The organism is Gordonia sp. CPCC 205333, from assembly GCF_048537885.1.
Taxonomy (GTDB): domain Bacteria; phylum Actinomycetota; class Actinomycetes; order Mycobacteriales; family Mycobacteriaceae; genus Gordonia.
Window position 1 is genome coordinate 1 of record NZ_JBCLVI010000004.1, and the last position, 57,671, is coordinate 57,671.

Here is a 57,671-nt window from a genome sequence, read left to right on the forward strand (position 1 = left end):
AATGCTCAAAAACAAACCAGCCACCCCGTCTCCGGAGCAACTCTCCCAGCCTAACAGAACCGTCTTTGTCGTGCAAACTTGCGTTTACATTCAGATTTCGGCTTAACAGGCCCACCATTATCTACCGCAAGTTGGGAGAACCTGCTTCGTTGGTAGAGGTGGTCAGCGCGAACTTCGTTTCCTAGCCATTCAGAACCTCCAGGGCCCCTCTGGCCGGCGCATTGGCGCGCTGACTTCGAATAAGTTACGCAACGATTGCGCCAAGGTCAAATCCGGTGGAGCCGCCCGGAGTCCGCGAGGATTCACCAGGTCAGCGCCTTACTCGTTGGTGCATTCGCCACTGCGGAACCGTTCAAATGACATTGATGGCATTCATGACGTGCATCACACTTCGGCACGTTCGTACCGTTTCTGCTGGTCAACCAATGGTCGCGATTCCAGCCGGCCGGCCGACCCCATCCTTTCGGACAGTAGGTGGGGCCGGTTGGACAGTTACGTTCACCGGTGGTCGGCTCATAGCGTCAATCTATGACCGGATACCCGCAGATCAGCGCCCAGTATCGGGCGTCTTCCGTCCCGTCGCGTGGGGCATTTCAATGGCGTCGAGCCGGCGACGATTTGGTGATCACGCACGACCTTGATGTCACGACAATCAGTGATGCGTCCATGATCGCGGGTCTCCTCACTCTCATCGACGACGGCGTGCTCGCCGGTCAGCATGAATTCGAAGCAGCGGCGGTTGCGATCGTGGAATCGGTTCCGCATGCCGACCCGTGGGCCTGCTTCTACCGCAACACCCTGGACGAACTGGCGGATCAGACCTCGCCGTTCGCTCCCGTCCACCGACGGGCCCGGGCCGAGATCGTCGGGACCAGCGTTCTGGAGGTCGGCTCCTGCTTCGGCTTTTTCGCATTGGGGTGTGCACGCGATGGACTCGATGTGACTGCGTGCGACCTTTCACAGGGCGCGGTGTCGATGCTGTCAGCGGCTTCACGTGCGCTCGACATTTCAGTGCGCGCCGGTATCGGCGACGCGCGCGCCCTCCCCTTCGACGACAACGCTGTCGACACCGTCACCCTCATTCATCTGCTCGAACACCTCGACGAGACCGGCATTATCAGTGCCCTCACCGAGGCGTTACGCGTCGCCCGACGTCGGGTTGTGGTGGCGGTCCCCTTCGAAGCCGAACCGAGTCCCCATTTCGGACACCTGCATTCGCTTGGCGAAGCGGACCTTCTGAACTGGGTCACATCGGTCACTCATGCTGGTGCACGCATCGATGTCGACCACGGCGGCTGGCTGATTCTCACTCCGCTGCCCTCCCGCGCGACCATCAATCAGATCAGTCCGCGCTTGCTCGCCGTGTAGACGGCGTCAGTCCGCTTGGAGACTCCGAGTTTGCGAATGATGTTGCGAATGTGGAACTTCACGGTCGACTCCGAGATGAATAGGGTCTGCCCAATCCTTTTGTTGGAGTAACCCTCTGCAAGGAGCCGAATCACTTCTCGCTCGCGGTCGGTGAGACTCTGCGGTGTCGGCGCTTCCCCCGATACCGCGCGTAGGACCACCGACGTGCTGCGCGGATCGAAGGCACTGCCACCCCTTGACACGGTCTCGATGGCACGGACCAGTTCGGTGGTGTCGACATCTTTCACGACATAGCCGCGGGCCCCCGCCTTGACCGCGCGAACCACCAAGTCGTCGTCGAGAAAAGTGGTCAATACCAGCGAGGCGACCGACGGCCATCGACGCGTTAGCTCCGATATCAGCGTTAAACCCTCGTATTCGGTGCCAACCGCAAGCTTCAGATCCACCAACACGACGTCCGGCGCGGTCCGTTGAACCTCTCGGTACGCGGTGGCGAGCGAGTCAGCCTCACCAACCACTTCGATCGAACCGTTTCGCTCCAGCAGCGAACGCAAGCCCTGTCGCAAGATTGCATGATCATCGACGAGCATGGTGCGGACCGGCGGTTGTATCGTCATGGCGCCCTTCGGATTTGCGATGTCGGAATGTCGACGGAAATCCGGATGCCGCCCAGTCGGGAGCGACGGATGCGGAAGACGCCGGCGTGCTCGTTGACGCGGGATTCGATATTGGCCAGGCCGCGATGTCGGCCCGCGAGATCACCACACGATGCCGCTCGCATCACCCGACGCAAATGTGCCGGATCGCCGCCACCATCATCGTCGACGGTGAGCGCGATGTCGTTTTCGCCGTAGGTCAGCACGATGCGCGCGGTTCCGGCCCGCGCGTGTACCGCCGTATTGAACAACGCCTCACCGGCGATCCGCAGGATCGAGTGCTGTACCGCATCGGGAACATCCCGTACGCGACCGACGACCCGCACTTCGGTTCGCAGATCGGCGGGCATATGCATCGAACAAAGCCCTTCAAGCACCTCACCCAGCCCGGTACCACTGGCCGCGGGCGCCTGATTGAGCGCGTAGATCACCGACCGCAACTGTTCGACGGCGTCCCTGGTCAGTGCGCCAGCCAACTGAAGTCGTTGTGCGGCTTGCGAATCCGCATCAGGATAGTCACCGCGCACCACCTCGATCTGCATGCCTGCCGACAAGACCGATTGGGTAACCGAATCGTGTAGTTCGCGAGCGATCCGTTCACGTTCCTCGGAGACGACGCGCTGGCGCATGGCAGCGGACAATTGCCGCTGGGTCAACTCCAGTTCGCGATTGCGCGCAACGAGATCGGCCGCCTGTTCCGTCACCTGCTCGTATGCGGCTTCCGCGCGCGCCACCTGATGTCGACTCTCCTCGAGCAACGCGGCGTTGAGGAGCGCTACAGCGGCCTGCCGCGCCAGGATCCGCAACACCACCAGATCGGCCGAGTCAACGATCTTGTCTGCCGGGGTCCAGGCGGCCAGGCCGCCCACCACCCGTTCATCCAGTTGGACCGGAACGTGTAGATGGTGTTCGGATACCAGCGGCTTCCCCGGCTCGTGCATCTGATTGCGCAAGATGTCGTTGAGTCGGTTGAGCACCTCATCGGGCACATCTCGCGGTGGGCTTGCGATCTCGACGCCCTCGAACGCGTGGACGGTGCCGTCGCCGGTCAGCATCAGGTGACGCGGTCCGGTGCGGCCAAGTTCGCCATCACCAAGCGCGAAGACCACCCATTCAGCGTCGAGATGCTCCTGCACTGCCCGAACCACTGAAACGACAAGGGTTTCCGGCCCCTCCGCCGTCTGTACCAACGCCCGCGAGATCCGGTCCATCGCACCGATCACGCGGCCAAGCCGCCGCTCAACGCCACGGTACTGCGCGTAGTGCGATCCCTTCACCGAATGCAGACCGACCAACGAATCCAGCACGGCGTCGCCCGCCCGATCGGCAACCGGGCCCGGACCGGTTTCGCTGCGCTGGTCCCCTTCGATCCGGCCAGTACGGGCGCGCCGAGTCATAGCGCGGCGCGGTACAGATTCTCCACCTGTACCAGGGTCGGTTGACGTGGATTTGTGGTCATGCACGCGTCCGCGAGCGCATGCCTGGCCAACAGTTCGACATCGTCGGGCCGCACTCCCAGCGAGACCAACGAGTCCGGCAACTCTACCCGCCTAGCCATCGCCGCCACCTCCGCGGCGAGCAGGTCAGCTGTGCCCCGTGCGGTCGCCGCGGGCGAAATCCCAATCGCCGCAGCAAGATCCAGATACGGCTCGGCGTCGGTCTCGGCGTTGAACCGGATAATGTGTGGCAGCACGACGGCGTTGATCGCGCCGTGCGGGGCGTCGCACAGTCCCCCGACGGGGTGGCTCATCGCATGTGCCGCTCCCAGAATCGCGTTGGTGAACGCCATGCCGGCCTCCATCGAGGCGAAGGCCATGTCATCGCCGGCCGTGACATTCGCCGGATCGTCCACGAGACGCTCTAACGCGGACCACACCGTTGAAATCGATTGCAGTGCATGACTATCGGTCAGCCTGTTGTGTGCGACCGAGGTGTATGCCTCGATGCAATGAGTGATCACGTCCATTCCACACTGCGCCGTCACCTGCGGCGTTACCGTCGCAAGCACTCGCGGATCGATCACTGACACGTCAGGCACGAGGCTGCGCCCGATAATCGTGACTTTGGTGCGCCGCTTCACGTCGGACACGATGCAGAACTGTGAGACATCTGCGCCGCTGCCCGCCGTCGTCGGCGCCGCGACCAGTGGTGGCAGTGGGCTCACCGCACGATCGATACCCTCGTACTGCAGAATATGTCCACCGTTCGCCGCGACGATGGCTACGCCTTTAGCTGCGTCGATCACCGATCCGCCGCCAAGCGCCGCGATCCCGTCGCAGCCGCCATCGTGATAACGCTCGTGAGCGGCCGAAATCTCCTGCGCGCGAGGGTTGGGCGACACATCAAGATAGGAAACAGCTTGCAGCCCAGCCCGAGTGAGTTGATCGACCAGTTCGTCGTACCACGGCGTTTGCTCGATCGTCCGGTCGGACACGATCATTAACCGTCGCATCCCCAATGCAGCCGCAGTACGCGGAACCTCGCCCAGCGCCCCACGACCCACGATGATCTCGGGGGTGTGAAACTTGGCGATGGAACTCGTCACATCCTCACCGTAACGCGTTACCCAACTCATCGGCGCGGACTGCCAACTCCGCGCCATCACGCGCGCTGATCACTCCCGCGCACGTCTGCGCATACGCGCCGAGCGCACACCCTCGCTGAGTCCAATAGCGCGACGGTTCCGGCGTCACCCAGGCCACACGATGGGCTCGTCGGCACACTTGCGAAAACAGGTCGATACGCGGGTCGAAGGCATTGCTGCGCGCGTCACCCACCACCAGGATCGACGTCCGACGGGTGATCAGATCGCCGAAGTCACCGAGCAAACCAGCCCACGTCTGACCGTAATCACTGGTCGCGGCAAGGTCGAGACCATCGGCCGAGAGAACCGCGGCCAACGCGGTGTCCGCAGTCGCGGACCGGAGCGCAGCGGTCACCCGCACCGGGCGATCTACAAACGCGACGACCTCACACCGACTGCCGAAACGGTGCAGAGTCTGTGCGAGTCGCAGGATGAATCCAGTCACCGGACGCACCGACAGCGAGACGTCGACCACCACCAGCAGCCGTACCGGCCCCGGACATTCTCGTCTGCGCCACAACCGAACTGGCACACCATCGGTCGACACCGAAGACCGCATCGTAGCCCGGATATCGAGCAGCCCGCGATCGGTTCTGCGCACCACCCGTCGCGAGGCACCGCGCATACGCTGCACCAACCGATGACAGGCTAGGTCGATATCCGCCTGATCGGTACTGACACCGGACGCGGCATCATCAGAGGTAGCCGTGACACCCGCGGCGTCCAGTCGCGCGGCCAGGGCATCGACGAAAGCGGCAAGTGCACGTTCAAGGTCGGCGCGCCGCACGTCGTCGAGATCGTCGGCATCTTCGGTCCCGTATGCGTTCCGCGCGTCGTAGCGACTAAGCGCGGCCAGAATCGTTGCGGCATCGGATAATCCGAGCTTCGCACCATGGACGCGAGTCGCCGCGCCGACCATCTCACCCACATTCGCCGAGTCTGCTTCGTCGATGTCAACCGTGTAGGTGACACCGCCGGAGACGGCTTCGGAATCCGGGTCAACCTCGAGTTTCTCGGCCCCGGCCGAGACACTGAAGTCGTTCTCCTCCCGATGCGCGCTTTCGCCGTGCCGCTCGCGCGCATCCGGATCGTCGGCCATTAGGTCACCGATCTCGTCGGTATGTTCGTCGGCACCGATCATGCGCGCGGCACCCTCGAAGTCGTCATTCCACTCGAGGTCCTCGGGCAGCGCGACTGCTGCGCCTCGCGGGCGTGGTGTGTCCTCCTCGTCAGGTGAGTAGGCATGCAGAAAATAGATGTCGAAGGCCTGGTCGAAGCCGTCGGATTCGTGTGCGTACTTCACTGAGACCGCTCGCAACCCGGACCGTAGCAATTCGATGTGACGACCTCCGATAATCGCCATCACCCGACGGATCTCAATAACTTCCGCCGGCGAGACTCGAACTCCGAACGTCCGCAGGACTTCACCGAAATGCACTGCGATGAGGTCGATCATGCCCGGTCGGTCCTGAGTCAACACAGTGCCCACTCGCGCGGCTTCCGGCGACACACTCATTTCACGGCGCGAGCGCTGCGGGCGCGTCCGGCTCCGAAGGCGCGGGCTGTCACCGATCCAGCGGGGGTGCTGCCGTCGACGCCTATCGACTCGCCGTCGGCGAGATTGTCTGGGGCGGCCAAGGCTCGTCCCGCGATGTCGTGGTCGGAGCCGAATTTGATCATGAGACTCAACAACGCACCGTCGAGTCCGTCGGTCGCCCCAGCGGCCCGCAGATGTGACGCAGCCCGAGCGGCATCGATCACCTCGGCTATCGACGGCGACTTACGCAACGGGAGGTCGCGCAAGCGGCTGGCCAGCGCGACAACGTCGGCGATTACGGACTCCTCGACATCGGGAGCACGCACCGCGACGATCTTGCGTTCACGTTCCGGCGACGGATACGCAACCTGGAAATGCAGGCAACGACGCTTCAGCGCGGGCGACAATTCACGAGTGTCGTTGGAGGTCAAGATAACCCACGGGGAAGATCGGGCGGTGAACGTACCCAGTTCGGGAATCGTCACCTGCCGCTCGGCCAGAACTTCCAGCATCACCGCTTCCATCGCTTCGTCGGTTCGGTCGATTTCGTCGACAAGAAGCAACGTCGGCGTCGGGGACATGATTGCCGACAGGAGCGGACGCGGAACCAGGAAGTCCTCCGAATACACGCCTACCTCGGCACGAGCGAGCGCAGCAGATGCTTCGGAAAGCGTTGCATGCGTTGCTAATTCGCCGCTGATACGGTCGCGCAGCATTTGCACGTGTAGGAGCTGACGCGCATAGTCCCACTCGTAGAGCGCACGCGATTCGTCCAGTCCCTCGTAACATTGCAGGCGAATGAGGTCGCGGCCCGACGCGGCGGCAAGGGCTTTGGCCAACTCGGTCTTCCCGACGCCCGCCGGCCCCTCGAGGAGCAGTGGCCGGTCCAGGAGGGTCGCGAGATGAACCACGACGGCGAGGTCGTCGTCGATCAAATACCCCTGCGCCGACAGGGCTTTGGACAGATCGTCGACGGCGTCGAAGGTCGTACAGGTCATCGGGTCAACTCCAGACGAGAACAGTTGGTAGACAACGAAGTTGGGTTGCGAGGTCTCGATACACCCGACTCGGCTAGCGCCTCGCCGGGCACTCGACCAGCGGCAAGGCCCGGCCAGCGCCTCGCCGGGCACTCGACCAGCGGCAAGGCCCGGCCATCACGTGGCCGGGCACTCGACCAGCGGTGAGGCCCCCACCTGCGGAACGACCGGCCTAATAGCTCCCGGTGAACGCGTGGGTCACCATCGGAATCAACGATTCGACCGTCGACTCGCGTGGGTTGCCCGGCGTGCACCAATCACCCATCATGTGCTCCGAGATCGCCTGAATCTGCTTGTCCGAGGTATCCATCTTGTCGCCGCGACCCTCGTACTTGCCGGTGTTCATCCGATTCTTCTCGTAGCTGTTCACGCTCAGCTGTCCGAAGTTATCGGGTATTCCCAGATCCTTCGACAATCGGATGGCTTCTTCAACAGCGGCGTCGGCGGCTTGCACCTTCGTCATCTTCGAGGTGTCGACTCCGAGTAGAGCTGCGATGTCGGCGTACCGCTCGAATCGCGACGGCAGGTTGTACTCCCACACACGAGGCAACGCGATCGCGTTATTCAGGCCATGGTGGCTGTCGTAGAACGCGCTAACCGCATGCGACAGCGAGTGCACCAGGCCAAGGCCACCCGAGTTAAACGCTTGTGCCGCAATATATTGCGCGTGCATCATGCCCGAACGAGCTTCGAGATTCTTCGGGTCGTATACGGCAGTTCGCAGGTGATCGCGGATCAATTCGATCGAGTACTTGGCATTGCCCAGTGAGGGCGCGAAATCCAATCGCGAGACATACGGCTCACTCGCATGGGCGAGGACATCGAACCCACAGAATGCAGTGAAGTGCTCAGGGCAGGTGTAATACAACAGCGGGTCGTCCATCGCCAGATCGACCAGGCAGGTGTCGTCGAAGGCCACCCACTTATGCGGGTTGTTCATGTCGGAAGTGTCGGTGATGACGTAGGCCCACGATGTTTCCGAACCCGTGCCAGCCGTTGTCGACACCGCGATGTGCTTGGGGTTCTCCTTGTTGGTTGCCTTGGAGAAACCTTCGAACTCATTGATATTGCGACCGTCGTGGGCGATGACCATCCGCGCGCCTTTGGCCGCGTCATGGCTCGATCCGCCGCCGACCGAGATGATGCCATCGCATTTCTCCGACTGATAGAGCGCTGCAGCGTCCATGCAGTTGTAGTCCTTGGGGTTGGACTCCACTTGATCGAAGAGCACCACATCGACACCCTGGTATTCGATCTTGCCGATAAGTTCTTCGATGATTCCCGAGCCGCGGAGGCCGGTCGTCATCAGCAGGGCACGGGTCATACCGAGGTCCTTGGCTTCAACGCCGAGCATGTCGTGGGCGCCGACACCCAGCTTCGCCTTCGGGAAGGGGTGGAATTCTTTGATCGGGAAATCCCAGATCTGATTCAGCTCAATTGCCATTGGGGGTCACTCCTCGTGCCGTGTTGTTTCGGTCACATTCCAGAGTGTTTGCTGAGGTCACGCCGGTACAAGAGTCCCCATCCCGGCGTCGCGCAGATACACCCGGCGGGTTAGCCGGGTACCTATCCGTTCGGTCAGTGACGGCATCCCGGCCGTGCGGCGTCGGTGTCCCCGACGTCAGGTGGTCAGTCGGGGAGAGTTAGTCGACGACCCGCTCGATGGTTCCGCCGAGAGACCGCAGATTTTCCACGAAGTTCGGGTATCCACGGTCGATATGCTCGACGTCGCGCACCTCGGTGACACCGTCGGCGACCAGGCCGGCCAGCACCAGCCCCGCGCCGGCCCGGATGTCGGATGACCAGACCGGCGCGCTCGATAGTTGCTCGATACCGCGAATCACCGCATGATGCCCATCGGTACGAGCATCCGCACCGAGTCGGACCATCTCCTCGACAAACCGGAAACGAGCCTCGAAGACATTCTCGGTGACCACCGACATTCCTTCGGAAATGGCGGCCAAACCAATCGCCATCGGCTGCAAGTCCGTCGGGAAACCGGGGAAGGGCAGCGTCGAGACATTAACCGCCACCGGTCGTTGCGCCTGGCGTACCCGGAAACCGTCGTCGAAGCGGTCAACTTGGGCACCTGCGTCGACCAGTTTGTTCAGTACGAGGGAGAGGTGTTTGGGGTTGACCCCGCGCACTGTGACGTCGCCGCACGTCATCGCGGCTGCGATCCCCCACGTCGCGCCGACGATACGATCGCCCACGACGCGGTGGGTGGTCGGCGACAGTTGCCGTACGCCGGTAATGGTCAACGTCGAAGTGCCGCCGCCGTCGATGATCGCGCCCATCTGTTGCAACATCTCGCAGAGATCGACGATCTCCGGTTCACGAGCCGCGTTGTCGATGGTGGTGACGCCCTCGGCGAGCACTGCCGCCATCAAGATGTTCTCGGTGGCGCCGACCGATGGGAACTCCAGCGCGACCGGCGCGCCGACGAGCGAATCAGCCTGTGCCACAACACATCCATGCTCGATAGAACTTTGCGCGCCCAGCGCCCGCAACCCAGCTTGATGCATATCGAGTGGACGAGAACCGATAGCGTCGCCGCCGGGCAATGCGACGACAGCACGGTGACAACGCGCCATCAACGGCCCGAGCACACACACCGAAGCGCGGAACTGTTTCACCGCGTCGAAATCGGCGTGATACTTCGGTTCGGCCGGGACATCGATGGTGACCGTGTCGTGGTCGACCTCGACGGTGGCCCCCAGCCCGCGAAGAACATCGGCCATCAACGGGACATCGGCGATGTCGGGCGAGTTGGTGAGTACCGTCGTACCCTCGGCCAGCAACGCGGCCGCCATCAGCTTCAACACGCTGTTCTTGGCCCCACCGACGGACACCTCACCGGACAAGCGGGCACCACCGGTCACCAGAAAGCGATCATTCACCCAGACAGTTTATCTGTCCGAGCGCGCGGGTAGATTGCCAGCATGGCCGTGCACCTGACTCGCATCTATACCCGTACCGGTGACGACGGCAGTACGGGACTGTCCGACTTCTCGCGAGTCGCGAAAACCGACGCGCGGGTAGTCGCGTACGCGGACTGCGACGAGGCGAATGCCGTCCTCGGCACGGCACTCACGCTGGGAGCGCTCCCCGACGACGTCGCCGCCGTACTGCAGACCGTCCAGAACGACCTTTTCGACGCCGGTGCGGACTTGTCGACTCCGGTCGTCGAAGATCCGAAGTATCCACCGCTGCGCATCGAGCAAACCTACGTCGACGCGCTGGAATCGTGGTGCGATTCCTTTGGGGCCGATCTTCCCGCGCTTGATTCGTTCATCCTGCCCGGCGGGACCCCGGGTGCCGCCTTATTGCATCACGCGCGGACCGTCGTACGGCGGGCCGAGCGATCCGCATGGGCGGCCATCGACGATAACCCCGACAACACCTCGGCGCTGCCGGCGAAATACCTCAACCGACTCTCCGACCTACTATTCATCCTGGCGCGCGTCGTCGCGCGTCGCGATGGTGGCGACGATGTGAAATGGGTGCCCGGCGGTGAGCGAGCGCGATGACGCTGAGTCCACCGAGTTGGTGAGTCGTCCACGAACGGGGTTGTGCGGGTGGACTGTTGGCGCTCGGGGTCTCGATACACCCGGCTCGGCTGGCGCCTCGCCGGGCACTCGACCAGCCAAGGGAAGCACTAGCCACGGGAAAAGCACTAGCCGGAGACGTTCCCGCTGCCCTAATCGGCCAGCCAAGGGAAGCAGGATAAGGCGCGCTCGTTAGCGCCGACGCTGCGACCGCGCGGACTGACGCGATTCGAGCCACGAGGTGAACGCGGTCATCGCCTCAGCGCTCATCGCCAATTCGAACGCTCCCCCGATACCGTCGGCGCCAGGCTCCAATTCGACGATCCGCATCCCGGCAAGGATCTCATCTTCGGTCCCCTCTGGGCCCCGACGACGCTGTATCTCGATCGCACTGCGGATGAGCGTCACCGTCGGCCCCGGCCGCAGCGACGACAGGCGATAGAAACGCAGGTCGTTGTCACCGTAAGCAATGGTCCCGTGCCGCCAGCCTTCGTCTGCGGCGGCCGGCACCAGACGCAGCAGCACCGAAGTGCCCTCCCGGCGCAGCTCAGTCAACCGATACGCAATCAGAGCGAAGAACAAGACGCCGACAATCACTGCGACGCCAAGCGCGATCAAAACACCACCCACTGCGTCACACCTCCTGCACTCGTTCTCGTCCCCCTCCAGAATGCCAGTCGCCCGGAAGGTTCGAAACAAACCTTCCGGGCGATCAGCATATGTGTTTAGCGTACTGCTACTTCGCGAGCTGTTCGGCGGCTACCAGCCGCGAACGGGCCCGCGCGTAATCTTCCGAACCTGGCTCGGCCGCTTCGACGGCCTCGCGCTCGGCAGCGACGTCAACATCGTCGGCCCACTCGGCGAACTCCGCGAGGATAGTGACAACCTCGCCGGTCACCGAGAGGAATCCACCGGTAACCGCAGCGGCCCGACGGCTTCCGCCTTCCTCGACGATCACGACGAACCCACCGGAGATCAACTCTCCGAGCAGTGGCTCATGATTCGCGAGGATGCCGAGCTCACCACTGGTGGTGTGCGCGATGACGAAAGTCGCACTACCCGAGTACAACCGATCATCCGCCGAGACGATCTCGACCTGAAAGCTCTTGTCTGCCATCGCGGACCGCTACTTTCCGGCGATCTTCGCGGCGGCAGCCTCCACGTCGTCCAGACCACCGCAGCTGTCGAATGCCTGCTCGGGCAGGTGATCGAACTCGCCCTTAGAGACGCGATCGAATGCCTCGATCGTGTCGGCGAGCGGAACAACCGAACCGGTCTGGCCGGTGAACTTCTCGGCGACGAGGAAGTTCTGCCCCAGGAACTTCTGGATGCGGCGGGCACGCTGAACGGTGACCTTGTCCTCTTCGGAGAGCTCATCCATACCGAGGATCGCGATGATGTCCTGCAGTTCCTTGTACTTCTGCAGGATGCGCTTGACCTCGTTGGCAACGCGGAAATGCTCGTCACCGACGATCGAAGCCTCCAGGATGCGCGAGGTCGAGGTCAGCGGATCCACGGCCGGGTAGATACCCAGCTGTGAGATCGGGCGCGAAAGCTCGGTCGTAGCGTCGAGGTGGGCGAAGGTCGTCGCAGGTGCCGGGTCGGTGTAGTCGTCGGCGGGGACGTAGATCGCCTGCAGCGAGGTGATCGAACGGCCCTTGGTCGAGGTGATGCGCTCCTGAAGCTCGCCCATCTCGTCGGCCAGCGTCGGCTGGTAACCCACGGCGGACGGCATCCGGCCGAGCAGCGTGGAGACCTCGGAACCCGCCTGCGTGAAACGGAAGATGTTGTCGATGAACAGCAGCACGTCCTGCTCCTTCACATCGCGGAAGTACTCCGCCATGGTCAGGGCCGACAGTGCCACGCGCATACGCGTGCCTGGGGGCTCATCCATCTGGCCGAACACCAGCGCGGTGTCCTGCAGAACGCCCATCTCCTCCATTTCGAGGTGAAGGTCGGTGCCCTCACGGGTGCGCTCACCGACGCCGGCGAATACCGACGTACCGGAGAACTCACGCGCGATACGGGTGATCATCTCCTGGATCAGAACGGTCTTGCCGACACCGGCACCACCGAACAGACCGATCTTGCCGCCCTTGACATACGGGGTCAGCAGGTCGATGACCTTGATACCGGTTTCGAGGATCTCGGTCTTACCTTCGAGCTCATCGAATGATGGGGGCTTGCGGTGGATGCCCCACTGCTCGCCGTCACGGCCGAGTCCGGGAGTGTCCAGGCAGTCACCCAGTGCGTTGAAGACGTGACCCTTGACGACGTCGCCGACGGGAACCGAGATCGGCTTGCCGGTATCGCTGACGGAAGCGCCGCGAACCAGGCCGTCGGTGGGCTGCATCGAGATTGCGCGGACCAGGTTGTCGCCGAGGTGCTGGGCAACCTCGAGCGTCAGGGTCTTGGCAACCGAAGGGAGTTCCACCTGCGAATGCAAGGCGTTGAACAGGTCAGGCACCGAGCCCCTGGGGAACTCGATGTCGACCACGGGGCCGATGATACGAACGACGCGCCCTGCCGCGGAGTCGCTCGCATCCGAGGATGCGGGATTTGTTACTGCAGCGGTCATTGTGGTTGGGTCACTTTCCTCTTCGGGGTCTTGGGTGGCAGCGATCTGGCGTGGGACTCGGAACTAACCGAGCGCGCTCGCACCGCCGACGATCTCGCTGATTTCCTGGGTGATCTGAGCCTGGCGCAACTGGTTGGCCTCACGCGACAACGACTTCGACAAATCTTCGGCGTTGTCGGTCGCAGCCTTCATCGCGGTACGGCGAGCAGCCGACTCCGATGCCGAACTGTCGAGCAATGCCGCGTAGACACGCGTCGCGACGTACTTCGGCAGCAGCGAAGACAGCAAATTCTCCGCGCTGGGTTCGAAGTCGTAGTTTCGCGACGGCTTGGCATCGGTGTCGTCAGAATCGTCTTCGGTGACCACCAGCGGTGCCACCCGACGAACCTCGGGATTCTGCGTAAGCATCGACACGAACTTCGTGTAGACGATATGCAGTTCGTCGACGCCCTCAAGCGAACCTTCGCCGTCCGGCCGCTCGACGTCGGTACCCGACCCCGCAACGAACAGGTCGACGAGGAAATTCGACGCGGTGGCCGCGTCGGAATAATCCGGTGCCTGTGAGAAGCCAGTCCACGAATCCGCGACGTCGGTGCCGCGGAAACTGAAATACCCCAGCCCCTTCTGGCCCGTCACGAACAAAACCGGCTCTTTGCCCTCATCGCTGAGTAGCGAGAGCAATTCACGGGTGGCCTTGAGGACATTCGAGTTGTAACCGCCGCACATACCGCGGTCGCTGGTTACGACCAGCACCGCGGCACGCTTGGGGTTCTCCCGCTCGACGAGCAACGGATGATCGAGCGAACCGGCCGAGGAGGCCAGTTCGGATAGCACCGTCGTCATCTCCTGCGAGTACGGCTTGGCAGCCTTAACACGCGCCTGCGCCTTCGTGATCCGCGACGTCGCGATCAGTTCCTGCGCTTTGGTGATCTTCTTGGTCGACTGAACCGACCGGATACGCGAGCGCAACTCGCGAATGCTAGCCATCAGCGCTCCCTCTTCTCAGATCGTGTCGAACTCGATACGGATTCGATCATGGTCAGGACTTCCGGACCTTGATCTCTTCGTTCTCGACGTCTTCGGCATCCATCGACGTGGCGGCTGCCTCGTTGACGACGCGCTTGCCGTCATGAGTCAGGTAGCCGTTCTTGAACTTGTTGGTCTCGGCGACCAGCGACTCAGCCTGATCGGAAGACAGCTTTGCGCCGCCCGCGATCGAGTCGTAGACACCCTGCGCATTGTGGTGCAGGTGGCTGAGCAGCTGCTCTTCGAAGTTGCGAACGTCGTCGATCGGCACCGAATCGTAGTGACCCTCACCGCAGAGGTAGATCGAAACGATCTGGTCCTCGACTGAATACGGGCTGTACTGATCCTGCTTGAGCATTTCGACCCAGCGGGCGCCGCGCTCGAGGCGGGCCTTGGAGGCGTCGTCGAGGTCGGAGGCGAAGGCCGAGAACGCTTCCAGCTCGCGGAACTGTGCGAGCTCCAACCGCAGCGAACCGGAGACGGCTTTGAGGCCCTTGGTCTGTGCGGCACCACCAACGCGGGACACCGAGGTACCGACGTTGATCGCGGGACGAACGCCCTTGTTGAACAGATCCGACTCCAGGAACACCTGTCCGTCGGTGATCGAGATGACGTTGGTCGGGATGAACGCCGAGACGTCGTTGGCCTTGGTCTCGATGATCGGCAGGCCGGTCATCGAACCCGCACCCAGCTCGTCGGAGAGCTTCGCACAACGCTCCAGCAGACGCGAGTGCAAGTAGAAGACGTCACCGGGGTATGCCTCGCGGCCCGGCGGGCGACGCAGCAGCAACGAGATCGCGCGGTAGGCCTCGGCCTGCTTGGTCAGGTCGTCGAACACGATGAGGACGTGCTTGCCGTCGTACATCCAGTGCTGGCCGATGGCCGAACCGGTGTAGGGAGCGAGCCACTTGAAGCCGGCCGAATCCGATGCCGGGGCTGCGACGATGGTGGTGTACTCCATCGCGCCGGCCTCTTCGAGAGCGGTCTTGACGCCGGCGATGGTCGAACCCTTCTGACCAATCGCGACGTAGATGCAGCGGACCTGCTTAGTCGGGTCGCCGGTTTCCCAGTTCGCCTTCTGGTTCAGGATCGCGTCGATGCAGACCGCGGTCTTGCCGGTCTTGCGGTCACCGATGACGAGCTGACGCTGGCCGCGGCCGATGGCGGTCATGGCGTCGATGGCCTTGATACCGGTGGCGAGGGATTCCTCGACCGGCTGGCGCTCGAGAACACTGGCTGCCTGCAGTTCGAGCACGCGCTGCGTCTCTGCTTCGATGTCGCCCTGGCCGTCGATCGGCTGGCCGAGCGGGTTGACGACGCGTCCGAGGAACTTGTCGCCGACTGGCACCGAGAGCACGTCGCCGGTACGGCTGACCTGCTGGCCTTCTTCGATCTTGTCGTAGTCACCCAGGATGACCGCACCGATCGCGTCCTCGTCCAGGTTGAGGGCAACGCCGAGCACACCGCCGGGGAATTCCAGCAGCTCATTGGCCATCGCGCCGGGCAGGCCACTCACATGGGCGATGCCGTCGGAGGTGTCGGTTACGGTGCCGACCTCTTCGCGGGAGGCGTCGGCGTCGAACGACGAGACATAGCTCTCGATCGCTCCCTTGATTTCGTCTGGTGAGATCGTCAACTCAGCCATGGGGTTCTCGTCCTTCTTTTAGCGTGGCTTGGTGGGATTCGGTGGTTAGCTGCGTGCTAACTCGGTAGGTTCTCGGCGGCCTTCTGCAGTCGTGTCGCGACGTCGCCTTCGATGACGTCATCGCCGACACTGATCCGCAGCCCGCCCAGCAGAGCTGGATCGATCTCGATCTGCACGGACATCGCTCGACCATAAATCTCGCCGAGGACCGACGTCAGGCGAGTCGTCTGCGCATCGGTCAGCGCTACCGCCGACACGACGTGTGCGACGGTCTCGCTTCGGCGGGCCGCAGCCAGTTCAGCCAGATGGGCAACTGCGACGTCGGCATGCTGTCCGTTAAGGCCGGTGACGGTCTGCGTCAGCAATGCGGCGGTGTGCGAACCGATCTGACTACCCAGCACCGACGTCAGCAGGCTGACCCGACCGGAGGCCGGCGTCGAGGTATCTGACAGATGCCGAGTCAGTTCGGGGTTGGCGTCGAGGAGACGTCCGACACGGAACAGCTCATCTTCGACTCGGTCGATGACGCCGTCGTTCTCGGCGGCTGCGAGGACCGCGAGGTCACTCTGCCGTTGCAGCGCCGCACTGAAGTCAGTACCCGACGACCACTTCTCCGCGCTGGCGACCGTGACGATCGAAACCGCGGGCTCCGACAGTTTGCCGCTAAAGAGCGAAGTGGCAAACGCCTTCTTGGCCTCAGCGGCATCCGATGGCTCGGCAAGTTTCTTGCGCAGCACCGGCTCGCTGTTGAGGAGCGCGACAACCTGCGCCAGTTCACCGCCGAGTGAAGTCAGCGCCGCTGAATCGAGCCCAGCGGTGACCGAGCCGAATTCGCGTGAAACCGCCTGCGCCGCATCGCGACTCGACGCACGCATGCCGTGTAGGCCAACAAGGTCGGCACTGGTGGGCACCGCGGTGTCGGGGCGTCCACTGCCGGACATCGCCGACAGTTCGTCGATCAGACGGTCAACCGAGGCCGATTGCTCTGCCGGGTCGGCCAACTTGGCCCGCACCAACTCGTCAGCACGCACGACGGCGGCCTGTCCCAAGTCACCGCGCAGGTCGCGCAGCAGGTTGGCGCGTTGCAGTTCAGCTTGCGACGCTCCGTGACTGGAGATCCGCTTGACCTCGGCGGCAGACGCCGCGTGCAGATCTTCGGCGATGGCCTCTGCATCCTTGGCACCGTCGATTTTCAGCTGCTCAGCTTCGGCCTTGGCGTCTACGACTGCCTGATCATGTGCGGCCTGAGCTTTGAGCAGATTGGCCTTGGCGGCCTCGCTCTCGGCAACTTGATCTTCGATTTTCTGCTGCGACGACTTGACCGCCTTGTTCAGCGGTGGCCACACGTACTTCCACAGCAAGAACACGATGACGGCGAAGCCGATCAGCTGTCCAATGAAAACGCTCACTAGTTATTCACCTTCGCATCCGGGCGCGAGCCGGCCGACTGCCCCTTGAGGTCACTGCCGAGAACTCGTCCAGCCAGGGTGTTCGCGAGATTGTCCAGGTCACCACGCGCGGTCGATGCCGCGTCGGCGCCCTGGGCCGCCAATGCCTCGGCAGAGGCGGCGCGTGCCGCGTCTGCCTCGGCCGTGGCCTGATGGCGCGCGGCCACCAACTCTTCGTTGCCCTGTGCACGGGCCGCGTCTCGAAGGCCGGTGGCCTCCGCACGCGCATCCTTCAGTGCGGCCCGGTATTCCGAATCGGCACTCTCGAAGCTCGCCGCGGCGGCCTTGTTGTCCTCGGCCGTCTTAGCCACCATCGCCTCGCGTTCTTCCATTGCCTTCTTGATCGGTGGCACCACGAAGATGCCGATCACAGCGAAGACCAAAAAGAAGATCACCAGGCACACGAAAAATGTGCCATTGGGGATGAGGAAGTTTTCTGCGGCGAGATTCGTCGTCATGTCGCTCCGTTACTAGTTGTGCTCCGTCTCGCGCAGACTTAGGAAGTCTGGCCGCTGATGGGGGTAGCGAAGACGAATAGAGCCATGAAGGCCAGGTTGATGAAGTACGCGGCTTCGACCAGACCGACGGTGATGAAGAACGGGGTGAACAGGCGTCCCTGAGCCTCAGGCTGACGGGCGATGCCAGCGATCAGCTGCGCACCGGCCAGGCCGTCACCGATACCGGCACCGATAGCACCGCCGGCCATGATCAGGCCGCCGCCGATGAGTGCACCCAGGCCAATCAGATTGGGATCCATTGAGAACTTTCCTTTCGGGTTGCTGACAAGTGACTTGTCAGGTCTAGGGTCCGAGCCGACACCGTGTCGGCCAGGAGGTCATTCAGTTGGGTCTAGAGGTTCTTCGCGTTGCCGGGACTACGTGGCCGACGCTCAGTGAGCGTCTTCCTTAGCCGTGGACTGGCTGAAGTAGAGGATGGTCAGCAAAGAGAAGATGAATGCCTGGATCAGACCGACGAACAAGTCGAAGGATTTCCAGAGTGCGTTGGGCGCCCAGAGGATATACGCGGGGAACATGGCAATCAGACCGACCATGATTCCACCGGCGAACAGGTTGCCGAAAAGACGGAGGGACAGCGAGATCGGCTTGGCGATCTCCTCGATGATATTGATCGGCGCGAGTCCCCAGCCATGGCCCTTCACCAGCAACTTGGGATGACCGATCAGGCCACGCTCCATGAAACCGGCGATGTGGTAGGCGAGGAAGACGAACAATGCCATCGCGTAGACGAAGTTGGCATCCGACGCTGGTGGCTTCAGCCATTCACCCGCGGTCGGGTTGCCGTGTTCATTCGTGGTGCCGTACTGGACCGGGAGAACCGACAGCCAGTTGGCGACCAAGATGTAGACGAACAGAGTGACCGACAGCGGCAGCACGAATGCACTGATGCGGTGTCCGATCGATCCCTCGATCTGACTGCGCATCTGCACGAAGATGAGTTCGAAGAAGGACTGGACCCAGCCCGGCTTACCCGAGGTGACCTTCCAGCGGACGATGAAGGCCAGCGCGATGACGATGATCGCGGCGACCGAGCTACCGAGAACGGTGTCGGTATTCACCGTCATGCCGAACCACTCGGCGTGGGTATGGTGGCCGACCTCGAGCTCGAACTTTCCTTCTTCGCCGCCTTCAGCGAGGAAAGTCGTCAGAGCCGCAGTCGGCGTGGATGACAGGATTGTCATGGTTGCTTGCGAAGTCCTTTCATCACCGGAATCACCGTATTCAGAACCAAGATGACCTGACCGATGGCGAGTCCAAACATCACGCCCAGCCCATCGGGCCGAACCAGAAACGCTGCGATCAGAGCGAGAACCGTGATGGTCCCCAGCCGAACCGCGGAATTGACCGCAAGAATCTTCTTGCGGGGGTGCTCTTCTGCGGTGACCGCCTTGACCGAATTGATCACCATCTGCGCGTTACCGAAGACAGCGGCGGTACCTAACAAAAAGAAAGCGCCGAACCAAGAATGGTTCAGCGCAATGGCGACGGCAGCAACGGCGAGTACGACGACTCCCGCGATAATCGCGGGGCGACGCATACTCGTCGGAGCGGTCGGAAAAACGTATGGCATGGAGTCGGCTGCCGTGCTGGCGCTCATGAGCCTCTCCTCAACTCGTCGCGGGTACCCGTCATTGGGCACCAATCATCGTGCGTGCGTCGCCGACTATGCGGTCGCGGCGTAAGCTCACGATTTTCTCAGACTGTACCAAGTGGCTCGCACCTCCCTCACCGGGGGGTATTCGAAACTACCTGGCTACTACTACAGCCCATAGTACACAGTTCTTTACCAGGACATTAATCGCGACGTCCGACGCTCACTCGTCGGCGGTCGACGGCCTGATTGACTACTCCGAGCGCGGACAATACCAGTACCACGACAACCATTGCCACCAACTGTGTCCGAGCATCACCGTCGGTCAGCATCAACACTGTCAGGGCAGCCAGCAACGCAAGGGCCAGAAAACCCGAGTACGGATAAGCCCACATACGTACCGGCAACTCCCCTGCCGCCTCGAATTCTCGACGCAGCTTCAGTTGGGCGGCCGCCGACATCCCCCAGATAAACAGCAGGGTCGCCCCGACGGCGTTGAGCAGGAAGGTCAGTAGTCCCTTGATCTCCAGGAAGTTCAGCAGCACCACCAGGAAGCCAGCCGTCACCGAGACCAGCAGCGCGACGGTGGGAACGCCGGATCCATTGACTCGGGCGAGAGCGCGTGGACCGGCACCCCGGCGGCACAGCGCGTACATCATCCTCGACGTCCCGTACATCTGGGCGTTGAACGCCGAGAGCAACGCGATCACGATCACGACTTCCATCACTCCGACGATGCCGTCGATCTTCGCCATCGACAGCACCGCGGTGAACGGACTCTGAGCGGCCTCGTCTGCCTGGGCGAGGGTGTCCCACGGCAGCAGCAGCGCGATAATCAGCACCGACCCCAGGTAGAACACGACAATCCTCCCGACGACGCTGCGCACCGCTCGACGCACCGCCGTGGCGGGGTCGCCCGATTCCGCGGCGGCGATGGTCACCAATTCGATGCCACCAAATGCGAAGGCAACCGCGAGCAGTCCTGCGGCGACACCACTCCAGCCGTTTGGCATGAAGCCGCCGTGATGGAGCAGGTTCGATAGCCCCGGCGCGTCGGTGTTGGGCAGCCAGCCGAAGACCAGCAACGCGCCGATCACTAGAAACGCGATGATCACCGCGACTTTGATGAACGCGAACCAGAACTCGAATTCGCCGAAGTTCGCGACCCGCGTCAGGTTGATGAAGGTGAAACCGACCATTGCGATCATCGCCGGTATCCACGGATCAACACCGAACCAACCGCCGACTATCTGCGCCGCGCCGGTCAACTCGGCGCCCATCACCATCACCAGCATGTACCAGTACAACCAGCCGGTGACGAAGCCGGGCAGTCTGCCGAAAGCCAGCTCGGCGTAGGTGGAGAACGACCCTGACTCGGGCCGTGCCGCCGACATCTCGCCGAGTCCCCACATGACCAGAACGACCAGCAGACCCGCGGCCGCGTAGGACAGCAGGACCGCCGGGCCTGCGACGTTGATGGCCGCGCCGGTGCCGAGGAATAACCCCGCGCCGATCGCCGATCCGAGTCCCATCATGGTGAGGTGGCGAGTCTTCAAACCAGTCGAGAGAGACTGCGTCCGTTCGTCGATGCGCTGCGTGTCGGCCACAAGCCGCCTTTCATTCCAAGGTCGCCCGGCTATCAGCCGTGAAGAGGGTGGGGGTCAGTTCACTCGCGTATGCGAGGTTCGCCAGCCAGCGACATTTCGCCGGATCCGCGGTGCGAACGTCGCGAGTAATGCCAATACGACACCGCAGGCGAACGCCGGGATAACCACCGACAGCGGGAAAAGTGTACTGGCGGCCACCGAGAATGCCAGCACCGCGACCCAGAGGTAGATCACCAGCGCCACGCGGCTCTGCGAATGGCCCAACTCCAGCAGCCGGTGATGCAGATGCATCTTGTCCGGCGTGTAGAACCCGACGCCCGCCCTGGTCCGCCGGATGACAGCCAACAACATGTCCAGCATCGGAATGAATGTCACCGCCGCGACCAGGATCAGTGGCGAAAGCAGGGTGAATACGTCGGCCGGGCCATAAGCGTTCACCGCGATACGGCCCGACGCGCTGGTCGACGCCGCCGCTAACATCAGCCCGATCAGCATCGCGCCGGAATCGCCCATGAAGATACGGGCTGGCGAGAAGTTATGCGGGAGGAAACCAAGGCACGCGCCGGCGAGTGCGACCGAGATCAGTGCGGGCGGGTAATAACTGACATTGCCGCCCTGATCATGCAACAGGCCAACGGAGAACATAGAGATGGCCAGGGCCGCAATCAGCCCCAAACCGGCAGCCAGACCATCGAGCCCATCGACGAAATTCACTGCATTGATGGTCGCCACGGTGATCGCGACAGTCAGCAAACCGGATTGCAACGGGTCCAGGACGAGCGTGCCAATATTGCCGAACGGCACATAGATGACATTCCAGCTCACCCCCATCAGCACCATGACGCCCGCCGCCGTGAGCTGCCCGGCGAATTTCGTGAGCGCGTCGAGGCCCCACCGATCATCGATGACGCCGACCAACACGATGACCAGACCGGACACGATGACCGCCATAGTGTCCGGCGTATAGGCGAAGCCGCGGTTCAGCGCGGGCAACTGCGCCGCGAGGGCGATAGCTGATACCGCACCCACGAACATCCCGACACCACCAAGCCGCGGCGTCGGAATCACGTGGACGTCGCGCACCCGCGGAATCGCGACCGCGCCGACGCGGATGGCAAACACCCGGACCAGCGAGGTGAGAAAGTAGGTGATCGCGGCTGCGGACAACCCGACCAGCATCAGCTCACGCAGCGGCACACCGATTCCGCCACCGCTACCCGGCGCGGCTAACTCCCACATCGCTGCCCGATCTGCGCCTTGATCTCAGCCCGCGCCCCCTCGTCGGTCAACGCGCCGACGATCCACTCCGCGACCTGAGACATCTCACCGTCGGCAAAACCCTGCGCGGTCAGCACGGCTGTACCGACTCGGATCGCCGAGCCGTCGGCGACCGGTGCGTCATCGAACGGCAGAACCGCCTTGTCGACGACGATGCCGGCCTCGGATAATGCCGCCGCGGCCGCGCGGCCGGTCAGCCCCGACGACGTCACGTCAATAACCGCAAGGTGTGTGTCGGTTCCCGCGGACACCGTCCGCATACCGTGCCCGGCCAGCGCGATACTCAGCGACTGCGCGTTGAGTACCGCTGCGTGCGTGTACTCGGCGAAAGCCGGCGTAGCCGCTTCGGCGAAGGTAATCGCTTTGGCCGCAACCGAATTCATCGACGGCCCGCCTTGGAGGAACGGATAGATCGCCTTCTGCAGCGCAAGTTCGTGCTCCTCGCGAGCCAAGATGGCACCGCCGCGCGGACCCCAGAAGACTTTTTGCGTCGACAACGTCACGACATCGGCGAACGGCACCGGCGACGGCGCGGCGCCGCCTGCCACGAGCCCGGCCAGATGCGCCCCATCGCACCAAAGGATGGCGTCGGCTTCGTCGGCGATGGACCGGAGCGCCGCCCAGTCGATATGCCGTGAATAACTCGACGATCCGGCGACGATGATCCCCGGCCGATGCACGAGAGCGGTATCGCGCAGATGGTCGTAGTCGATGAGCTCGTCGTCGCGCCGCACGCCGTAGGTGATCGGCGCGAACCAGCGACCGGAGAAATTCGCTCGAGACCCGTGCGTCTGATGACCGCCGTGCATCAACCGCAGGGCCAGCACGGGATCCCCCGGCTGGGCAAACGCGGCGTAGACCGCCTGGCCAGCCGCCGATCCCGAAATCGCCTGCACATTCGCATAATCCGCCTCGAACAGCTTCCGCGCCCGCGCGATGGCGAGTCGCTCGACCTCGTCTACCACTTCGCATCCACCGTGGTAGCGGGCGCCCGGATATCCCTCGGCGTATTTGTCCCCCAGATCGCTGCTGAGCGCAGCGCGCACCGCAGTCGACGCGACCGACTCACTCGCCACCAATTGCAGCGTGCTGCGCCGCCGGACCGATTCGGACTCGATGAGCGCGGCGACCTCGGGATCGGCGTCGCTCACGGCGTTGACGTCGGAGTGGATCATGAACGCGGCCCCAGGAGGTCTCCGACAGCTAGGTCGAGGACCTCGGCGACGGCCGTCGCGGAAACCGCCCCCTCCCGCAGGATGCGTGGAGTAGCGGTAGATACATCGACGATGGTCGATGCGACCGCCGACGTCGCCGGCCCGCCATCGAGGTAGACCGATACATTGTCGCCCAATTGGTCTCGTGCGTCACCGACCGTCGTCGCAGGCGGAAGCCCGGAGACATTCGCACTCGACAACGCCATCGGCCCCACCTCTCGGAGCACTTCGATGGCAACCGGGTGGAGCGGCATCCGCAACATGACCGTACCGTCGGTGTCTCCGAGATCCCACGCGAGCGAAGGTGCCTGCTGGACAACCAAACTCAGTCCGCCGGGCCAGAACGCCTGCACGAGGTCGCGCGCCTGCTGCGATACCGAGAGCACCAGCCCTTCGATGGTGTGCCATGACCCGACAACCACCGGCACCGGCATGTCACGACCACGGTTCTTAGCCCCGAGGAGATCGGCGACCGCGTCGGAATCGAAAGCGTCGCAGCCGATTCCATAGACGGTATCGGTCGGCAACACCACCAGCCGGCCGCCCTTCGCCGCGCGCACCGCCGCATCGATGCCCGCTGGGCGCGTCTGCGGATCGTTGCAGTCGAAAACGGTACTCATCTAATCTCCTGTCGCGGGGCTCGCCTGTTACAACTCCCGTCGCGGGGCTCGCCTGTTACAACTCCCGTCGCGGGGCTCGCCCCTGTCATCCTTCCACGCGGGTCGCCGTCGCGAACCGAGGCCGCCCGGCCAAGTCGCGATGCCCAGCAATCCCGGTGAACAAACCACCATCGCCCAGGCGTGCCGCGACCGCATCAGCAGTGGTGTCGTCATGCTCGATACCAACCTGCCCGCCGGCTTTACATACCGTCGCCAGCACCGACACCATCGGATCGATCACGCTCATCCCGTCGACCCCCGCGAACACGGCCTCGGCGGGGTCGATGTCGACCTCCGGTTCCACTTCGGTGTCCTCGGGAACATACGGTGGATTCGCCACGATCAGATCGCATGACGACGCGCCCAACCACTTGGCGACATCGGATCCCCGAGTCACATCGGCATGGACAACGGTGATCCGGTCCGCGACACTGTCCGGCTGAGCGGCGACGTTGCGTTTGAGCCACATCAACGCCGGCAAAGATTCCTCCACCGCAACCAGTCGTGCCCGCGGCAACTCGGTTGCCAGTGAGATCGCCAATGCACCACTGCCGCTACAAAAATCAGCGATGAGGCAATCCCCTTGAGGCGCAACCGAAATCGCCCATTCAGCCAGCAGTTCAGTCTCCGGGCGCGGAATGAAGACGCCATTTCCGACCTGCAATTCCACCGTGCGGAACGCTGCCGATCCGACCAAGTGTTGTAGTGGATAGCGGGCGGCGCGCACTCGCACAAGGCGACCGAACTCGGTGACCGCCTCGGTATCGACACTGTCGAGGATCACCAACCGCCCGCGGTCGATGTCGGCCACGTGCGCCAGCAACCACTGCGCGTCGACGAGCGGAGACGACACTCCGGCTTCGCGCAGAAGTCCAGCGGCCCAAGCCAATTGATCGTTGACCCGTAGCGACGCTGGCTGACCGACGACTCTGTCGCTCGCCCCGGCTATTTTCCCCGTCGCCCCGGTCACGCCGGTCACTGCGCTTGCAACCGCGCTTGTTTATCGGCGTCGACTAATGCGTCGAGCAAGGCGTCCATCTCTCCGTTCAGCACGGCGTCGAGATTGTTGGCCTTGTAGCCGATCCGGTGATCGGTGATCCGGTTCTCCGGGAAGTTGTATGTGCGGATCCGCTCGGAGCGGTCGACGGTGCGAATCTGCGCGGCACGGCCCTCAGCGGCAACCGCATCGGCCTCTTCCTCGGCGGCGGCTTGCAGCCGCGCGGCAAGCACCTGCATCGCACGTGCCTTGTTCTGCAACTGCGATCGTTCGTTCTGGCAAGTCACCACGATCCCGGTAGGCAGGTGAGTCAGCCGAACAGCGGAGTCGGTCGTATTGACGCCCTGTCCACCTTTACCCGAACTGCGGTAAACGTCGACGCGCAGGTCGCTCTCGTCGATGACAACCTCGGCGACCTCTTCGGGTTCGGGATAGATGAGAACGCCCGCGGCTGAAGTGTGGATACGCCCTTGCGATTCGGTGACGGGCACTCGCTGCACGCGATGTACGCCGCCCTCGAACTTGAGCCGCGACCACACGCCGTCGCGGGTGGCCTCTTTGGATTTGATGGCGATGGTCGCCTCTTTGTAGCCGCCGAGGTCGGATTCGGTTACGCCGAGCAACTGCGCCTTAAATCCCCGACGCTCACAGTATTTGAGATACATCCGGGCCAGGTCGGCGGCGAACAGCGCCGACTCCTCGCCTCCCGCACCCGATTTCACTTCTAATAGGACGTCGTCGCCGTCGTGGGGGTCGCGCGGCGCGAGCAAGTCGGTGAGCGTGGCGTCGAGTTCGTTGACCGAGTCTGTCAGCGCCGGGATCTCCTCGGCGAACGCAGGATCGTCGGCCGCGAGTTCCTGCGCCGCCGCCAGATCGTCCCGCGCCGAACAGAGCTTCTGATAAGTCGCCATTACCGGCGCCAATTCGGCGAACCGCTTGCCGACCCGACGTGCGGCAGTGGGGTCATCATGCAACGACGGGTCCGACAATTGCTGCTCAAGGCCCGCGTGTTCGGCAAGGATGTCGTCGATCGCCGATGGCGCGTCGTGGGTGCTCACCGTCGTCCCTTCGTGAATGGTCTGGCAAATACAAACGACACCCGACCTGTGCCGATGCACAAGTTCGGGTGTCGAATGGAAAAGCTAAGCGTCAGCCTTGGCAGACTTGGCGCGCTTGCCGTAGCGAGCCTCGAAACGGGCGACGCGTCCGCCGGTATCGAGGATCTTCTGCTTACCCGTGTAGAACGGGTGGCACTGGGAGCAGACTTCGACATTGATGCGGCCATCGGCCTTGGTGCTGTGGGTCTCGAAAGTGTTGCCACAGCCGCAGACGACGGTGGTCGCCACGTAATCGGGGTGAATACCCTGCTTCATGATGGATGTCCCTTTCTAGTGGTCGCCGGGTCACCGTCGGGGATCGATGGTGTGAACCGGAACCGGACTCGACCGACCAGTATGCCACGACAGGTGGCTTTCCAACCAAATCCGCCGATCGATGTACTGGGCGATCTCAGGTGGCTCAACTACCCGCGTCAGGCGAAAATTCCCGCGAACCGTGCAGCGCTCTGAGGCCGGAGAACAGTCAAGCGAGCAACCGGAATCCGCGTAACACCCCACGAGTATCCGCAAGCCATCAGCGGGACCGGTTTGCTCGACTGACTGTGACCAAACCGACTTTCATCTCTGGTCAGACACCGCGAACCCTCCACTAAAATACGAGGTTGACCCCGCGCGGGAGCGCATTCCCAACCTCCTCCCCGAGTGACATATGACTTCAACGCATTCGCAGAACGCCGCGGCACACTCCGCCAGACCGGAGAGTGGACCCGCATCCCCGACGACCCCGAGCCGCCCCGAGCGCCGCAAGCGGTCCGCATGGGGCCGTAAGAATCCGTACCGGGCCGCGATCGTCGAACGTGTTCAACTATCCGGACCGGGCTCGGAGAAAGAGGTACACCACCTAGTCCTCGACCTGGGCGACAGTGGCATTGAGTATCTGCCCGGCGATGGCATCGCGGTGACGCCGGTCAACGACCCAACGCTGGTCGCGGCGTTGATCACCCGCCTCAATGCCGACGCGGCGACACCGGTCACCGTCGGGCGCGATGAGGTGACGCTCCTTGAGGCACTGAGCCACCGCGTTGAAATCGCCACTCCGTCAACATATTTCGCCGACTTCCTGGCCCAGCGTCTGCCCGGCTCCGAGTTAGCAGCGGTCGTCGCCGCCGATGATTCAGTTGCACTTAGCTCGTGGCTGCGGGGCAAGGACGTCCTCGACCTGCTCGACATCGACAGTGAACTGCGGATTTCCCCGGCAGAGCTGATCGCGGAGCTGGCGCCGCTCGCCCACCGGACCTACTCAATTGCATCGAGCCCAACCGAGCATGCCGGCACCGTGCACATCACCATGTCAACGGTCCGCTATCACGCGGGTGACCGGCTGCGCGGCGGCGTGTGCTCGACCTATCTCGCCGACCGCCGAATCGTCGGTCATCCGGAGGACGCGCACATCGGCGTCTTCGTTACCGCCAACCGCAGTTTCCGACTTCCCGACGCTGATACCAAGGTGATCATGGTCGGGCCGGGCACCGGCATCGCGCCGTTCCGAGCCTTCCTTTACGAGCGCAAAGCGACCGGCGCCACCGGCGAGAACTGGTTGTTCTACGGCGATCAGCGCCGCGATCACGACTTCCTCTACGCGGACGAATTGTCGCGGTTCGTCGACGACGGCGTGCTCTCCCACCTCGACCTGGCGTTTTCCCGCGATCAAGAACATAAGGTCTATGTGCAGGACCGGATGCGCGAGCGCGGTGCCGAACTGTTTTCGTGGCTGGCGCAAGGTGCCCACTTTTACGTGTGCGGCGATGCCGATCGGATGGCGGTCGACGTCGACGCGGCGCTATTGGACATCGTCGCCGAGCATGGCGGCATGTCGGCGGAGCGCGCTGCGGAATTCGTCGCGGAGCTTAAGAAGTCGAAACGCTACTTGCGTGACGTCTACTGAGACCACCACGGCTCGGGGCTGCGACCTAACCCCCGGCCAGGGCTTATCTTCCTCGCAGTGCCCGTAGGCGCAGATTCCAGCTCAACTTTGGTCCGGCGGCAATGCACACAGTGACACGAACCACATTCCGCGAAGGTTAGGCTTAGCTAAATCACCGGCTAGACTCTTACCTGTCGCTTCAACGGCGCAGCGGCGCCACCCATCGGTAACCCGGGCTTCCCGGGCCCGCTGGGTGTCTGCGAAGTAGTCCGTTGTGTCGAGAGTGTGGTACGTACATGGTGGTGCAAGCACCACAGCCGTTGCTGTGGGATCCAAGTGATGAGAAGAGCAGTTGTGGGGTCGGGTTCATCACCCGAAAAGATGGCGTCCAGGGCCACGACGTCATCGACAGAGCGCGCGAAGCACTTTGCTCGGTACCGCACCGCGGGGGTATGTCCTCGCTCGGCGTCGGCGACGGCGGCGGAGTGTCAATGGACTTGTCGCAGAGCTTCTTTCGTAAGGTCACCGGCCGCTCGACGCTGAATCTGGGTCAGTTCTGCGTCGGCAACTTCTTCCTCCCGACGGGCGCGGGGGCGTCGCGTGCCACCGAACTCATCGAACGTGTCATGACCGACCGTGGCTTTACAACGCTGACCGTTCGGCCAGTCCCAGTCGACAACTCGGTCCTTCGGCCTGCTGCGGTCCCATTGCAATTGCCGATTACCCAGTGGATATTCGCCGCACCGTCGCGATGTCCCGATCCAGCCGAACTCGATCGGTTGATTCAGCAGGCACTGCTGCAGATCGAGTCGATTGGATTCACCAGGCCAGAACTCGCCGGTCTGTACCCACTGTCACTGTCGGCGCGCACCCAGGTGCTCAAGGGCCGCCTATCGTCCCCCGAGGTCGTGGACTATTTCACCGACCTCGCCGACGAGGATCACAAGATCCACACCCTGTATTTCCATACCCGCTTCTCTACCAACACCGATCCGCACCCGACGATGGCGCAGCCGTTCCGGTACCTGGCACATAACGGCGAGCTGAATACCGACAAGAAGAACCGGATCGCGCAGGTGACCGACGCGGCCGCCCAGCGCAAGAAGATCGTCCGGCCGCCGGGCCAGTCCGACAGTTGCCGGCTCGACCAAACCGTCGCCGCCCGAGTCACCAACGGGGCGAGCGCGGCGACGGGAAATCTCGCCGACGACGTCGACCTGGTTACCGCGATCGTCTCGATGATGCCGCCCGCATGGGAGAACGACCCGACCCTCTCTCCCCGAGTGCGAGCGATGTTCGAGTACTTCTCACTGTTCGAGGAGAAGAATGACGGCCCGGCCGCAGTCGTTTTCGGCGATGGCACCGTGATCGGCGCTCGTCTGGACCGCCTCGGCCTTCGCCCCCTGCGCACCCTGGAGACCTCGCAGTATCTCTGTGCGTTCTCCGAAGCCGGGCAGATCTCCGTCCCACCCGAGACCGTGCTCTCACGAGGTCGAGTTCGCGCTGGTGGCATGATCTATTACGATCACCGCGAGCATCGCACCTACACCACCGAGGAAGCGTACGAGTCTCTCGCCGCCGCAAGGGATTACCCGGCACTACTTGCAGCCGCGAAGGTTGACCTCGCCGAATTAGCACCTCCGACAGCCGATCCCGACGACGTCGCGGACACGCACCCGGCAGCGACCTTCTATCGCGCCTACTACCTGGACCAGGAGAGCTTCCGCTTCTTTATGGATCCGATGATCGCCGACGGCGTCGAGCGTGTATCGGCAATGGGTTTCGGCAACGCGATCAACGCGTTCACTGACGTCGAAGCCAACGTCGCGCGCTTCTTCTCCCAGCGATTCGCCCAGGTTACAAATCCACCGTTGGACAGCATCCGGGAAGCCGACGGCATGACCCTGCGAGTCTCGCTCGGTCCCCGCGCCGCTCGCGAGGACCGCGCACCGGTCCGAAAGATAGTGCTGCGCACGCCAATTCTGACCGCTGCGGATCTCCACCTCCTGAACACACAATCGCAAGTACCGGTAGCTACTTTCGATGCCGTTTTCGCAACTTCCGACGACGATGATCTCGACACCGTGGCCACGTCATTCGTCGATGCGGTCGAACGCCTCGGCGATCAAGTAGTCGAGTTCGCGCGGGGCGGCGGCATCGCTGTCATCAGTGATCGCGCCGTATCGCCGACGACTGCTGCCCTGCCGATCGTGTTCGCCATCTCGGCCCTCAATCAGCGCCTCGTCAACGCCGGTCTGCGTCTTAAAGTTTCGTTGATCGCCGACACCGGACAGGTGGAGTCATCCCACCACCTCGCCGCCACCCTCGGCTTCGGCGCCGCAGCCGTGCATCCGCATTCGGTCGCCCGTCGGGCGAGCGAACTCGTCCCCGCCGGACAAGACACCGATCAAGCACAGGGCGGTTTCGACCGATGGGCGCGCGCCGCGGAGAAGTCGCTGATGAAGACGATGGGGCGCGTCGGACTTTGCACCGTTGAAAGCTATATCGGCGGTGAATTCTTCGAGCCGAATTTCCTCGACACCGCCGACGAGCACTTGCATCGCTGGTTTCCCGACCTGCGCTCACCCGTAGGTGGTGTTGGCCTCGCGTCAATAGTCGGGTCCCTGGTGACAGCGCATCGCGCCGCGTTCGCGGCCGAAACTCCCCGGACGGCAACCGATCTGCCGCTGTTGGGCCTCTTCAAGGAACGTGCCGACGGCGCCGGTCACTCCTTCGGCGCGACAGCAATTCGCACCTACGGTGAGCTGGCCGCCGAGACCATCTCCTTCCCCACTGTCGATCCGAGCGCCGACGCGGCGCCACGGGACGACCGAAATGCGTTGCGACGACTGACCCTCGCCGATCTCGACGGAGCCTTCGGCCTCGGCGCCAACGCATATGCCGACACCAGCTTCGACCGTCTGCGTCCCGAGCAGATCGACGCTTTCGAGATCACGCCGGCATATCGCACTTTCGCCAGTGAAATGACGCAAGCGCGTGCATTGCGCCCCAGCGCGCTACGCGACGTGCTCGGCTTCTCCGAGGCACGCCGGGCCGAGCGCATCGATCTCACCGATGTCGTTCCCGCGCATGAGATAACCACTACCTTCGCGTCGGGCGCAATGAGCCACGGCGCCCTGGTCGCTCCGGCACATGAAGCCGTCGCTCACGGCACCAACATGGTCGGCGGAATGTCGAACAGCGGTGAAGGTGGCGAACATATTTCCCGCTACGGCACCCTGCGCGCCTCACGGATCAAGCAGTTCGCATCCGGGCGGTTCGGCATCTGGGCCGGCTATCTCGCAGATCCGATGCTCGAAGAGCTGGAGATCAAGATCGGCCAGGGCGCCAAACCCGGTGAGGGCGGCCAGCTTCCGGCTCCTAAGGTGACGGTGGAGATCGCCGCCGCCCGAGGCGGCACACCGGGCGTCGAATTGGTCTCTCCCCCACCGCATCACGACACCTATTCGATCGAGGACCTCGCGCAGCTCATCCACGACTGTAAGGCCGCGCGGGTGCGGGTCATCGTGAAACTCGTGTCCTCCGAAGGAATCGGCACCATCGCCGTCGGCGTCGCAAAGGCCGGCGCCGACGTCATCAATATTGCGGGTAACACCGGCGGCACCGGAGCAGCGTCGGTGAGTAGTCTGCGTTATGCCGGACGTGCGGCCGAAATCGGGTTGTCCGAGGTCCACCAGGCGCTGTCAGCCAACGGTTTACGGCAGAAGGTAATTCTTCGGGCGTCCGGCGCTCACCAGATCGGGCGCGACGTGGTCGTCTCGGCCCTGCTCGGTGCTGACAGCTTCGAATTCGGCACCGCAGCACTGATGATGGTCGGCTGCGTGATGGCGAAGAACTGCAATGTCAAGTGTCCGGCCGGCCTCACTACGAATCCCGAAGTGTTCGAGGGTGATCCGCGCGCGATGGCCCAGTATCTTCTGAATCTCGCCCACGATGTGCGTGAAACCCTTGCCGCACTGGGGCTGCCCAGCCTTCGCGCCGCGCGTGGGCGCACCGACTTGCTGCACCTGATCGACCACCCGGCGATCGTCGGCAACCTACGGGTCGACGCGCTGTTGGGCTCGGTCGATGCGCCAACCATCGTCGACCCGGTCTATCTCGAACGTGACTATGCGATCGACGATGCGGCCGGCGAACAAGTGCGTACCGGTCTACTCGACGACGGTGCCGAATTCGTCGCTACCACACCGGTATTCCTCGGCAATCGCAACAAGAGTGTCGGTGCGCAACTCGCCGTCGATATCGAACGCATGCTCAATCACGAACTCGATCCCGAGATCGCCGACCAACTCCGCTGCGTCGATGTCGACGACCGGGGTCGCCGCTACCTGCGTAGCGACACCGTCCAGATGTCCACCAGCGGGTCAGCGGGCCTTTCCTACGCCGCATTCTGCAACGACGGAATGTCCTTGACCCACAACGGGACTTGTAACGACGGCGTCGGGAAGTCGATGTCCGGCGGCACGGTAACGGTGCTCTCGCCCGGCGGCGGTTCGGCGATCACCGGCGGCAATGTGCTGATCGGCAACTTCGCGCTATTCGGAGCTACCGGTGGACGCCTCTTTGTCGCCGGTGAAGCAGGTGACCGATTTGCCGTGCGCAACTCCGGCGCGACCGCCGTGGTGGAGGGTATCGGCGAGTATGGCTGCGAATATATGACCAATGGCGCGGTCCTTAACCTCGGCGACTACGGAAACGGCCTGGGCAACGGGATGAGCGGTGGATTCCTCTATCAGTACGACCCCGCATGTCGACTCGAGCAAGCGATCAGCTCGGCATCGGTCGTCGTCGGTGCTATTACCGGCGTCGACGATCCACTGGCACCTGTTCACCACGCCGCAGTACATCATCTGCTCGAAATGCACGCGCAGGCAACACAATCACCGCTCGCGATGCGCCTGCTGCAGAACTGGGAGACCGAGCGGCACTACATCAGCTACGCGATGCCAAGGGCGCTCGCCGCCTACCAGGACAGCGACGCCCTCGCCGCATCCATCGGCCGCCGGGCACTCCTCGACGAACTGGCGAACTCACTCGCGACCGATCAGGTGCGTCAGCTGAAGATCAGCCTGCGGCAAGGGAATCCGGTCGCCGATGGCGTTGTACCGGAATACGGGCATACCGACGATTCCGACATGTACCGGCTACTCAACGCGTTCACCGTATTCGCCTTCGCACGTGACGTCGCGACCAAGCGTTTGTCGCGCGGCAAGCGAGCGGGCGACGCGGTGCGGTGGAATGAGAGTCAAATCGGTACGGCAGCAGCCAATCTCGTGCTTACCGAGGATCACGAACTGTTGATGAAGATCGGCCGCTACGCCCGGGACATTCTCGACGGATACACCCACCAACAACTCGCCGCGCTGATCTCCGCCAAGCGCGTCAACGACTACAAGCGCGCACTCGCTCTGCGCAATGTCCGCTCGATGGACGCGCCCGCGACCTACGGCTGGATCCTGGTGCAGGACCGCAAGAACACCGAGAAGCTAGGCACCCTGCCAGACTTCGACGAACTCTTCGCCGCCGCCGCGGTGCCCGACGTCGCAGCCGCGCTGCCCAACTCCGAAAGGGTCGGATAGTCCGATGCAACTTCCCTACATTCCCGCTGACGTTCCTTTCACCGGAGACCAAAAGGCCTGGCTCGCAGGATTTCTGGCCGGTCTCAACACGCGAATCAATATTGCTCCGGCGGTACCGGGCAACCCCGCCATCGCCGGTGCTACCTCCGCGGCGGACGCCGGACCCGTCGCGGTCCAAATCGTCTACGGCAGTCAGACCGGCACTGCCGAATACCTTGCCGAGGAGGCCGCGAATGCTGCGCGCGCCAAGGGCTTCCTGCCGTTGGTCTGCGGGCTCGACGAGTTGGAAATCTCGACCTTGGCCGCCGTACGTCGGCTACTGGTCATCACCTCGACCTATGGCGAGGGAGATATGCCCGACAATGCCGAATTCTTCTGGCAGGGATTGGCCGCCCCCACAGCTCCGCCGTTGCCGGGGCTGTTCTACAGCGTTCTAGCCCTTGGTGATTCAAGCTACGACGGATTCTGCCAAGCCGGCAAGAATATCGACGCCCGCCTTGCCGAGCTCGGCGCGACCCGCGTCGTCGACCGCACCGACTGTGATCTTGATTTCGAAGATCCGGCGGCGGCATGGACCGCGGCGTCGATTGACGCCCTCGCAGGCGTCGATGCCGACTCCGCACCGACGGAGGCGCCGACCAGCGTTGCCGCCGTCGATGCTGCTCCGAGCGCTGCCGCGCGCAAATCTGCCTGGGGTCGCAAGAATCCTTACCGGGCAAAGATTTTGGCGAATTCGGTGTTGTCGGGGCCCGGCTCGGACAAAGAGGTCCGCCACGTCGTGCTCTCGTTGGGCGACAGCGGTATCACCTACCGCCCCGGCGATGGCATTAGTATCGCGCCGATCAACGATCCGGCGCTGGTGTCGGCGGTCATCGACCGCCTGGGAGTATCCGGCGACACGGTGATCTCCGATCGAAAGGGCGAGTTCACCTTGACCGACGCGCTCACCCACCGGTTCGAGATCTCGACGCCGTCGAAGTATCTCGTTGATTACATCGCGCAACGCAGCCAGGACCCCGAGCTCACCCATCTGGCCTCGACCGGCGATCGAGAGGCCCTCGACGCGTGGCTCTGGGGCAAAGACGTACTCGATCTGCTGAATATCGATGCGGCACTACCGATCACCCCCGATGAGCTTTTGGCCGAGTTGCGGCCCCTTCAACCTCGGGTTTATTCGATTTCGTCGAGTCCGCTGGCGCACGCTGACACGGTGCATGTCACGATGGCAACGGTGCGTTACCGCTCGGGAGATCGACAGCGCGGCGGCGTCTGCTCGACATTCCTGGCCGACCGTTGCGACTTGGAAAGCGAAGTTGGCGTGTTCATTTCGACGAACAACTCGTTCCGACTGCCGGACGATGACACCGACGTCGTCATGATCGGACCGGGCACTGGGATCGCACCATTTCGTTCGTTCCTGCATGAGCGCGCGGCCCGCGGAGCGACCGGGCGCAATTGGCTGTTCTTCGGCGATCAACATCAGGCCAGCGACTTCAGCTACGCCGACGAACTCGACCAGTTCAGCGCCGATGGCGTGCTGACTCGCCTGGATCTCGCGTTCTCGCGCGACCAGGAACACAAGATCTACGTGCAAGACCGGATGACCGAGGCGGGTGCCGAGTTGTTCTCCTGGCTCAACGGAGGTGCACACCTGTACGTCTGCGGCGATGCGACCCGGATGGCAAGGGATGTCGATGCCGCACTCCACGAAATCGTCGCCAAACATGGCGGTTTCGACCCTGCCGCCGCGCAGGACTTCATCAACCAACTGAAGAAGAACAAGCGCTACGTGCGCGACGTCTACTGATACCGATGGGATAGGACAACGATGTCTGCACCATACGACTCCGCCGCGAGAGGTTCGGCCGCGCGTAATGACCTCGAGGATCTGCTCGACGCACCTGGCTTCGCCGGTCAGATTCTGCGGGGGTGCCCTGGCCGGGTCGCCGGGCATCTGCCCCTACTCGACCAGGTCGTTGGTGTGACTGTTGCTGGTCCGGTCATCATGAACGATGTCGGCACCTACGCCGATCCGACCGGGATGGGCGGACCGATCAGATGCCGTGATTCGCAGATCACACTGCGACTCAACGCATCTCACCTACGCACTGCGTTGATCACTGAGCCTGCCGCGCATCGCCTGCCGCCGACACTGCGACTGTTCGACACCGATGGAGCCTGCGCACACGTCACCTACCTGACCGATCAGTCCGACCGGCTGGCCTTCGAGTCCCTCACTCTCGCCGGATATCTAACGCCGGCGACCGGCGATGTCGACGCGCACCCGATCGCGCTGCGATTCGGACCGTGCGACCAACTCGACCAACTCGATTCGGTTCTCTTCGACGGCGGAGTGACGCGCATGCGTTCACTGCCGCAACCTCATTCCGATGCGACTCGCGTATGTGAGCGTCGCGCGATCGCGGCGCTGAGCCATGCCGCTCTACTGACCATGCCGACGACGCTAATCGCCGGTGCCGCAGGTTGTTTGCATATGCGTGACGGCGTGCTGACCGGGTCCCGCGAACATGAGGGCTCGATGGTGCTGGCGTCGGGGTCGGCCCGAACAATGATCGATTTCAACCACATCAGCGAATGCTGGGTTACCTGGGCCAACGGAGCTTGTGGCCGGACGGGGTCGATCGAACTCTATGACGCGGCGGGGAAGTGCCGTTTCATCGCGACGCAGACCGGACCGCAGACTCAAGCAGGCGCGGCAGGTTGGACGCAGCTGTTAGAGGACGTCGCAGACGAAGCCGCCTAGGTATTGCGGGGTCTCGATACAGCCTACGCACAAGCCCCGTTGGCCGGTCGAGTGCCGACGCGCGAGCTTGCGAGCACGCCGGCGTATCGAGACCACGCAACACAAACTCGAAAACCACACCGGCACAACAACAACTCACCGGATCTCGATACACCCGCACTCGACCAACGGGAAGCCAGTCGACCAACACAAGCCCCTTTGGCCGGTCGAGTGCCGACGCGCGAGCTTGCGAGCACGCCGGCGTATCGAGACCACGCAAGAATGACGACCTAGTCGTTATTTACGACTCCGGGCGCATTCTTTTGCACCTGCATCAGGAATTCGACGTTGCTCTTGGTCTTCCTCAGCTGGCTCATCAGCAGGTCGATCGCCTGGTGGCTATCGAGACCGGACAAGATGCGACGCAACTTGTGGACGATCTGGAATTCCTCTGGGGCGAGGAGCAATTCGTCCTTACGGGTACTCGACGGGTTGACGTCGACGGCCGGGAAGACTCGTCGCTCGGCGATCTTGCGATCAAGTTTGAGCTCGGCGTTACCGGTTCCCTTGAATTCCTCGAAGATCACCGTGTCACCGGTCGAGCCGGTCTCGACCATCGCGGTGGCGATGATGGTCAACGAGCCACCGTTTTCGATGTTGCGGGCGGCACCGAGGAAACGCTTCGGTGGGTAGAGCGCCGTCGAATCGACACCACCGGACAAGATACGTCCCGATGCGGGCGACGAGTTGTTGTATGCGCGACCGAGGCGGGTGATCGAGTCGAGTAGCACGACGACGTCCTTGCCGGTCTCGACGAGACGTTTCGCACGCTCGATGGCCAGCTCGGCGACCGCGGTGTGATCTGACGGCGGACGGTCGAAGGTCGAGGCGATGACCTCGCCGCGGACCGACCGCGTCATGTCGGTGACTTCCTCGGGACGCTCGTCAACCAGCACGACCATCAGGTGACACTCGGGATTGTTCGTGGTGATCGCGTTCGCGATGTCCTGCATGATCGTGGTCTTACCGGCTTTCGGCGGCGACACGATGAGGGCACGTTGTCCCTTGCCGATCGGCATGATGAGGTCGATTACGCGAGTAGTCAGCCGATCGGGGGTGGTTTCCAGCCGCAGTCGCTCATTCGGGTAAAGCGGGGTGAGTTTATTGAACTCGGGACGCTTACGCGCGGCTTCGACTTCGCCGCCATTGACTGTGTCCAGTCGCACCAGCGGATTGAACTTCTGCCGCTGATTGTTCTGCTCACCCTCACGGGGCACCTTCACGGCGCCAGTGATCGCGTCGCCGCGCCGCAAGCCATTCTTGCGAACCATATTCATCGACACGTACACGTCATTCGGCCCGGACAGGTAACCCGAGGTCCGGACGAACGCGTAGTTGTCGAGAACGTCGAGGATGCCCGCGACGGGTGCGACAACGTCGTCGTCATTCAGCTGCGGCTCGCCGCCACCGGGGGCACCGTCGCGATCACGTCCACGGCGACGCTCGCGGAATCGACGACCCCGACGGTTACGTCCGCCTTCGCCGTCCTCATCGCGGTTGTCGTCGCGGTTGTTCTGGTTGTTGCCCTGGCCGGAGTTCTGGTTCTGTCCGCCACCACGGTTGTTCTCGCGGTTGGCGTTGTTCTCGCGGTTGGCGTTGTTCTCGCGGTTGCCGTTACCCTCGCGGTTGTTCTCGCGATTGCGATTACGGTTGCGATTACGGTCGCCGCCGGTCGCGTCGCCGTCAGCCTTGTCGCCCGCAGCCTTGTCGCCCGCAGCCTTCTCGCCGTCAGCCTTCTCGCTGGCGCCGTTGTCGCCCGCGGCCTTGTCGCCAGCGGGCCTATCTCCGGCTGTGTCGCCAGCGGGCTTATCGCCAGCCCCACTGTCCGGTGCTGGCTTTTCGCCTGCGGTAGCAGTTCCTTCGGGGGCTTTCTCGGCGGCAGCGACGGGTGTCGTGGCATTTTCGGCCGGTGCGTCATCGCTGGACTTCGCGTCTGCCTTCTTCGCACGAGACGTCTTGGGTGCGGCTTTAGCCGCCGACTTCGACGGCGGCGGCGCTCCGGCGCCGTCTGCCTGGCGATCGCGAATCGCGGCGATCAAATCGCCCTTGCGCATCCCCGAGGTTCCGGAAATGCCCAGTTCGCCGGCCAAGACGCGCAGTTCGGAGAGAACCATGCCGGAGAGTCCGATGCGCACCGATGCGCGGCGGGGCTCAGCAGGTGAGGCCGCGTCCGCTTCCGGGGCAGCCGGTGTGATCAGGTCCGTATCGGTCACGGATTTCCTTTCGTTCCCCGTCAGGTCGATAAACCACGGGGCTTGGCGCTTCCACTGAGATCAGCGGAAGCTTCCACCCGACGAACGGATGGTGTAAGAGACTTTCGGGTCCGGCACGAAATGCTTGTTAGAACACAGGTCCTGACCACGCAGAACTACGAGGTGGGACGGGCTGGTGACAAGCACGGCAGAACGTGGTCTGCATGGCTAGACATTGCTCATCATAACGCCGCTTCTGTTATCTCGGCAATAAGGGCAACAAAATTCCCTTATCGGCGTGTCATGCCGACCGGGTGACGCCGCCCGCGATGGCGGCGCTGCGCACCGCGAAACCTTGTTTGTCCGCATGTGCGCGTAACTCGGCGGGGACTTCACCGGTACCGAGTACCAATACCGTCGGGCCTGCGCCGGAGATTGTCGCCGCCTGTCCCGCCCCACGCAGCTTCGCCACCAAGTCAGCCGACGGCGGCATGGCCGCACTTCGATATCCCTGGTGCAGCCGATCATCGGTCGCTTCTAGGAGCAATCGCGGATCCGACGTCAGCGCAACAACATTCAGCGCCGATCGACTCAGGTTGAAGATCGCGTCACTGCGCGGCACCATCTCCGGCAACAGTCCGCGCGTCTCTGATGTCGATGATTCGACCGACGGCACGAATACAGTTGCCACGATGTCCGGATGCACGTCGATCTTGCTGGCCCGGTAAGCCGGTGTTCCGCCCGGTGTCGTCCAGGTAACCACAGCTCCCCCAAGCACACTCGCCGCCGCGTTATCCGGGTGCCCTTCGAATTCGCTGGCCTGCTCAACCAGGACTTCGTTCGAAAATGACTGTCCCACACCAGATTCGGCGATCAACTCGGATGCGGCCGCAAGGCCGGACACTACCGCTGCGGCAGACGAGCCCAACCCCCGCGAATGCGGAATGGCATTGGTACATCGAACCCAGAGGCCGTTGACCTTGACCCCAGCGACCGTCAGCCCCCGCAGGATCGCACGAGCCACCAAGTGAGTTTCGTCACGTGGCACTCCCGCGCTGCTCTCACCGGTCGCGGTAACCTGCACCCCGTCGCCACCCGTGGTCACAGTGACCTCGTCGTATATCCCCAGGGCGAGCCCCAGGCAGTCGAAACCCGGCCCGAGGTTCGCACTCGACGCCGGCACCCGGATTGTCACCGATACGCCGTCGGGCAGTACGGGAACAGCGGTTCTCAATGGCACGTCGTCACGCCCGTATCACTGTGCGACGCCGAGGGCGCCCGCCACCGCGACCGGATCTACGTCGATTGCCTCAACCTGTGGCATATCCGCCAACGCGGTATCCGGGTCCTTCAGGCCATTACCGGTAACCGTGCAGACCACCGTGGAACCGGCCTCGATCCAGCCGTCGGCGCGGGCCGCGAGCAAACCTGCGACGCTCGCCGCCGATGCAGGCTCGACAAAGACGCCATCCTTACCCGCGACCAGTCGGTACGCCTCCAGAAGCTCCTCGTCGGTCGCCGCCCGGAATTGGCCGCCCGACTCATCCTTCGCTGCGACGGCCTGGTTCCAGCTCGCTGGCGAACCGATGCGGATCGCGGTGGCGATAGTTTCCGGATTTGGCACCGGAGCTCCGTTGACCAGCGGCGCCGCTCCCGCAGCCTGGACACCGAGCATCCGCGGGCGCCTGGTGGTGATGCCATCGGCGAAGTACTCGCAGTAGCCCTTCCAGTACGCGGTGATATTTCCCGCATTGCCTACCGGCAGCGCGTGGACATCGGGAGCCTTACCCAGCACGTCGACAATCTCGAATGCCGCAGTCTTCTGCCCCTCGATTCGAGCCGGGTTGACCGAATTCACCAATTCGATCTCGGGGTATTCGGAGGTCACTTTGCGAGCGAGTTCCAGACAGTCGTCGAAATTTCCACGGACCTGGATGATTTTCGCTCCATGCATCACCGCTTGAGCCAGCTTTCCCATCGCGATCTTGCCTTCGGGAATGAGTACTGCGCAGGTGATGCCGGCGCGCGTCGCGTATGCCGCGGCCGATGCGGACGTGTTGCCGGTCGACGCGCACAGCACAGCCTTCTTGCCGTTGTTAACCGCGTTGCTGACCGCCATTGTCATACCGCGATCCTTGAACGAACCAGTCGGATTCAATCCCTCGACCTTGAGGTAGACATCGCAGTCGGTGATCGACGACAGGTGTCGTGCCGAGATGAGCGGCGTGCCGCCTTCCAGCAAAGTGACGACCTGCCAGTCGTCGCCGACCGGCAGACGATCACGGTATGCCTCGATCAGACCGGGCCACGCGGTATGTACGGGGGTGTAGTTACTCATCGGTTCCCTCCAGTCGCAGCACACTCGAAATCTTAGTGACTGCATCCATATCTTCAAGTGCGGCAACGGTTTCCGACAGCGACCCGTCGGGCGCGAGGTGCGTGACGACAATCAGTTGCGCTTGATCGCCAGCGCCTTCCTGACGGACGACGGCGATTCCGATGTCGCGTTTGGCGAACTCGCCCGCCACCTGCGCGAGCACGCCAGGACGGTCCTCAACCTTCATCGACACGTAGTACCGAGTGCCGACGCTGGCTATCGATGCCACCGGCAGCGATGCGTAGGTTGATTCCAGCGGTCCACGCCCGGAGTAAACCCGGTTGCGTGCGGCCATCACCACATCGCCCATCACCGCCGACGCCGTCGGTGCGCCGCCGGCGCCTTGGCCGTAGAACATCAGCCGCCCCGCGTTCTCCGCTTCGACGACTACCGCGTTGAAAGCGCCGTTCACGGCCGCCAACGGATGGGTCAGCGGGATCAGAGCCGGATATACTCGCGCCGAAATCTGTTCCGTCCCATCCGATTTGACGATTCTTTCGCATATCGACAGCAGCTTGATGGTGCAGTCGAGTTTCGCCGCGCTCGCCAGATCTGCCGCAGTGATCGACGAAATACCCTCGCGATAGACATCAGCGGCGGTGACTCGACTGTGGAAAGCGATCGACGCCAGGATCGCAGCCTTGGCCGCGGCGTCATAGCCCTCGACGTCGGCCGTCGGATCTGCCTCCGCGTAGCCGAGCCGGCTGGCCTCAGCCAGTGTGTCGGCGTAGTCAGCTCCGGTCTCCGCCATCGCGGAGAGAATGAAATTCGTTGTGCCGTTGACGATCCCGGCGACGCGCTGAACCGTATCGCCGGCCAGCGATTGCATCAGTGGACGAATCACCGGGATCGCGCCGGCGACCGCGGCTTCAAAATATAAGTCGGCACGGCTATCAGCCGCCGCAGTCGCCAATTCTCCGGTGTAGTCAGCCAACAACGCCTTATTGGCCGTCACCACCGACTTACCACTTTGCAGCGCGGTACGAATCTGGCCCCGAGGCGGCTCGATACCGCCGATCAACTCGATGACAATATCGACGTCGTCGCGAGCGACCAGCGCCGCCGCATCGTCGGTCAACAACTCAGCGCGCACACCCGGCCGCGGCTTATCGAGGTCGCGAACGGCCACACCGCGTAGCTCCAACGGCGCACCGACGCGGGACCGGAGGTCATCAGCATTGTCGGTCAGTATCCGGACGACTTCGGTGCCGACATTGCCCATGCCGAGCACCGCGACGCCGATAGCTTTGTTTGCACTACTCACTGACAGCCTCCGCGTCCGCTTCCAAACTCAAATAGTCCTCAACCCGTTCCCGACGCAGCAACAGCCGGGACTTGCCATCGCGTACTGCGACAACCGCGGGCCGTTGGGCCAGGTTGTAACGCGAAGACATCGAATAGCAATACGCGCCAGTAGCGCCGACCACCAGTAGGTCGCCCGACGTCAGGTCCTCGTGCGTCCAGCAGTCGCGGATAACGATATCGCCGCTCTCGCAATGCTTTCCGACGACACGACTCACAACACCATCGGCCTGCGAGACCCGCGACGCGAGCCGAACGTCGTATTCGGCGTCGTACAGGACCGCGCGGATATTGTCGCTCATTCCGCCGTCGACGGAAACGTAACGTCGAGTGGAACCACCGTCTAGCGCAACGTCCTTGAGTGTCCCGACCTCATAGAGCGTGACACCTCCTGGCCCGGCGATGGCCCGCCCCGGCTCAACGGCGATCAGCGGCGTTGGTAAACCGAGCGCTTCGGATTCTTTCTGCACAATCTCGGCCATTCGAGCGGCAACCTTGTCGATCGGCAGCGGATCGTCCGATGGGAGGTACGAGATACCCAGTCCCCCACCGAGATCCACCACTTCGAGCTGTTTGGTCTTCTCCACGCCGAACTCCGCGACGATATCGCCAAGCAGTCCGATGACGCGGTGCGCGGCAACTTCGAAACCGTCCAATTCGAAAATTTGCGAACCGATGTGGCTGTGCAGGCCGACCAGACGCAAGTTGTCCGAGGCGAAGACGCGGCGAACCGCGTCCATCGCTATCCCGCCCGCAATGGCGAAGCCGAATTTCTGGTCGTCATGCGCGGTCGAGATGAACTCGTGGGTATGCGCCTCAACGCCGACCGTCACCCGGACCAGGACATCGACGACCACTCCACGCTCACCGGCGAGGATGTCGAGCCGGTCGATCTCGTAGGTCGAGTCGACGACAATATGACCGATACCGGCGTCGAGTGCAGCGGCGAGCTCGGCGACCGATTTGTTGTTGCCGTGCAATGCGATTCGCTCCGGCGGGAAGTTCGCCGCGAGTGCTACCGCAAGTTCACCCGCCGAGCAGACATCGAGCGATAGCCCCTCGTCGTTGACCCATCGGGCGATCTCGGTCGACAAGAATGCCTTCGACGCATAGTGCACCCGTCCGTATGGTCCGAACGCGGATTGCATGTCCGCACAACGGGATCGGAAGTCCGCCTCGTCGATCACGAACAGCGGTGTGCCGTATTGGGCCGCGAGATCCGCCACGCTGACGCCGGCGATCGCAAGCATGCCGTCGGCGTCGCGACCAGAATTGCGCGGGTACACATTCTCCGGGATACGCGCCACATCGGTTGCGGCCCGGCTTTGTTCGAGGTTCTCGCTCACATTCGCTCCGGTGCGCTCACGCCTACCAACGCCAAACCGTTGGCCAGGACTACTCGGGTAGCCGCGCACAGCGCCAGCCGCGCGCGATGAAGATCTCCAGCGGGTTCGTCGCCCTGCGGCAACACCCGGCACTGCGTGTAGAAGCGGTGATACGACCCGGCCAGGGATTCCAGGTAGCGGCAAATCCGGTGCGGCTCACGCAATTGCGCCGCGGTTGCGACCACCTCGTCGAAATCGCCGAGGGTCCGGATCAGTTCGCCTTCGGCTGGCTCGGTCAGCAATGCGACCTGCTCGATATCAGGTACCAGCCCCAATTCGGCCGCGCTGCGCGAGAGCGCCGACAGCCGCGCGTGCGCGTATTGCACGTAGTAGACCGGGTTTTCGTTCGACTGCTTGGCGAGCAGATCCAAGTCGACGTCGATGTTGACGTCAACCGACGACCGGATCAATGAATAGCGGGCACCGTCGACACCGACCGCATCGACGAGGTCGTCGAGGGTGATGACGGTACCGGCACGCTTACTCATTCGTACCGGCTTGCCGTCGCGAACCAAATTGACCATCTGGCCGATGAGCACCTCGACGGTCGACGCGTCGTCGCCCAGCGCCTGCGCGGCTGCCTTGAGCCGCACCACATAACCGTGGTGATCGGCACCGAGCATGTAGATGCACAGGTCGAAGCCGCGATTGCGCTTGTCCTTGTAGTACGCGATATCACCGGCGATATACGCGGCCTCACCGTCAGACTTGATGACGACGCGATCCTTGTCATCCCCGTAGTCCGTTGACCGCAACCACCACGCGCCGTCGGCCTCGTACAAGTTGCCGTTGGCTTTGAGCTCGGCGATGCACTCCTCGACCAGACCCGATTCGAACATCTTGTTCTCGTGGGTGAAAACGTCGAAGTCTGTACCGAACTCGTGCAGGCTTTCCTTGATATGACTGAACATCAACTCGACGCCGTTGGAGCGGAACGCCTCCAATCGCTCAGCGTCGGGCTGATCGATAATGCCGGGCACCTTGGCGATTACCGATGCGGCGATATCGTTGATGTATTCGCCCGCATAGCCGTCCTCGGGGGTCGGTTGATTGCGTGCGGCGGCGTCGAGCGACCGCGCGAACCGGTCGATCTGGGCACCGTGGTCGTTGAAGTAGTACTCGCGGGTCACCGAGGCGCCACGGGCCGCGAGAACCCGGCCGAGCGCATCGCCGACCGCGGCCCAACGAGTCCCACCCAAGTGGATTGGTCCGGTGGGGTTCGCCGAGACGAATTCCAGGTTGATCTTCCGGCCGTCGAGATCATCGCCTCGGCCGTACTCGGCACCGGCGGACAGCACGGTAGCCACTACGGCGTTCTGAGTGGCGGCGGCCAACCGCAGGTTCACGAAACCCGGCCCCGCGACTTCCGCGGACTCAATACCGTCCGCGTTACCGAATGCGGTGGCGAGCCAACCGGCCAATTCGCGCGGGTTGACACCAACCTTCTTGCCCAGTTGCAGCGCGATATTTGTCGCGTAGTCGCCGTGGTCGAGATTTCGCGGACGCTCAACCGTGACGACATCGGGTAACGCGGACACGTCAAGTCCATGCTCAGTCAGGACAGTCTGGGTCACGCCGCGCAGAAGGGCGGCGAGGTCGGCGGGAGTCACAGGTCACCATACTATTGGCCGACTTGCCGATAGCGACAATCGCCTCGGCTTACGGCTCGCTAAGCACACGCCGGTAAGCTGTCGACTCATGGCGCGTAAACCTGGCCCCAGTGTGCCCAAAGCCTCCCGCAAATCAGGCGGAGTCCCCGCATCCGGCGTTCGCAACATCGACTGGACCATTATCGGTGCGATCGTTGCGGTGATCGCGCTGCTGGTCGGACTCGGCTTGTGGATCGGCCCGAAGATCATGGACAAGCGCGAGGCAGCGGCAAACTCGCTGCAGACTGCCGAGGATTTTGTCCCCTCACCGCAGAATCCGGACCCGTCGGTGAATATCCCCGGCGTCACGAAGAACTATTACAAGGCGTCGATCCACGTAAAGGCGACTCAGCGGGTCGCCTACGATCAGACGCCCCCGTTCGGCGGCCCACATGACGAGGTATGGGCAACCTGCACCGGCATCGTGTACCCGGAGCCGCTGCGCAGCGAGAACGCGGTTCATGCACTGGAACACGGCGCGGTGTGGATCACCTACAACCCGCAGACACTGTCGTCCGACGACCTCAACAAGCTCAAGGGGAAGGTAACCGGCGAGCAGTTCCTGTTCATGTCGCCTTATCCGGGTCAGAGCTCACCGATCTCACTACAGAGCTGGGGTCATCAGCTCAAGGTCGACTCGCCGACCGACGAGCGTATCAACCAATTCATCACCGCGTTGCGTCGTAACACGACGACGGGTGTGTACAAGGAGAATCGGGCAGAGGCCGCTTTCCCGGAGACGCAGGCTGCGTGCGCGGCGATTCCGGGTGCGTTCGACCCGTCGAACCCGCCGCCGGCCGATCAGGGTAAACCCGGCCCCGACGCGGTGAAGATGGACGGCACCGGCGCAACTGTTCAACCCGGCTCCTAAGGACTGACATGACTGACACCCCGGACGAATCCACCCAGTCGGCACAGGACACCGCTACTGACAAGGACTCGGCCGCAACCGATTCGACTCCACGACGCGGCCTTGCCGCGCTGATCCTCGGCGGCGTCGCACTGTTGCTCGTCGGATTGGGACTGGGCGTCGGCCTTGGGACCTGGCTCGGCTCGGATAATCACGACGACGTCCCCGCCACCGATTCCGCCGCGGTCGGATTCGCGCAGGACATGATTCGTCACCACGAGCAGGGCGTCGAGATGGCGACCCTCGCGATCAACAACGGCACCGACTCCCAGGTCAAGAGCATCGCCTACGACATCCTTACCACCCAGACCAACGAAATCGGTCAGATGCAGTCGTGGCTGACGCGTTGGGGTTATCCGATCATCAACCCGGGCGAGGCGATGGCATGGATGGGCCATAGCGACGACGACCACGATCACGGCGATATGTCAGCGATGCCGGGGATGAGTCCGACCGCAACTGGCGGGAATCATGATGGGCACGAACATGATTCGACGACGTCGGTGCCGAACACGGGTTCATCGGACGAGCCGCCGATGCCCGGGATGGCGACTGACGCCGAGATGTCGAAGTTGCGTACGCTCAAGGGCCGCGAGAGCGACACCTACTTCATGCAATTGATGCTGCGCCACCACGAGGGCGGCGAACACATGATGGCCTACGCGGCCAACCCCGACAACGTCTCACAGGACTACGTGCGGGAGCTGGCGTCGGCGATGGCTCGCACCCAGGCCAAGGAGATCACCACACTCAAGGCGATTCTGGCGGAATACGGCGCACCGACGCTGCCGATGAACTGACCCGCCCGCCCGCAAACCCGACTCGGGCGGACATTCCCGACCCCATTTTAGGGTCAGAAATGTCCGCCCGAGTCGGGTTTGCAAGAGGGGTGGGGGTGGCTACAGCAGCGCGATGGCCAGCAGGACGCAGCCGATCGCCGGCGGTATCAACTGCTTCAGCGCGGCCGATGCCTTCGTCGGGTCTGAGAGCAGCAGCACCAGCCCGGCGGCAACCATGCTGCCAGCACCTGCAAACACCAGGGCGGAGCCGACATCTTTTGTACCGCAGGCAATTATGACGATGCCCACCGCGATGAGGATAGCCAGGAAGAGGTTGTAGAACCCTTGGTTGTACGCCAACGGCTTGGTCGCCTGCGCTTCTTCCTCAGTGGTTCCGAAGACGGCGCGAACCGACTTCGACGTCCAAGCGATCGACTCCATATAGAAGATGTAGACGTGGATGAGGGCCGCGAGGCCTGCGAAGATTAGTCCAGCGATAAGCACGGATGAAGTGTAGTCGGGTGTGAACTCTTTCAAACACAGTAGGCGCACACCAGCCGGAGGCTGGCAAGAATGTCCGCACACCAGCCGGAGGCTGGCAAGAATGTCACTGTGCCCCCGGTAGGATTCGAACCTACGGCCTTCCGCTCCGGAGGCGGACGCTCTATCCCCTGAGCTACGGGGGCTCTTGGGCGAATCAAAGCCTAGCGCACCGCTGCCCCGCTACCCAAAACGCGGGGTCGGCATTTCGCTACAACGCCGTCAGACCAGGACCGTCGATGCTGCGTCGACATGCGCGTAGCGCTCCGGAACGCAGGTCAGCACGATGACTTGCGAGTGTTTGCCGGCCTCGGTCAGCACATCTGCCATCGTCTCGGTCCGCCCGGTGTCACTGCTGCCCAACGCATCGTCGATGATGACCGGCACACCGTCGGCCTCGTCGACGAGCATCGCGCAGGCCAGCCGCGCCACCAGACCGAGTTGTTCTCGCGCTCCGCCCGACAGTGACTCGTACGGAACGGTCACACCGCCGACGGTGCGTGAGGTAATCGTCAGGTCATCATCGACGGCGAATCGCACGCCCGCGCCGAACAGCGGAGCGCTCAGTTCTTCGAGGCGTTTGCGGAACGGATCGGCATACCGCGCATGCGATTCCTGACGTTTGGCGTGCAGGGTTGTAAACAACAGCCGCGCCGCTTCGGCACGTTCAGTTACCCGAGCCAGCGAATGGTCGGCGTCAGCCAGTTCAGCTGCGGCATCATTGAGTTCGTCGAGCCGATTGTCGGTGCGGCACACCTCGATTCGCGTCGAGGTGGTGAGCACCTCGCGCTCCAACGCGCCTATCTCCCGATCCAGCGCGGCCAATTGCCCGTCGAGAACGTGTCGCCGACGATCCAGATCCGCGACAGCCAGCACTTCCAGCTCCGCACTCGTTGTCGCGACGACTCGCTCCGCCGCCACCTTCGCAGTCAGCGCGTCGGCGGCCACCTGCTCGGCTTGCGCATCGGTCAATTCTGCTTCCGCAGAAGCGATCTGACCGCTCAACTCGGCGAGGTCGGCACGGATACGCTCCAGTTCGGCAGTCGCTGAGCGTGCTGCCGCGCGATGTTCCCGCTCCGCCGAGCGCTGGGCGGCCAATCGGCGTTCGGTCTCGGCCACGGCCGCTGTCCCCTCTGCCTGCCCCGGCGCCGCCAGCCCGGCGGTCAACGCGGCGACCCGACGAGTCAGGTCAGCGCGTTCGTCGGCACGCTCCTGCATATCCTCTAGTGACGCCACATCGTGTTCAGCGCAAAGCCTTTGCGCCTCTTCAGATAGCGACTCTTTTCGCCGGGCCAACTCTTCGGTGTCGGCGGCAGCCTTGATCGTCACGCGAACGACGCCATTGACCTCGACGACGGACTCACCTGCCCCGGTACGGAACTGCGCATCGGTCACCGCCTTGTCGTCGACCACGACCGGCAGATCGCCCAATGCCTCCACCGTGAACGACGCCGCCGCCGACTCCCAGCGAGCGGTAGTTGTCTCCAGGTCACGAGCCAGCCGACGCGACCGTGTCAACACCTCGGCGTCAACATTGTTGCCGACCAACGCTTTCCGAACTGCGGCGAGCCGCGCTTCCGCGGCCGCCGCGTTGGACGCGAGCTGCTCTTCGAGCGCGGAGCGCGCGCTCGCGAGCTCGCCCTCAGTGGCGAGCGCTTTCGCAGCAGCGACGTCTGCCTGCGTCATCACGGCATCTCGGCGTCGCTCGGCGTCCGACTCACGCTCATGCAACGCCGCTAGCCTTGTCCGCCGGCCATTCCGCTCTGTCACGTCGCGCTGCGCGAAGGCTACGGTTGCCTCCGCGAGCTGTAATGACTTCTGGGCGTTCGCGTATGTTTCGCGGACGGACGCTGCCGCAGCGAGCTGTTCATCCACTTCGGCACCTTCGGCGCGACGTAACTCAGCGCTATGGGCCAACTCTTTCCTGCGGGCCAGGGCGGTCTCCAGCGCGGCCGCATCCTGAGCCACCGCTTCGATGCCGCGGGCGCGCGCAGCGTACGCCGTCCGTGCGGCACCCGCCCGATGCTGCGCCTGGGCCAACTCGCCCGTCGCACGCCCGGCCTTTTCGGTGTAGTACCGGCAATACTCGGCGGTCACCGCTGCCAACAACTCTTCGGTGCCGCCGTCGGCTACCTCCGCCGAGCCGACGGCACGGTCGAGCGCCTTGGTCAATGCCGCGCTGCCGGTCGCTTCTTCGAGCTTCGGGTCGTCGGACTGCATCAGCCGCACTGCTCGGAATAACGACAAATCCATTGCGCCCGAAAGTATTTCCTTAGCGCGAGCTTCCGCATCCCGGCCACTGAGCTGCTCATGCACTGGCGCGTGCACCGTCAATTCGGTGCCTGAGGAACGGTTAAATCGCTTGAAATAGGTGAAATGCCATCCGCCGGAACTGATCTCGGCCTCAACTTCGGTTCCCACGTCGCGACCCGAGGGCGCCAACGCTTTCACATCACGCGATTTCGACGACGCCCGCAATTCCAGCAACACGTCAAGCGCTTCCACCATCGAGGACTTTCCGGCCTCGTTGCGTCCGGCGACGACGGTCACCCCGGCATCGGCGAAGTGGATCTCGCGGTCATCGATGCCGCGAAAGTTCTTCACCCGCAGTCGATGTAGCTTCAACTGACTGCTCCCCCGCCACGCGCGGACAGTCGGGCGAGCAGTGCGAGTGCCCCGCGGGCCGTCTGAGCCGCATCATCAACCCCGCCCGCTTGCTCGACCAACTCCTCGGCCGCTTGCGCCGCATACCCGCGCAGACCGAACCCGGTGATGTCGTCGGCGTCAGCGACGACGACCAAGTCATCGTGCGCCTGCCAGCGGCGCACCGCGGCGAATCGGTCGACCGCAGTATCCAGAATTCGTTGCAGCTCAACATCTTCCACGACGGAGATAGTTCCAACGAGCGCCACCTGCAGTACGACACGCGACTTGTCCGGAATCTCGTCAAGTCGCCTTTCGAGATCCGCGACGTCGGCGGCAGAGGTGATGTCGTGCCGAATCGCCGCGAATGTCCACTGCCCCACCCGACGCGGCGTGACGTCAACCGTGGACCCGCTCGCCCCGCGCGTCAGTGTCACTTCCAGAATCGAACCAGGCTCGGCTTCGACGTTGTCGAAGTTGGTGACCTCCTGCGCCCCGGAGTACCAGATTCGTCCGGAATTGCCGACCTGAGTGACCGAATGCCGATCGCCGAGTGCGACGTAGTCGATGATTTGATTGGCGAATGCCTGTTCCAGCGGCCCGATCTCGACCAGTGACGGATCGGATCCGGGACTCAGCGCGTCAGTCGCACCATGCCCAACAACAATCCGGATCCGGTCTGACGGATCAAGCTGATCCACTTGAGTGCCGACCAGGTCGGTCAACGGTGCCTTATGCGACCACGGCGCGACGACCAACTCCGCATCGTCGGAGACTTTCACGATTCCAGGTTTGGCGAGGACCGTCACGTTGCTCGGGCAACGCGTTCGGAACGTCTGCGAGCGATACACCCCGGCGGCGTCGAACGGGTCGTGGTTGCCGGGCAGCAGGTACACCGGAACCGTGAATTCACCGAGGCGGTCGAGTGTCTGGGTGATCAGCCGTGCCGATACCCGGTGATCCTCGAAGACATCTCCGCACACCACGACGAACTGTGCCCCCGACGACGCGGCTTGAACACCGATACGTTCAACGGCGTCCAGCCGTGCCGCGGAATATGCGTGCTGGGCGTCGGCCGACAAGTACTTGCGAGTCATACCCAACTGCCAGTCGGCGGTGTGCAAGAACGTGACCCGACGTTCGGGCTGCGCAGCCGAATCAGGCCGACCGACATCGACGACGGCATTAGGGGCGAGTGCACCCGCCGGGGCGCTGGCCGGATCGACATCGTCGAACAGCGACCACTGCAACGCCGGTTCCGCCATCACTCACCTCCTGCGCATCGACTCGCTCACTACGAACTACGTCCCGCATCTTACGAGCCATCACTGACAAGATGCGGGACGTCACTCGCGGGCCGAGCTGGTCTGCAAACCCGACCTGGTCGGCAAACCCCACATGCGCGGACGTTCCCGACCCACTTTTCGGGTCGGGAACGTCCGGGCGAGTCGGGTTTGCGATCGGCCACGCCCACGCGGGACGAGATTCCTAGTCGACTGCGTTGGCCAACGAGGCAGCTGGTGCCTGCGGTCCCGACGCCGACGCGTGGGTGCGCGGGCGTTCGAAGAACAATGCCGCGGCACCGCCGATCAACAGGACCACAGCCGGCAGGTAGAGCGAATGTCCCATCGCTTCGGCGAAGCCTGGCTTCACTGGCTCCGGCAACGCGCCGTCGACCGACCCAGTCGAATCACCGGCTCCCGCACCGAATTTCGACGTCAGCAGGGCCTGCATCAGCACGCCAACGGCAGCCGCGCCGATAACCGAGCCAATCATTCGGGTGGTGTTGTAGACGCCGGCACCGGCACCCGCCTGCTGCCACGGCAGGTTACGGGTGGCGGTAGCCGCCAGCGGTGCCCAGATGCCAGCCTGCGCGAATCCCATTACCGCCATGGGAAGCAGCAACTGCCAGACCGGCGTTTCCGGACTCATGATCGCGCCGGCCCAGCCGACCGAAACACCTTCCAGCAGCAATGCACCGGCGATGATGTTGCGGGGATGGACTTTATCCAGAATCCGCCCCACGATAGGCGCGAGGAATCCGCTGATCAATGCCATCGGCATCATCATCAGCGCCGACTGGGTCGGGCTCATTCCCCCAACCAACTGGAGGAAGAACATCACCGGAATCATCAAGCCGGAGATCGCGAAACCCATCGACGTGATGCCGATATTGGAGACCGAGAAGTTCCGATCTTTGAAGAGTGAAAGTGGAACCAGCGGTTCACCTTTCATCCTGCCCTGCCACACAACGAACAACACCAGGAAGATGGCGCCGCCGATAATGAGCGCCCAGATCCAGGCATCCCAGTGGTTCTTCTCACCCTCCTGGATGCCGAACACCAGCGCCGATAGGCCGATCGCCGACAGCGCCACTCCAATCCAATCGAATTGATGGTCATGCGTATCGACCGACGGCACGAACCACGCCGCCAGCCCCAGACCAATAACACCGACCGGGATATTGACGAAGAAAATCCACTCCCAGCTGAAGTTGTCGGTCAGCACGCCGCCGAGCAGCGGACCGACCAACGTGGCAACACCAGCCACCGATCCCCAGACTCCCATTGCGGCACCGCGCTTCTCGGGCGGGAAGATACGGGTGATCACCGCCATCGTCTGGGGCGTGATCAGCGCCGCGCCGATGCCCTGCACGGCGCGCGCAGCGATCAACATGCCGATACTGCCGGACAGCCCACACCACAGGCTGGCCGCCGTGAACACGACGAGCCCGATTTGGTAGATGAGTTTCGGCCCGTATTTGTCCCCGAGCCGGCCGGCCACCAACAGCGGGACCGCATAGGTCAGCAAGTAGGCACTCGACACCCAGACGACACCGTTGAGGTCGGTGTGCAGGTCTTGCGCGATCGCCGGCTGCGCGACGGCGACGATCGTCATGTCGACCAAGATCATGAAGAAGCCGACACAGAGCGCCAGCAACGCGGTCCACGGGTTGCCGGTGGTTGATCCACCGGCTCCTGCGACTCCAGTTGGTTTGGTCATTACTAAGTCCTTGTCACTAGTTGCTTGATTTCGTGGTGGTTACTTCGTGGTCATCGCTGTCGGGCGTGGAGCACTCAAACTGCCCGGTCTTCTTATGCGCTTGCCACCGGTGGATGAAACCCGGGTCGTCGAGCCAGTCGATCGTCTTGTCCCGCAAACGTTTCACCAGCGTGTTCAGCCAGTCGATCTGCGTTCGCAGCGTCGCGAGCCGACATCCGCCGTCGAGGAAGAACATCTCCGGAACCTGGGCCGCGGATGCTTCGTCCGCTCGCGCCGAAAGGGTCTCGAACTCCTCGTTCATCGCGCCGAGACGCTTTTCGAGCAGGTTGATGACCTCCGCGCGCGGAAGGTCATGCGCCAGAGCAAGCGCCATGAACAGCTGCGGAAATTCCGCTCGGTGGCTGGCAAGCATCGTTGTCACCGCCTGCAGGTAGGCCTCCCGACCCGCCGGAGTGATGCCATAGACAGTGCGCTCGGGCCGGTTACCTTCCCGTTCCACGTCGTGAATCCGGATATGCCCCTGCCCTTCCAATCGCGATACCGCGTGGTAGAGCGATCCGGGCCGGATATTCGCCAGTCGGTCTTCATGGCGGGCCATAGCGGTCTGAACCATCTCGTAGGGATGCATCGGACGTTCGATCACCAAGCCAAGCACCAACACCGCCAGCGGCCCCAGCGGCTTGCCATCTCGGGTCGACATCAACTCTCCCTTCATTTCAGTTCAAATATTCCAGTTGGAATATACAGATTGGAGCAGCCAATGCCAACAGTTGTCTTCGCTGCCGATGAAAGCGTCCGGCATTGTCGTTACTGTGGGCAACGTGACGAGCAATTCAGCGGGATCGACTCAAGGCAGTTATGTGCAGCAAGGTGCCGAGTTCGTTCGCGACACCGCCTATATCGAAGACCGCATCACGCGGGACGGACGCGACGGCTACCCGGTCGAACCCGGTCGGTATCGGCTCGTGGCCGCGCGCGCGTGCCCGTGGGCCAACCGCACCCTGATCGTCCGGCGCCTGCTCGGCCTGGAGAGCGTCATCTCCCTCGGCCTCTGCGGTCCAACCCACGACGCCGATTCGTGGACATTCGATCTCGACCCTGGTGGCATCGACCCCGTTCTAGGGATTCCCCGACTCAAAGACGCCTACGAGAAGCGTTTTCCCGGCTACCCCAAAGGGATCACCGTGCCGGCCGTCGTCGACACCACAACCGGCGAGGTGGTCACCAACAACTTTCCGCAGATCACCATCGACTTCGAACTCGAATGGACCGACTATCACCGGCCCGGCGCTCCGAACCTCTATCCCGAACATCTGCGGGACGAGATCGACACTGTCAATCGCGGTGTCTATACCGAGGTGAACAACGGCGTCTATCGCTGCGGTTTCGCCGGGGACCAGGCCTCCTACGACGCGGCTTACACCAGACTTTTCACGAAACTGGACGAATTGTCCGGACGACTGTCGACTCAGCGTTACCTCGTCGGCGATACCATTACCGAGGCAGATATCCGGTTGTTCACAACATTGGCGCGCTTCGATCCCGTCTACCACGGGCATTTCAAATGCAATCGCTCCAAACTGTCGGAGATGCCCGTCCTGTGGGCATACGCGCGCGACCTGTTCCAGACACCGGGTTTTGGCGACACCACCGACTTCACGCAGATCAAACAGCATTACTACATCGTCCATCGCGACGTGAACCCATCGGGCATCGTGCCACTCGGTCCAGACCTGTCCGGCTGGCGCACCCCGCATGGCCGCGAACAATTGGGTGGCCGTCCCTTCGGCGACGGCACCGCACCGCCGCCACCAGTGGATAATGACATTGTCCCCGAACAGAATTGGGTGCCCATCCATGACAAATAAAGATCACGCCCCCGGCGCACCTGCCTCCGGTTCGACGCCACCGAAAGCCGCCGTCGACGTCACCAGCAACATCCTGGACAAGGCGCAGCGTTTGCAGGCGCCCGCCGTGGCGAAATATGTTGCGAGTCTTCGCAAGTCGAATCCCGATGCCACCCCGGCTCAGATCATCGAGAAGCTGGAGAAGCGGTATCTCACCGCGGTAACCGGCTCCGGCGGTGCGGTCGGCGCGACCGCTGCGATTCCCGGCATCGGCACTTTCACCGCTCTTGGCGCGATCACCGGTGAGACTGCGCTATTCATCGAGGCATCGGCGTTACTCGCGCTCGCGATCGCCGAAGTACATGGCATCGAGCCGCATCAAACCGAACGACGCAAGGCGCTGGTGCTGTCTGTCGCACTAGGTGAAGAGGGAGTCCTCGCGCTCGGCAAAGTCGTCGGATCCAACGGCGGCGCATTGCGCAAACTTGCCGGCGGTGTCATCCCAGGTCCCAATCTGTCCGCGCTCAACAAGACGCTGACCAAGAAGATCATCAACAAGTACGCGCTGAAAAAGGCTCCGATCATGATCGGCAAACTGATGCCCGCGGGAATCGGCGCGACGATCGGCGCCATCGGTAACCGGGCAATGGGCAAGCGCGTCATCAACAATGCGCGGCAGGCATTCGGGCCGCCGCCGCAGTTCTGGATCCTCGAAGGTGAGCTGGCGCCAGGACCAAGCGACCGGCTGCCGCCTGGCAATCGTTGAGCGGACCGATTGCCCGCCTGGTCGGGCAGGTTAGGCAGCACCGACTATTACTGGCCATCACCCTGGCAGCGACGCTGGCGGGCGTAGCAGCAGACGTGGTGGTACCGCTGATCAGCCGCGCAGCGGTCGACCAAGCAACCGGCGAACGGCCGGCGCATCTGTCGGTGACGACCATCGTGGTGCTGCTGGTGGTACTGGCAGTCGTCGTATACGGTGGCCACGTTGGCCGCCGGCTGTCCGCTGGAGCGCTCGCCCTCCGAGTGCAGAATACGTTGCGCCGCAAGCTTCTTGATACCGTGCTGCACCTATCGGGCACCGCGCAGGATCAGATTCGGACCGGCCAAGTTGTGTCGCGCAGCATCTCCGACCTGCAGCAGGTCCAAGGCTTACTCGCAATGGGTCCGCTCACCTTGGGCGCCGTCGTGCAGGTACTGATCACCGTCGTCATCATGGCGTACCTGTCGCCGACGCTGACACTCGTGGCGCTACTCATCGTGCCTGCCGTCGGCGTGATCGCCTTCCGCAGTCGCCGTAAGCTCTACGCGGCCACCTGGTCTGCGCAACAAGCGGCGGGCGAGGTCGCGAGCCACGTCGAGGAAACGGTCACCGGGGTGCGCGTGGTCAAAGGATTCGGTCAAGAGGATCGCGCCGTCGATGAACTAGTCGAGCTCAGCTCGTCGTTGTACGCCAAGCGCATTCGCGTCGGATCAAACAATGCCCGGTTCGCGCCAACGATGGCGCAGGTACCTCAGCTTGGTTTGGTCGCGGTACTTGCCGTCGGCGGCTACCTGGCTTACCGCGACTCGATTACCGTCGGCACCTTCCTAGCCTTCACGGCATATGTCGGAACAATGACCGCTACCGCACGACTGTTCACGAACTTCGTGTTGAACGCACAGCTGGCGGGTGCCGCCGCCGCGCGGGTCTTCGACGTCGTGGACACCCAGATCGACGATGAACCTGGCGAGCCGGCCGAGCCGCCGAACCCCACCGCCGGCGTCGGCGTCGAGTTTCGTTCGGTAAGTTACCGATTCGATCGAGATCCGGGCTCCAAGCCACCGGTCCTCGACCATATCGATCTCGCCATCGCGCCGGGCGAATGCGTAGCCGTCGTCGGCGGGCCAGGCTCGGGTAAGACCACACTCGCCAATCTCCTTGAGCGCCACTACCGTCCGACCTCGGGAACAATCACCCTCTCCGACGCCGAGCGCACCGTCGCACTCAACGATCTCGCCGCGCAGGACCTGCACCGGCTCGTCGCCGTCGTCTCCGACGATCCGTTCCTCTACTCCGATACCGTCGCGGCCAATATCGGGCTCGCGCCGCACGTCGACGACGCGGCAGGCGCCATCGCCGACGCTGCCGCCCGCGCGGAGGCGACCGAGTTCATCAACGGGCTACCCGACGGTTTCGACTCGGTTGTCGGCGAACGCGGACTGACGCTGTCCGGCGGTCAGCGGCAGCGAATAGCGTTGGCGCGAGCCCTATTCGCCACCCCAGCGGTCCTCGTACTCGACGATGCGACATCGGCCGTCGACGCCAGCACCGAGGCGCGGATTCTGACGCGATTACGATCAGCACGGCCCACGATGCTCGTGTTGG

At 63.1% G+C, this 57,671-nt stretch carries 46 protein-coding genes and 1 tRNA gene (1 of these 47 running past the window's edge); 11 read left to right on the top strand and 36 right to left on the bottom strand.

What is annotated here, in order from left to right; all coding sequences use genetic code 11:
- The first annotated feature begins 528 nt into the window (after positions 1–528).
- A complete protein-coding gene (gene mftM, locus AAFP29_RS14550) occupies positions 529–1,368 on the top strand; it encodes a mycofactocin oligosaccharide methyltransferase MftM (protein WP_419218117.1) in 840 nt (279 codons plus the stop codon).
- On the opposite strand, the gene AAFP29_RS14555 is transcribed toward mftM, so the two are convergent.
- From AAFP29_RS14555 to murA, 7 genes are all read right to left on the bottom strand, one after another.
- Complete coding sequence (locus tag AAFP29_RS14555; RefSeq protein WP_419218118.1) at positions 1,338–1,985, bottom strand: MadR family response regulator transcription factor; 648 nt, start codon at positions 1,983–1,985, stop codon at positions 1,338–1,340. The two genes, mftM and AAFP29_RS14555, sit on opposite strands and share 31 nt — an antisense overlap.
- A complete protein-coding gene (locus tag AAFP29_RS14560) occupies positions 1,982–3,331 on the bottom strand; it encodes a MadS family sensor histidine kinase (protein WP_419218733.1) in 1,350 nt (449 codons plus the stop codon). The genes AAFP29_RS14555 and AAFP29_RS14560 overlap by 4 nt, the downstream gene beginning before the upstream one ends.
- Before the next feature lie 86 nt (positions 3,332–3,417).
- On the bottom strand, positions 3,418–4,599 hold the full coding sequence (locus tag AAFP29_RS14565; RefSeq protein WP_419218119.1) for an iron-containing alcohol dehydrogenase: 1,182 nt from the start codon (positions 4,597–4,599) through the stop codon (positions 3,418–3,420).
- Complete coding sequence (gene madC, locus AAFP29_RS14570; RefSeq protein WP_419218120.1) at positions 4,574–6,064, bottom strand: MadC family VWA domain-containing protein; 1,491 nt, start codon at positions 6,062–6,064, stop codon at positions 4,574–4,576. The genes AAFP29_RS14565 and madC overlap by 26 nt, the downstream gene beginning before the upstream one ends.
- Before the next feature lie 56 nt (positions 6,065–6,120).
- A complete protein-coding gene (locus tag AAFP29_RS14575; protein WP_419218121.1) occupies positions 6,121–7,143 on the bottom strand; it encodes a MadB family AAA-type ATPase in 1,023 nt (340 codons plus the stop codon).
- A 211-nt stretch (positions 7,144–7,354) separates the two neighbouring features.
- Positions 7,355–8,626 carry an NDMA-dependent methanol dehydrogenase gene (mdo, locus tag AAFP29_RS14580; RefSeq protein WP_419218122.1) on the bottom strand — a complete coding sequence of 424 codons (1,272 nt, stop codon included), beginning with the start codon at positions 8,624–8,626 and terminating at the stop codon, positions 7,355–7,357.
- Positions 8,627–8,825: 199 nt separating this feature from the next.
- Positions 8,826–10,082 (bottom strand): UDP-N-acetylglucosamine 1-carboxyvinyltransferase, encoded by a 1,257-nt coding sequence (gene murA, locus AAFP29_RS14585; RefSeq protein WP_419218123.1) that lies wholly within the window; start codon positions 10,080–10,082, stop codon positions 8,826–8,828.
- 42 nt (positions 10,083–10,124) lie between these two features.
- Here murA and AAFP29_RS14590 point away from each other — a divergent pair, with 42 nt between their 5' ends.
- Complete coding sequence (locus AAFP29_RS14590) at positions 10,125–10,712, top strand: cob(I)yrinic acid a,c-diamide adenosyltransferase (protein ID WP_419218124.1); 588 nt, start codon at positions 10,125–10,127, stop codon at positions 10,710–10,712.
- Between the two features lie 210 nt (positions 10,713–10,922).
- Here the strand turns inward: AAFP29_RS14590 and AAFP29_RS14595 are convergent, their stop codons facing one another.
- The 17 genes from AAFP29_RS14595 to rpmE form a co-directional block, all read right to left on the bottom strand.
- On the bottom strand, positions 10,923–11,360 hold the full coding sequence (locus AAFP29_RS14595) for a DUF2550 domain-containing protein (protein WP_419218125.1): 438 nt from the start codon (positions 11,358–11,360) through the stop codon (positions 10,923–10,925).
- A gap of 106 nt (positions 11,361–11,466) precedes the next feature.
- Positions 11,467–11,847 carry a F0F1 ATP synthase subunit epsilon gene (locus AAFP29_RS14600; protein ID WP_419218126.1) on the bottom strand — a complete coding sequence of 127 codons (381 nt, stop codon included), beginning with the start codon at positions 11,845–11,847 and terminating at the stop codon, positions 11,467–11,469.
- 9 nt (positions 11,848–11,856) lie between these two features.
- On the bottom strand, positions 11,857–13,308 hold the full coding sequence (atpD, locus tag AAFP29_RS14605) for a F0F1 ATP synthase subunit beta (protein ID WP_419218127.1): 1,452 nt from the start codon (positions 13,306–13,308) through the stop codon (positions 11,857–11,859).
- A 63-nt stretch (positions 13,309–13,371) separates the two neighbouring features.
- Entirely contained in the window at positions 13,372–14,295 is a 924-nt protein-coding gene (locus tag AAFP29_RS14610; RefSeq protein WP_419218128.1) for a F0F1 ATP synthase subunit gamma, read from the bottom strand.
- 52 nt (positions 14,296–14,347) lie between these two features.
- Positions 14,348–15,979, bottom strand: coding sequence for a F0F1 ATP synthase subunit alpha (atpA, locus tag AAFP29_RS14615; RefSeq protein ID WP_419218129.1), 1,632 nt, complete (start codon positions 15,977–15,979; stop codon positions 14,348–14,350).
- Between the two features lie 56 nt (positions 15,980–16,035).
- Entirely contained in the window at positions 16,036–17,388 is a 1,353-nt protein-coding gene (locus tag AAFP29_RS14620) for a F0F1 ATP synthase subunit B/delta (RefSeq protein WP_419218130.1), read from the bottom strand.
- Positions 17,388–17,885, bottom strand: coding sequence for a F0F1 ATP synthase subunit B (locus AAFP29_RS14625; protein WP_419218131.1), 498 nt, complete (start codon positions 17,883–17,885; stop codon positions 17,388–17,390). Before AAFP29_RS14625 ends, AAFP29_RS14620 begins: the two co-directional genes overlap by 1 nt.
- Before the next feature lie 38 nt (positions 17,886–17,923).
- The gene (locus AAFP29_RS14630) at positions 17,924–18,184 is read right to left on the bottom strand and encodes a F0F1 ATP synthase subunit C (protein WP_007316231.1); all 261 of its coding nucleotides are present in this window, start codon (positions 18,182–18,184) and stop codon (positions 17,924–17,926) included.
- A 132-nt stretch (positions 18,185–18,316) separates the two neighbouring features.
- Complete coding sequence (gene atpB / locus AAFP29_RS14635) at positions 18,317–19,126, bottom strand: F0F1 ATP synthase subunit A (protein WP_419218132.1); 810 nt, start codon at positions 19,124–19,126, stop codon at positions 18,317–18,319.
- Complete coding sequence (locus AAFP29_RS14640) at positions 19,123–19,542, bottom strand: ATP synthase subunit I (protein WP_419218133.1); 420 nt, start codon at positions 19,540–19,542, stop codon at positions 19,123–19,125. The genes atpB and AAFP29_RS14640 overlap by 4 nt, the downstream gene beginning before the upstream one ends.
- A gap of 197 nt (positions 19,543–19,739) precedes the next feature.
- Positions 19,740–21,125 carry an amino acid permease gene (locus tag AAFP29_RS14645; protein WP_419218734.1) on the bottom strand — a complete coding sequence of 462 codons (1,386 nt, stop codon included), beginning with the start codon at positions 21,123–21,125 and terminating at the stop codon, positions 19,740–19,742.
- A 72-nt stretch (positions 21,126–21,197) separates the two neighbouring features.
- Positions 21,198–22,382, bottom strand: a complete 1,185-nt coding sequence (locus AAFP29_RS14650) for a glycosyltransferase family 4 protein (RefSeq protein WP_419218134.1) — start codon at positions 22,380–22,382, stop codon at positions 21,198–21,200.
- A complete protein-coding gene (gene glyA, locus AAFP29_RS14655; protein ID WP_419218135.1) occupies positions 22,370–23,596 on the bottom strand; it encodes a serine hydroxymethyltransferase in 1,227 nt (408 codons plus the stop codon). The genes AAFP29_RS14650 and glyA overlap by 13 nt, the downstream gene beginning before the upstream one ends.
- Entirely contained in the window at positions 23,593–24,255 is a 663-nt protein-coding gene (locus AAFP29_RS14660) for an L-threonylcarbamoyladenylate synthase (RefSeq protein ID WP_419218136.1), read from the bottom strand. The genes glyA and AAFP29_RS14660 overlap by 4 nt, the downstream gene beginning before the upstream one ends.
- 85 nt (positions 24,256–24,340) lie before the next feature.
- Positions 24,341–25,264, bottom strand: a complete 924-nt coding sequence (gene prmC, locus AAFP29_RS14665; RefSeq protein WP_419218735.1) for a peptide chain release factor N(5)-glutamine methyltransferase — start codon at positions 25,262–25,264, stop codon at positions 24,341–24,343.
- Between the two features lie 5 nt (positions 25,265–25,269).
- Entirely contained in the window at positions 25,270–26,349 is a 1,080-nt protein-coding gene (prfA, locus tag AAFP29_RS14670) for a peptide chain release factor 1 (RefSeq protein WP_419218137.1), read from the bottom strand.
- Between the two features lie 84 nt (positions 26,350–26,433).
- The gene (gene rpmE / locus AAFP29_RS14675; protein WP_419218138.1) at positions 26,434–26,664 is read right to left on the bottom strand and encodes a 50S ribosomal protein L31; all 231 of its coding nucleotides are present in this window, start codon (positions 26,662–26,664) and stop codon (positions 26,434–26,436) included.
- Positions 26,665–27,058: 394 nt separating this feature from the next.
- Here rpmE and AAFP29_RS14680 point away from each other — a divergent pair, with 394 nt between their 5' ends.
- From AAFP29_RS14680 to AAFP29_RS14695, 4 genes are all read left to right on the top strand, one after another.
- Positions 27,059–28,294 (top strand): diflavin oxidoreductase, encoded by a 1,236-nt coding sequence (locus tag AAFP29_RS14680; RefSeq protein ID WP_419218139.1) that lies wholly within the window; start codon positions 27,059–27,061, stop codon positions 28,292–28,294.
- 275 nt (positions 28,295–28,569) lie between these two features.
- On the top strand, positions 28,570–33,873 hold the full coding sequence (locus AAFP29_RS14685; protein ID WP_419218140.1) for a glutamate synthase-related protein: 5,304 nt from the start codon (positions 28,570–28,572) through the stop codon (positions 33,871–33,873).
- Between the two features lie 4 nt (positions 33,874–33,877).
- Positions 33,878–35,680, top strand: a complete 1,803-nt coding sequence (locus AAFP29_RS14690) for a sulfite reductase subunit alpha (RefSeq protein ID WP_419218141.1) — start codon at positions 33,878–33,880, stop codon at positions 35,678–35,680.
- A 21-nt stretch (positions 35,681–35,701) separates the two neighbouring features.
- Positions 35,702–36,637 carry a heme transporter gene (locus AAFP29_RS14695; protein ID WP_419218142.1) on the top strand — a complete coding sequence of 312 codons (936 nt, stop codon included), beginning with the start codon at positions 35,702–35,704 and terminating at the stop codon, positions 36,635–36,637.
- A 269-nt stretch (positions 36,638–36,906) separates the two neighbouring features.
- Here AAFP29_RS14695 and rho read toward each other — a convergent pair whose 3' ends face one another.
- The 6 genes from rho to argS form a co-directional block, all read right to left on the bottom strand.
- Entirely contained in the window at positions 36,907–38,889 is a 1,983-nt protein-coding gene (gene rho / locus AAFP29_RS14700) for a transcription termination factor Rho (protein WP_419218143.1), read from the bottom strand.
- 280 nt (positions 38,890–39,169) lie between these two features.
- Complete coding sequence (gene thrB / locus AAFP29_RS14705; protein WP_419218144.1) at positions 39,170–40,108, bottom strand: homoserine kinase; 939 nt, start codon at positions 40,106–40,108, stop codon at positions 39,170–39,172.
- A gap of 15 nt (positions 40,109–40,123) precedes the next feature.
- Positions 40,124–41,206 (bottom strand): threonine synthase, encoded by a 1,083-nt coding sequence (thrC, locus tag AAFP29_RS14710; RefSeq protein ID WP_419218145.1) that lies wholly within the window; start codon positions 41,204–41,206, stop codon positions 40,124–40,126.
- Positions 41,199–42,509 carry a homoserine dehydrogenase gene (locus AAFP29_RS14715; protein WP_419218146.1) on the bottom strand — a complete coding sequence of 437 codons (1,311 nt, stop codon included), beginning with the start codon at positions 42,507–42,509 and terminating at the stop codon, positions 41,199–41,201. The genes thrC and AAFP29_RS14715 overlap by 8 nt, the downstream gene beginning before the upstream one ends.
- A complete protein-coding gene (gene lysA, locus AAFP29_RS14720; RefSeq protein WP_419218147.1) occupies positions 42,502–43,893 on the bottom strand; it encodes a diaminopimelate decarboxylase in 1,392 nt (463 codons plus the stop codon). The genes AAFP29_RS14715 and lysA overlap by 8 nt, the downstream gene beginning before the upstream one ends.
- Positions 43,890–45,542: an arginine--tRNA ligase gene (argS, locus tag AAFP29_RS14725; RefSeq protein WP_419218148.1), complete on the bottom strand. Its 1,653-nt coding sequence runs from the start codon at positions 45,540–45,542 to the stop codon at positions 43,890–43,892. Before argS ends, lysA begins: the two co-directional genes overlap by 4 nt.
- Before the next feature lie 88 nt (positions 45,543–45,630).
- On the opposite strand from argS, the gene AAFP29_RS14730 reads away from it, so the two are divergent.
- Together AAFP29_RS14730 and AAFP29_RS14735 are read left to right on the top strand one after the other, a co-directional pair.
- Entirely contained in the window at positions 45,631–46,452 is an 822-nt protein-coding gene (locus AAFP29_RS14730; protein ID WP_419218149.1) for a DUF3105 domain-containing protein, read from the top strand.
- A gap of 8 nt (positions 46,453–46,460) precedes the next feature.
- Positions 46,461–47,291: a DUF305 domain-containing protein gene (locus AAFP29_RS14735; RefSeq protein WP_419218150.1), complete on the top strand. Its 831-nt coding sequence runs from the start codon at positions 46,461–46,463 to the stop codon at positions 47,289–47,291.
- 99 nt (positions 47,292–47,390) lie between these two features.
- Here the strand turns inward: AAFP29_RS14735 and AAFP29_RS14740 are convergent, their stop codons facing one another.
- The 6 genes from AAFP29_RS14740 to AAFP29_RS14765 all read right to left on the bottom strand — a co-directional run bounded on the left by AAFP29_RS14740 (position 47,391) and on the right by AAFP29_RS14765 (position 54,156).
- Positions 47,391–47,774 carry a DUF1304 domain-containing protein gene (locus AAFP29_RS14740; protein WP_419218151.1) on the bottom strand — a complete coding sequence of 128 codons (384 nt, stop codon included), beginning with the start codon at positions 47,772–47,774 and terminating at the stop codon, positions 47,391–47,393.
- Positions 47,775–47,883: 109 nt separating this feature from the next.
- Positions 47,884–47,956, bottom strand: a tRNA-Arg gene (locus AAFP29_RS14745).
- Positions 47,957–48,032: 76 nt separating this feature from the next.
- Positions 48,033–50,435, bottom strand: a complete 2,403-nt coding sequence (locus AAFP29_RS14750; protein ID WP_419218152.1) for an AAA family ATPase — start codon at positions 50,433–50,435, stop codon at positions 48,033–48,035.
- Positions 50,432–51,718, bottom strand: coding sequence for a metallophosphoesterase family protein (locus AAFP29_RS14755; protein ID WP_419218153.1), 1,287 nt, complete (start codon positions 51,716–51,718; stop codon positions 50,432–50,434). Before AAFP29_RS14755 ends, AAFP29_RS14750 begins: the two co-directional genes overlap by 4 nt.
- Positions 51,719–51,941: 223 nt before the next feature.
- Positions 51,942–53,456, bottom strand: a complete 1,515-nt coding sequence (locus tag AAFP29_RS14760; protein ID WP_419218154.1) for a DHA2 family efflux MFS transporter permease subunit — start codon at positions 53,454–53,456, stop codon at positions 51,942–51,944.
- A gap of 16 nt (positions 53,457–53,472) precedes the next feature.
- Entirely contained in the window at positions 53,473–54,156 is a 684-nt protein-coding gene (locus AAFP29_RS14765) for a PadR family transcriptional regulator (RefSeq protein WP_419218155.1), read from the bottom strand.
- An 85-nt stretch (positions 54,157–54,241) separates the two neighbouring features.
- Between AAFP29_RS14765 and AAFP29_RS14770 the strand changes: the two genes are divergently transcribed.
- The 3 genes in view from AAFP29_RS14770 to AAFP29_RS14780 are tightly spaced (each overlapping or abutting the next) and all read left to right on the top strand, a layout consistent with a single transcriptional unit that may run on beyond the window.
- Positions 54,242–55,324 (top strand): glutathione S-transferase family protein, encoded by a 1,083-nt coding sequence (locus tag AAFP29_RS14770; RefSeq protein WP_419218156.1) that lies wholly within the window; start codon positions 54,242–54,244, stop codon positions 55,322–55,324.
- Positions 55,314–56,069, top strand: a complete 756-nt coding sequence (locus AAFP29_RS14775; RefSeq protein ID WP_419218157.1) for a hypothetical protein — start codon at positions 55,314–55,316, stop codon at positions 56,067–56,069. Before AAFP29_RS14770 ends, AAFP29_RS14775 begins: the two co-directional genes overlap by 11 nt.
- Positions 56,066–57,671: the 5' portion of an ABC transporter ATP-binding protein gene (locus AAFP29_RS14780; RefSeq protein ID WP_419218158.1), read on the top strand. The gene runs 2,111 nt beyond the window's last position; the window shows 1,606 of its 3,717 coding nt (coding positions 1–1,606); it begins with the start codon at positions 56,066–56,068; the stop codon falls past the right edge of the window. Before AAFP29_RS14775 ends, AAFP29_RS14780 begins: the two co-directional genes overlap by 4 nt.

What these genes read in the sequence shown, in the direction of transcription:
- AAFP29_RS14770 (WP_419218156.1), top strand. Translation starts at nt 54,242, where the DNA reads ATGAAAGCGTCCGGCATTGTCGTTACTGTGGGCAACGTGACGAGCAAT.
- AAFP29_RS14555 (WP_419218118.1), bottom strand. Translation starts at nt 1,985, where the DNA reads ATGACGATACAACCGCCGGTCCGCACCATGCTCGTCGATGATCATGCA.
- AAFP29_RS14690 (WP_419218141.1), top strand. Translation starts at nt 33,878, where the DNA reads ATGCAACTTCCCTACATTCCCGCTGACGTTCCTTTCACCGGAGACCAA.
- atpA (WP_419218129.1), bottom strand. Translation starts at nt 15,979, where the DNA reads ATGGCTGAGTTGACGATCTCACCAGACGAAATCAAGGGAGCGATCGAG.
- AAFP29_RS14590 (WP_419218124.1), top strand. Translation starts at nt 10,125, where the DNA reads ATGGCCGTGCACCTGACTCGCATCTATACCCGTACCGGTGACGACGGC.
- madC (WP_419218120.1), bottom strand. Translation starts at nt 6,064, where the DNA reads ATGATCGACCTCATCGCAGTGCATTTCGGTGAAGTCCTGCGGACGTTC.
- AAFP29_RS14610 (WP_419218128.1), bottom strand. Translation starts at nt 14,295, where the DNA reads ATGGCTAGCATTCGCGAGTTGCGCTCGCGTATCCGGTCGGTTCAGTCG.
- AAFP29_RS14685 (WP_419218140.1), top strand. Translation starts at nt 28,570, where the DNA reads ATGGTGGTGCAAGCACCACAGCCGTTGCTGTGGGATCCAAGTGATGAG.
- AAFP29_RS14695 (WP_419218142.1), top strand. Translation starts at nt 35,702, where the DNA reads ATGTCTGCACCATACGACTCCGCCGCGAGAGGTTCGGCCGCGCGTAAT.
- AAFP29_RS14630 (WP_007316231.1), bottom strand. Translation starts at nt 18,184, where the DNA reads ATGGATCCCAATCTGATTGGCCTGGGTGCACTCATCGGCGGCGGCCTG.
- AAFP29_RS14600 (WP_419218126.1), bottom strand. Translation starts at nt 11,847, where the DNA reads ATGGCAGACAAGAGCTTTCAGGTCGAGATCGTCTCGGCGGATGATCGG.
- AAFP29_RS14765 (WP_419218155.1), bottom strand. Translation starts at nt 54,156, where the DNA reads ATGTCGACCCGAGATGGCAAGCCGCTGGGGCCGCTGGCGGTGTTGGTG.
- rpmE (WP_419218138.1), bottom strand. Translation starts at nt 26,664, where the DNA reads ATGAAGCAGGGTATTCACCCCGATTACGTGGCGACCACCGTCGTCTGC.
- atpD (WP_419218127.1), bottom strand. Translation starts at nt 13,308, where the DNA reads ATGACCGCTGCAGTAACAAATCCCGCATCCTCGGATGCGAGCGACTCC.
- AAFP29_RS14625 (WP_419218131.1), bottom strand. Translation starts at nt 17,885, where the DNA reads ATGACGACGAATCTCGCCGCAGAAAACTTCCTCATCCCCAATGGCACA.
- mftM (WP_419218117.1), top strand. Translation starts at nt 529, where the DNA reads ATGACCGGATACCCGCAGATCAGCGCCCAGTATCGGGCGTCTTCCGTC.
- AAFP29_RS14730 (WP_419218149.1), top strand. Translation starts at nt 45,631, where the DNA reads ATGGCGCGTAAACCTGGCCCCAGTGTGCCCAAAGCCTCCCGCAAATCA.
- AAFP29_RS14760 (WP_419218154.1), bottom strand. Translation starts at nt 53,456, where the DNA reads ATGACCAAACCAACTGGAGTCGCAGGAGCCGGTGGATCAACCACCGGC.
- glyA (WP_419218135.1), bottom strand. Translation starts at nt 23,596, where the DNA reads ATGATCCACTCCGACGTCAACGCCGTGAGCGACGCCGATCCCGAGGTC.
- atpB (WP_419218132.1), bottom strand. Translation starts at nt 19,126, where the DNA reads ATGACAATCCTGTCATCCACGCCGACTGCGGCTCTGACGACTTTCCTC.
- AAFP29_RS14735 (WP_419218150.1), top strand. Translation starts at nt 46,461, where the DNA reads ATGACTGACACCCCGGACGAATCCACCCAGTCGGCACAGGACACCGCT.
- AAFP29_RS14660 (WP_419218136.1), bottom strand. Translation starts at nt 24,255, where the DNA reads ATGAGTACCGTTTTCGACTGCAACGATCCGCAGACGCGCCCAGCGGGC.
- thrC (WP_419218145.1), bottom strand. Translation starts at nt 41,206, where the DNA reads ATGAGTAACTACACCCCCGTACATACCGCGTGGCCCGGTCTGATCGAG.
- AAFP29_RS14650 (WP_419218134.1), bottom strand. Translation starts at nt 22,382, where the DNA reads ATGTGGGAGTTAGCCGCGCCGGGTAGCGGTGGCGGAATCGGTGTGCCG.
- AAFP29_RS14640 (WP_419218133.1), bottom strand. Translation starts at nt 19,542, where the DNA reads ATGAGCGCCAGCACGGCAGCCGACTCCATGCCATACGTTTTTCCGACC.
- AAFP29_RS14755 (WP_419218153.1), bottom strand. Translation starts at nt 51,718, where the DNA reads ATGGCGGAACCGGCGTTGCAGTGGTCGCTGTTCGACGATGTCGATCCG.
- AAFP29_RS14575 (WP_419218121.1), bottom strand. Translation starts at nt 7,143, where the DNA reads ATGACCTGTACGACCTTCGACGCCGTCGACGATCTGTCCAAAGCCCTG.
- AAFP29_RS14680 (WP_419218139.1), top strand. Translation starts at nt 27,059, where the DNA reads ATGACTTCAACGCATTCGCAGAACGCCGCGGCACACTCCGCCAGACCG.
- mdo (WP_419218122.1), bottom strand. Translation starts at nt 8,626, where the DNA reads ATGGCAATTGAGCTGAATCAGATCTGGGATTTCCCGATCAAAGAATTC.
- AAFP29_RS14775 (WP_419218157.1), top strand. Translation starts at nt 55,314, where the DNA reads ATGACAAATAAAGATCACGCCCCCGGCGCACCTGCCTCCGGTTCGACG.
- AAFP29_RS14565 (WP_419218119.1), bottom strand. Translation starts at nt 4,599, where the DNA reads ATGAGTTGGGTAACGCGTTACGGTGAGGATGTGACGAGTTCCATCGCC.